The sequence below is a fragment of the Pararhodobacter oceanensis genome, from assembly GCF_003076755.1.
Taxonomy (GTDB): Bacteria; Pseudomonadota; Alphaproteobacteria; order Rhodobacterales; family Rhodobacteraceae; genus Pararhodobacter; species Pararhodobacter oceanensis.
This window is the reverse complement of the sequence record NZ_QDKM01000001.1, coordinates 689024-745095: the sequence shown is the minus strand read 5'-3', so window position 1 is coordinate 745095 and position 56072 is coordinate 689024. Positions and strand designations below refer to the sequence as shown.

53 protein-coding genes (2 of these 53 running past the window's edge) are annotated in these 56072 nt (G+C 64.5%); 28 read left to right on the top strand and 25 right to left on the bottom strand.

Features of this window, described 5'->3' with window-relative positions; all coding sequences use genetic code 11:
• Window positions 1-729 carry the 5' portion of a calcium-binding protein gene (locus tag DDE20_RS19325; RefSeq protein ID WP_116556988.1) on the bottom strand. Its footprint begins 660 nt before the window's first position, so 729 of the gene's 1389 nt are visible here — the first part of the coding sequence; the start codon lies at window positions 727-729; its stop codon lies beyond the left edge, outside the window.
• 342 nt (window positions 730-1071) lie between these two features.
• Window positions 1072-1386, bottom strand: coding sequence for a DUF1244 domain-containing protein (locus tag DDE20_RS03300; RefSeq protein WP_116556987.1), 315 nt, complete (start codon window positions 1384-1386; stop codon window positions 1072-1074).
• A 205-nt stretch (window positions 1387-1591) separates the two neighbouring features.
• Here DDE20_RS03300 and pyk point away from each other — a divergent pair, with 205 nt between their 5' ends.
• The 4 genes from pyk to rplT all read left to right on the top strand — a co-directional run bounded on the left by pyk (window position 1592) and on the right by rplT (window position 4044).
• A complete protein-coding gene (pyk, locus tag DDE20_RS03295) occupies window positions 1592-3037 on the top strand; it encodes a pyruvate kinase (protein WP_116556986.1) in 1446 nt (481 codons plus the stop codon).
• Window positions 3038-3060: 23 nt separating this feature from the next.
• The gene (locus DDE20_RS03290; RefSeq protein WP_116556985.1) at window positions 3061-3291 is read left to right on the top strand and encodes a hypothetical protein; all 231 of its coding nucleotides are present in this window, start codon (window positions 3061-3063) and stop codon (window positions 3289-3291) included.
• Between the two features lie 173 nt (window positions 3292-3464).
• On the top strand, window positions 3465-3665 hold the full coding sequence (gene rpmI, locus DDE20_RS03285) for a 50S ribosomal protein L35 (protein WP_116556984.1): 201 nt from the start codon (window positions 3465-3467) through the stop codon (window positions 3663-3665).
• A gap of 13 nt (window positions 3666-3678) precedes the next feature.
• Window positions 3679-4044: a 50S ribosomal protein L20 gene (gene rplT, locus DDE20_RS03280; RefSeq protein ID WP_116556983.1), complete on the top strand. Its 366-nt coding sequence runs from the start codon at window positions 3679-3681 to the stop codon at window positions 4042-4044.
• A 342-nt stretch (window positions 4045-4386) separates the two neighbouring features.
• Here the strand turns inward: rplT and DDE20_RS03275 are convergent, their stop codons facing one another.
• The 3 genes from DDE20_RS03275 to DDE20_RS03265 form a co-directional block, all read right to left on the bottom strand.
• Complete coding sequence (locus DDE20_RS03275; RefSeq protein ID WP_116556982.1) at window positions 4387-4791, bottom strand: thioredoxin family protein; 405 nt, start codon at window positions 4789-4791, stop codon at window positions 4387-4389.
• Between the two features lie 11 nt (window positions 4792-4802).
• Window positions 4803-5531, bottom strand: a complete 729-nt coding sequence (locus tag DDE20_RS03270) for a cytochrome c biogenesis CcdA family protein (protein ID WP_338066503.1) — start codon at window positions 5529-5531, stop codon at window positions 4803-4805.
• Window positions 5532-5643: 112 nt separating this feature from the next.
• A complete protein-coding gene (locus DDE20_RS03265) occupies window positions 5644-6831 on the bottom strand; it encodes a YbfB/YjiJ family MFS transporter (RefSeq protein WP_116556981.1) in 1188 nt (395 codons plus the stop codon).
• Window positions 6832-6999: 168 nt separating this feature from the next.
• On the opposite strand from DDE20_RS03265, the gene pheS reads away from it, so the two are divergent.
• Both pheS and DDE20_RS03255 read left to right on the top strand, forming a co-directional pair.
• Window positions 7000-8070: a phenylalanine--tRNA ligase subunit alpha gene (gene pheS / locus DDE20_RS03260; RefSeq protein WP_116556980.1), complete on the top strand. Its 1071-nt coding sequence runs from the start codon at window positions 7000-7002 to the stop codon at window positions 8068-8070.
• Between the two features lie 186 nt (window positions 8071-8256).
• Window positions 8257-9711, top strand: a complete 1455-nt coding sequence (locus DDE20_RS03255; RefSeq protein WP_116557246.1) for an MORN repeat-containing protein — start codon at window positions 8257-8259, stop codon at window positions 9709-9711.
• Here the strand turns inward: DDE20_RS03255 and DDE20_RS03250 are convergent, their stop codons facing one another.
• Both DDE20_RS03250 and DDE20_RS03245 read right to left on the bottom strand, forming a co-directional pair.
• Window positions 9712-10689, bottom strand: a complete 978-nt coding sequence (locus DDE20_RS03250) for an exonuclease domain-containing protein (RefSeq protein ID WP_116556979.1) — start codon at window positions 10687-10689, stop codon at window positions 9712-9714.
• A 150-nt stretch (window positions 10690-10839) separates the two neighbouring features.
• Complete coding sequence (locus tag DDE20_RS03245; RefSeq protein ID WP_116556978.1) at window positions 10840-11610, bottom strand: DUF1013 domain-containing protein; 771 nt, start codon at window positions 11608-11610, stop codon at window positions 10840-10842.
• Window positions 11611-11751: 141 nt separating this feature from the next.
• Here DDE20_RS03245 and DDE20_RS03240 point away from each other — a divergent pair, with 141 nt between their 5' ends.
• Window positions 11752-12420: a ribonuclease T2 family protein gene (locus tag DDE20_RS03240; protein ID WP_116556977.1), complete on the top strand. Its 669-nt coding sequence runs from the start codon at window positions 11752-11754 to the stop codon at window positions 12418-12420.
• Window positions 12421-12538: 118 nt separating this feature from the next.
• On the top strand, window positions 12539-14962 hold the full coding sequence (gene pheT / locus DDE20_RS03235; RefSeq protein ID WP_116556976.1) for a phenylalanine--tRNA ligase subunit beta: 2424 nt from the start codon (window positions 12539-12541) through the stop codon (window positions 14960-14962).
• Between the two features lie 136 nt (window positions 14963-15098).
• Here pheT and DDE20_RS03230 read toward each other — a convergent pair whose 3' ends face one another.
• The gene (locus tag DDE20_RS03230) at window positions 15099-16049 is read right to left on the bottom strand and encodes an L-threonylcarbamoyladenylate synthase (protein ID WP_240607822.1); all 951 of its coding nucleotides are present in this window, start codon (window positions 16047-16049) and stop codon (window positions 15099-15101) included.
• A 202-nt stretch (window positions 16050-16251) separates the two neighbouring features.
• Here DDE20_RS03230 and DDE20_RS03225 point away from each other — a divergent pair, with 202 nt between their 5' ends.
• From DDE20_RS03225 to DDE20_RS03210, 4 genes are all read left to right on the top strand, one after another.
• A complete protein-coding gene (locus tag DDE20_RS03225) occupies window positions 16252-17961 on the top strand; it encodes an acyl-CoA dehydrogenase (RefSeq protein WP_116556974.1) in 1710 nt (569 codons plus the stop codon).
• Window positions 17958-19040, top strand: a complete 1083-nt coding sequence (locus DDE20_RS03220; RefSeq protein WP_420812351.1) for an MBL fold metallo-hydrolase — start codon at window positions 17958-17960, stop codon at window positions 19038-19040. The genes DDE20_RS03225 and DDE20_RS03220 overlap by 4 nt, the downstream gene beginning before the upstream one ends.
• Window positions 19041-19133: 93 nt before the next feature.
• On the top strand, window positions 19134-19268 hold the full coding sequence (locus DDE20_RS03215) for an aa3-type cytochrome c oxidase subunit IV (RefSeq protein ID WP_116556973.1): 135 nt from the start codon (window positions 19134-19136) through the stop codon (window positions 19266-19268).
• 82 nt (window positions 19269-19350) lie between these two features.
• A complete protein-coding gene (locus tag DDE20_RS03210) occupies window positions 19351-19944 on the top strand; it encodes a hypothetical protein (RefSeq protein ID WP_116556972.1) in 594 nt (197 codons plus the stop codon).
• Between the two features lie 36 nt (window positions 19945-19980).
• Here DDE20_RS03210 and DDE20_RS03205 read toward each other — a convergent pair whose 3' ends face one another.
• From DDE20_RS03205 to greA, 4 genes are read right to left on the bottom strand one after another with little or no spacing between them, the layout of a single operon-like run.
• Window positions 19981-20304: an AzlD domain-containing protein gene (locus DDE20_RS03205; protein ID WP_338066502.1), complete on the bottom strand. Its 324-nt coding sequence runs from the start codon at window positions 20302-20304 to the stop codon at window positions 19981-19983.
• Entirely contained in the window at window positions 20301-21032 is a 732-nt protein-coding gene (locus tag DDE20_RS03200) for an AzlC family ABC transporter permease (protein ID WP_116556970.1), read from the bottom strand. The genes DDE20_RS03205 and DDE20_RS03200 overlap by 4 nt, the downstream gene beginning before the upstream one ends.
• 5 nt (window positions 21033-21037) lie before the next feature.
• On the bottom strand, window positions 21038-22114 hold the full coding sequence (locus DDE20_RS03195) for a hypothetical protein (protein WP_240607821.1): 1077 nt from the start codon (window positions 22112-22114) through the stop codon (window positions 21038-21040).
• An 8-nt stretch (window positions 22115-22122) separates the two neighbouring features.
• A complete protein-coding gene (gene greA, locus DDE20_RS03190) occupies window positions 22123-22593 on the bottom strand; it encodes a transcription elongation factor GreA (protein WP_116556969.1) in 471 nt (156 codons plus the stop codon).
• 307 nt (window positions 22594-22900) lie between these two features.
• Between greA and DDE20_RS03185 the strand changes: the two genes are divergently transcribed.
• The 3 genes from DDE20_RS03185 (at window position 22901) to DDE20_RS03175 (ending at window position 27279) form a co-directional block, all read left to right on the top strand.
• Entirely contained in the window at window positions 22901-24544 is a 1644-nt protein-coding gene (locus tag DDE20_RS03185; protein ID WP_116556968.1) for an electron transfer flavoprotein-ubiquinone oxidoreductase, read from the top strand.
• Window positions 24545-24706: 162 nt separating this feature from the next.
• The gene (locus DDE20_RS03180; protein WP_165814405.1) at window positions 24707-26434 is read left to right on the top strand and encodes a tetratricopeptide repeat protein; all 1728 of its coding nucleotides are present in this window, start codon (window positions 24707-24709) and stop codon (window positions 26432-26434) included.
• Complete coding sequence (locus DDE20_RS03175) at window positions 26434-27279, top strand: 4-(cytidine 5'-diphospho)-2-C-methyl-D-erythritol kinase (RefSeq protein ID WP_116556966.1); 846 nt, start codon at window positions 26434-26436, stop codon at window positions 27277-27279. The genes DDE20_RS03180 and DDE20_RS03175 overlap by 1 nt, the downstream gene beginning before the upstream one ends.
• Window positions 27280-27287: 8 nt before the next feature.
• Here the strand turns inward: DDE20_RS03175 and DDE20_RS03170 are convergent, their stop codons facing one another.
• Window positions 27288-28283 (bottom strand): polyprenyl synthetase family protein, encoded by a 996-nt coding sequence (locus DDE20_RS03170; protein ID WP_116556965.1) that lies wholly within the window; start codon window positions 28281-28283, stop codon window positions 27288-27290.
• A gap of 54 nt (window positions 28284-28337) precedes the next feature.
• Between DDE20_RS03170 and DDE20_RS03165 the strand changes: the two genes are divergently transcribed.
• The 3 genes from DDE20_RS03165 (at window position 28338) to DDE20_RS03155 (ending at window position 29605) form a co-directional block, all read left to right on the top strand.
• Window positions 28338-28541 carry a putative signal transducing protein gene (locus DDE20_RS03165; RefSeq protein WP_116556964.1) on the top strand — a complete coding sequence of 68 codons (204 nt, stop codon included), beginning with the start codon at window positions 28338-28340 and terminating at the stop codon, window positions 28539-28541.
• Complete coding sequence (locus DDE20_RS03160) at window positions 28534-29319, top strand: tRNA1(Val) (adenine(37)-N6)-methyltransferase (protein ID WP_116556963.1); 786 nt, start codon at window positions 28534-28536, stop codon at window positions 29317-29319. The genes DDE20_RS03165 and DDE20_RS03160 overlap by 8 nt, the downstream gene beginning before the upstream one ends.
• Before the next feature lie 118 nt (window positions 29320-29437).
• The gene (locus DDE20_RS03155) at window positions 29438-29605 is read left to right on the top strand and encodes a YdcH family protein (protein WP_116556962.1); all 168 of its coding nucleotides are present in this window, start codon (window positions 29438-29440) and stop codon (window positions 29603-29605) included.
• Here DDE20_RS03155 and yddG read toward each other — a convergent pair.
• From yddG to DDE20_RS03135, 4 genes are all read right to left on the bottom strand, one after another.
• On the bottom strand, window positions 29602-30462 hold the full coding sequence (gene yddG / locus DDE20_RS03150; RefSeq protein WP_116556961.1) for an aromatic amino acid exporter YddG: 861 nt from the start codon (window positions 30460-30462) through the stop codon (window positions 29602-29604). The genes DDE20_RS03155 and yddG overlap by 4 nt on opposite strands.
• A gap of 85 nt (window positions 30463-30547) precedes the next feature.
• Entirely contained in the window at window positions 30548-31270 is a 723-nt protein-coding gene (phbB, locus tag DDE20_RS03145; RefSeq protein WP_116556960.1) for an acetoacetyl-CoA reductase, read from the bottom strand.
• Window positions 31271-31416: 146 nt separating this feature from the next.
• Window positions 31417-32589, bottom strand: a complete 1173-nt coding sequence (locus DDE20_RS03140; RefSeq protein ID WP_116556959.1) for an acetyl-CoA C-acetyltransferase — start codon at window positions 32587-32589, stop codon at window positions 31417-31419.
• Between the two features lie 132 nt (window positions 32590-32721).
• Window positions 32722-33561 (bottom strand): EAL domain-containing protein, encoded by an 840-nt coding sequence (locus DDE20_RS03135; RefSeq protein ID WP_116556958.1) that lies wholly within the window; start codon window positions 33559-33561, stop codon window positions 32722-32724.
• A gap of 156 nt (window positions 33562-33717) precedes the next feature.
• Between DDE20_RS03135 and argH the strand changes: the two genes are divergently transcribed.
• From argH to DDE20_RS03120, 4 genes are all read left to right on the top strand, one after another.
• Window positions 33718-35106: an argininosuccinate lyase gene (argH, locus tag DDE20_RS03130; RefSeq protein WP_116556957.1), complete on the top strand. Its 1389-nt coding sequence runs from the start codon at window positions 33718-33720 to the stop codon at window positions 35104-35106.
• Window positions 35103-35225 (top strand): hypothetical protein, encoded by a 123-nt coding sequence (locus tag DDE20_RS19320; protein WP_276308518.1) that lies wholly within the window; start codon window positions 35103-35105, stop codon window positions 35223-35225. Before argH ends, DDE20_RS19320 begins: the two co-directional genes overlap by 4 nt.
• 175 nt (window positions 35226-35400) lie before the next feature.
• The gene (gene lysA / locus DDE20_RS03125; RefSeq protein ID WP_116556956.1) at window positions 35401-36666 is read left to right on the top strand and encodes a diaminopimelate decarboxylase; all 1266 of its coding nucleotides are present in this window, start codon (window positions 35401-35403) and stop codon (window positions 36664-36666) included.
• Between the two features lie 37 nt (window positions 36667-36703).
• A complete protein-coding gene (locus tag DDE20_RS03120) occupies window positions 36704-39181 on the top strand; it encodes a DUF4175 domain-containing protein (RefSeq protein ID WP_116556955.1) in 2478 nt (825 codons plus the stop codon).
• Between the two features lie 48 nt (window positions 39182-39229).
• Here DDE20_RS03120 and DDE20_RS03115 read toward each other — a convergent pair whose 3' ends face one another.
• Genes DDE20_RS03115 through clpS form a run of 3 tightly spaced genes read right to left on the bottom strand, consistent with a single transcriptional unit; the run spans window position 39230 to window position 41459 of the window.
• Complete coding sequence (locus DDE20_RS03115) at window positions 39230-40039, bottom strand: SDR family NAD(P)-dependent oxidoreductase (protein ID WP_116556954.1); 810 nt, start codon at window positions 40037-40039, stop codon at window positions 39230-39232.
• Entirely contained in the window at window positions 40036-41109 is a 1074-nt protein-coding gene (locus DDE20_RS03110) for a class I SAM-dependent methyltransferase (RefSeq protein ID WP_116557243.1), read from the bottom strand. Before DDE20_RS03110 ends, DDE20_RS03115 begins: the two co-directional genes overlap by 4 nt.
• A 23-nt stretch (window positions 41110-41132) precedes the next feature.
• A complete protein-coding gene (clpS, locus tag DDE20_RS03105; RefSeq protein ID WP_116557242.1) occupies window positions 41133-41459 on the bottom strand; it encodes an ATP-dependent Clp protease adapter ClpS in 327 nt (108 codons plus the stop codon).
• 201 nt (window positions 41460-41660) lie between these two features.
• Here clpS and DDE20_RS03100 point away from each other — a divergent pair, with 201 nt between their 5' ends.
• Together DDE20_RS03100 and DDE20_RS19175 are read left to right on the top strand one after the other, a co-directional pair.
• Complete coding sequence (locus DDE20_RS03100) at window positions 41661-42368, top strand: HAD family hydrolase (RefSeq protein ID WP_116557241.1); 708 nt, start codon at window positions 41661-41663, stop codon at window positions 42366-42368.
• A 267-nt stretch (window positions 42369-42635) separates the two neighbouring features.
• Window positions 42636-44612 (top strand): serine hydrolase, encoded by a 1977-nt coding sequence (locus tag DDE20_RS19175; protein ID WP_338066501.1) that lies wholly within the window; start codon window positions 42636-42638, stop codon window positions 44610-44612.
• A gap of 26 nt (window positions 44613-44638) precedes the next feature.
• Here DDE20_RS19175 and DDE20_RS03090 read toward each other — a convergent pair whose 3' ends face one another.
• Window positions 44639-45643 carry a class I SAM-dependent methyltransferase gene (locus DDE20_RS03090; protein WP_116556953.1) on the bottom strand — a complete coding sequence of 335 codons (1005 nt, stop codon included), beginning with the start codon at window positions 45641-45643 and terminating at the stop codon, window positions 44639-44641.
• A gap of 276 nt (window positions 45644-45919) precedes the next feature.
• Between DDE20_RS03090 and hemC the strand changes: the two genes are divergently transcribed.
• Window positions 45920-46867, top strand: a complete 948-nt coding sequence (hemC, locus tag DDE20_RS03085) for a hydroxymethylbilane synthase (RefSeq protein ID WP_116556952.1) — start codon at window positions 45920-45922, stop codon at window positions 46865-46867.
• 175 nt (window positions 46868-47042) lie between these two features.
• Here the strand turns inward: hemC and mnmH are convergent, their stop codons facing one another.
• Together mnmH and ilvD are read right to left on the bottom strand one after the other, a co-directional pair.
• Window positions 47043-48095: a tRNA 2-selenouridine(34) synthase MnmH gene (mnmH, locus tag DDE20_RS03080; protein WP_116556951.1), complete on the bottom strand. Its 1053-nt coding sequence runs from the start codon at window positions 48093-48095 to the stop codon at window positions 47043-47045.
• 125 nt (window positions 48096-48220) lie between these two features.
• Window positions 48221-50065, bottom strand: a complete 1845-nt coding sequence (gene ilvD / locus DDE20_RS03075) for a dihydroxy-acid dehydratase (RefSeq protein ID WP_116556950.1) — start codon at window positions 50063-50065, stop codon at window positions 48221-48223.
• A gap of 183 nt (window positions 50066-50248) precedes the next feature.
• Here ilvD and tpiA point away from each other — a divergent pair, with 183 nt between their 5' ends.
• On the top strand, window positions 50249-50983 hold the full coding sequence (gene tpiA, locus DDE20_RS03070; protein ID WP_116556949.1) for a triose-phosphate isomerase: 735 nt from the start codon (window positions 50249-50251) through the stop codon (window positions 50981-50983).
• Between the two features lie 151 nt (window positions 50984-51134).
• Here tpiA and DDE20_RS03065 read toward each other — a convergent pair whose 3' ends face one another.
• Window positions 51135-51875 carry an arylesterase gene (locus tag DDE20_RS03065; protein WP_240607819.1) on the bottom strand — a complete coding sequence of 247 codons (741 nt, stop codon included), beginning with the start codon at window positions 51873-51875 and terminating at the stop codon, window positions 51135-51137.
• Between DDE20_RS03065 and DDE20_RS03060 the strand changes: the two genes are divergently transcribed.
• The gene (locus DDE20_RS03060; protein WP_116556948.1) at window positions 51874-52572 is read left to right on the top strand and encodes an ABC transporter ATP-binding protein; all 699 of its coding nucleotides are present in this window, start codon (window positions 51874-51876) and stop codon (window positions 52570-52572) included. The genes DDE20_RS03065 and DDE20_RS03060 overlap by 2 nt on opposite strands.
• Window positions 52569-55088, top strand: coding sequence for an ABC transporter permease (locus DDE20_RS03055; RefSeq protein WP_116556947.1), 2520 nt, complete (start codon window positions 52569-52571; stop codon window positions 55086-55088). Before DDE20_RS03060 ends, DDE20_RS03055 begins: the two co-directional genes overlap by 4 nt.
• A gap of 372 nt (window positions 55089-55460) precedes the next feature.
• Here the strand turns inward: DDE20_RS03055 and tgt are convergent, their stop codons facing one another.
• A protein-coding gene (tgt, locus tag DDE20_RS03050) for a tRNA guanosine(34) transglycosylase Tgt (RefSeq protein ID WP_116556946.1) crosses the window boundary here: on the bottom strand, window positions 55461-56072 show its 3' portion. 519 nt of this gene lie beyond the right edge of the window; only the last 612 of its 1131 coding nucleotides appear in the window; its start codon lies beyond the right edge, outside the window; the stop codon is at window positions 55461-55463.

Below are 56072 nucleotides of genomic sequence, written 5' to 3'. Positions count from 1 at the left end.
GCCGATGCCACCACTCAGCGTGTCCTCTCCGGCACCGCCATCCAGCAGATCCTGCCCGCTGCCGCCATTAAGCGCATCGGCACCGCCGCCGCCATTCAGCGTGTCGTCCCAGGCACCGCCCAGCAGCGTATCATCGCCCTGTCCGCCATCCAAGAGATCGCGTCCGTTGCCGCCGTCGAGACTGTCATTGCCGCCGTCACCGGCCAGCATGTCCATCCCGTCACCGCCGAGCAAAACGTCCATACCCGCGCCGCCGGTCAGCATGTCATCGCCAGAGCCACCGTCGAGCAGGTCATTGCCATCGCCGCCGGTCAATTCATCCCATCCGGCATCACCCAGCAGCGTGTCATCCCAAGCGCCGCCGTCCAGCGTATCGCCACCGCCGCCGCCTTCCAGATGATCGCGGCCACCCTCGCCGGTGATCACATCGCGACCGGCATCGCCGAAGAGCATGTCGTCGCCACGGTCCCCACTGATCGTATCGTCGCCCTCATCACCGTGCACCGTGTCATTGCCGACACCGCCGTTGATCATATCGTCGCCACCGAGACCGGCCAGCAGATCATTGCCGCCCATGCCGTTGATCACATCGGCTTCAGTGGTGCCCTCGAGCTGATCATCATCATTGGTGCCGTTGATATCGCCACCGGCAAGTTCATCCTCGCCACCGCCCGAGCCGCCGAAAGAAATCGCCAGCGCCAAGGCCAGGAAAAGTCCTAGAAATGCCATCTTACCCCCATTTTCAATAAAATTTGAAACACCCCGCGATCAACAATGCAGGCGGGAGTAGACCGGTCAAGCGGGTGAAAAACGATTCAACTATAGCGCGTCGGATACGCGCATTTTGAAATGCGATTCGAGAATAATCGGGGGATTCGCGGTGTCGTTTCCGTTTTGGAAACAGTGCTTTGGCAGCCAGCGGGAACTCTGCCCCCGCGCGAGCGGCGAAAACGACTCGGGCAGGCAAAGCGGCGGGCAGGGGCGCGCGGGGCACTGGCGCCGGTGCGGACACCCGTCATGCGCGGCCCGACGGATGCCGGAACGCGCGGTGGTATCACTTGGGCGCCAAGGTCATTCGGGCTTGCCGACATTCTCGGCAAAGGCGGTGTCAAAGGCGCGGATTTGCTCGGGCGTGGCCTCGGTCTGGTTCTGCGCGCGCCAGTCGTCATAGGGCATGCCGTAGACGATCTCGCGGGCCTCGGATTTGCCCAGCGTGATCCCCTCTTCGGCGGCGGCCTCTTGATACCAGCGGCTCAGGCAGTTGCGGCAAAACCCTGCAAGATTCATCATGTCGATATTCTGCACGTCTTTGCGGTCGTGCAGCAGATGCTGCATCAACCGCCGGAAGGTCGCGGCTTCGAGTTTCATCTGCGTGGCGTCATCCATCAAAATCTCCTGTGATTGCTTGGCTTACAGGTGGCGCTTTGCACCGCAGGGGTCAAGCGTATGGCGCCACGGCGGCTTGTCACCAGCGTGGGAGCCTGTAGATTGCTAGCGTTAACACCGCACAAGCGAGCCGTTGCTGTTGCGCCCGAAATACGCGATACCCTCGGCAGATAGATCGCAGAAAGATCAAGGAAGGACGCGCGTCATGCACCGCAACCGCAAGGTCAAAATCGTCGCCACTCTGGGGCCGGCATCCAACACTCAAGAGGTGATCCGCGCGCTTTTCGAGGCCGGCGCCGATGTGTTCCGGCTCAATATGAGCCATGGCACCCATGCCGAGATTTCCGAGCGCCACGCGATGGTGCGCGCGGTCGAGGCCGAGACCGGCCGCCCGATCGCGCTGCTGGCCGATCTTCAGGGGCCGAAACTGCGGGTCGGCACCTTCGCCGAGGAGGCGGTCGAGCTTGAGGACGGGCAGCGTTTCCGGCTCGATCTCGACCCTGCCGAGGGCGATGCGCAGCGTGTCTGCCTGCCGCACCCCGAGATTTTCGCCGCGCTTGAGCCCGGCGCGCGGCTGTTGGTCAATGACGGCAAGATCAGCCTGATGGTCGATCGCTGCGACGCGGAAAGCGCCGATTGCACGGTGATTGTTGGCGGCACGATTTCGAACCGCAAGGGCGTCAATGTGCCGGATGTGCTGCTGCCGGTGCGCGCGCTCTCCGACAAGGACCGCGCCGATCTGGAGTTTGCCTGCGAGTTGGGCGTCGACTGGCTGGCGCTGTCGTTCGTGCAGCGCCCCGAGGATGTCGAAGAAGCCCGCGAGCTGGCGCGCGGACGGGCCTCGGTGATGGCCAAGATCGAGAAACCCGCCGCCGTGCAGGCCTTTGACGCGATTGCCGAAGTCTCTGACGGGCTGATGATCGCGCGCGGCGATCTGGGCGTCGAGCTGCCGGTGCATTCAGTGCCGCCCTTGCAAAAGCGCATGGTGCGCAAGGCCCGCGAATTGGCCAAACCGGTGATTGTCGCCACGCAGATGATGGAATCGATGATCGAAAGCCCGGTGCCGACCCGCGCCGAGGTCTCCGATGTCGCCACCGCGATCTATGAGGGCGCCGATGCGGTGATGCTTTCGGCGGAATCGGCGGCTGGGCAATATCCGGTCGAGGCGGTGCGCACGATGCATAATGTCGCGGTCTCGGTCGAGGGCGACGACACCTATCCGCAGTTGATCAGCGCGTTTCGCATCATCGCGCGCTCGACGGTGGCCGATGGCATTGTTTCGGCAGCGCGCGAGATTGCCGAGAGCACCGATATCAAGGCGATCTGCTGCTTCACCGAATCCGGCACCACGCCGATCAAAGTGGCGCGCGAACGTCCGCAGGTGCCGATCCTTGCGCTCAGCCCTTCGGTGACCACGCTGCGCCGCCTGTGTCTGGTCTGGGGCGTGACCTGTGTCGCCACCGGCAAGGTCGAGCGGTTTAAATCCGCCGTGGTCAGCGCGGCGCGGGCGGCACTGGAAAACGGTATCGCCACCGAGAGCGACCAGATCGTGGTGATCGCCGGTGTGCCCTTCAATGTGCCCGGCACCACCAATATCCTGCGCGTCGCGCCCTGCGATGAACGCTTGATTTACCGCGCCGAGGCGGAATAATCACCGCAGGGTAAAGGAGGCCTATGGACCGGGATCTGCTGTTTCTACTGGGGTTGGCCTTTGTGCCCTTGGCGCTGGTGGCGCTGGTTTCGGCCTGGGCCGACCGGCGCGCGCCTTGGGCGGCGCTGATTGTGGCTCTGATGGCGGCAGGGTTGATCGGCTGGGCGTATTTGACCCATCCCGAGGGCGGCTATATCTGGCGCGAGGTGCCCGATCTGGCGGTCGAGACCCTCGGGCGCTATTGGACCCGCTAGGCAAAGGCATGCCGCGCGCCCGATTGGCGCTGTGAAACAGTGGTTTTCCTGCGCTTGGCCCTTGCAAGTGCCCGGCGCTCGGGCTAGGGAGCACACTCTTAATCCGCGCGTGGCCGGCCATACTGGCATGCCGAGTCGCACGCAACGACCGCTCAAAAAGACAGGAGACGGAAATGCCGAAGATGAAAACCAAGTCAGGCGCCAAAAAGCGCTTTAAGATGACGGCCAATGGCCATGTCAAAGCCGGTCAGGCCGGTAAGCGGCACGGTATGATCAAACGGTCGACGAAATTCATTCGCGATGCGCGCGGCACCATGGTGCTGTGTCCTGCGGATGCGAAGATCGTCAAATCCTACATGCCCTACAACCGCTAAGGAGGTCTGATCCATGGCACGAGTAAAATCCGGCGTTGTCACCCACGCCCGTCACCGTAAAGTCGTCAAAGCAGCCTCCGGCTATTATAGCGCCCGGTCGCGCAACTTCCGCACCGCCACGCAGGCGGTCGACAAGGCGAACCAATACGCCACCCGCGACCGCAAGAACCGCAAGCGGAATTTCCGCGCGCTGTGGATCCAGCGGATCAACGCTGCGGTGCGCGCGATTGACCCGACGCTGACCTATTCGCGGTTCATCAACATGCTGAACACCGCAGGGATCGAAGTGGACCGCAAGGTTCTCGCCGATCTGGCGGTGCATGAGCCCGAAGCCTTCGGCCAAATCGTCGAGCGCGCCCGCGCCTCGGCCACCGCCTAAGCTTCGCTACCATTGCATTCGAGAAGGCCGCCCGGGACACCCCGCGCGGCCTTTTTCTATGGCGCTGTTGTTAATCAGTCCCGCCCGACGGGCACCGTCGGGCAGCGCCGACCCGCGCCCACGGGGCGGCGCTCCGCTTGCCCCGCGGTTCGGCGCTGCCCTTGTTCTATACCCGATAGGACACCCTCATCTGGTAAGAACAGTTCCGCACCAATACGACCACCCGCTCGGGGGCACCGCCGGGCAGCGGCGTCGCGCCCCAGCCATCTCAACGGGGGGGGGCGGCGCTCCGCTTTGCCCCGCGTGACCGCGCTGCCCTTGATCTCTAACCAGCGCCCCAACTCACGCCGCGTTCAGCGCCAGATCAAACAGCGCCTGAATATCCGCCCTGCGCGTCCCCGCCACCGTGCGGCCCAATTCCACCTCGCCCTTCAGCGCGATAATCGTCGAGCGCCGCGGCACCGCAAAGCGTTGCGCCAGCGCGCCGCCGCCGTATTGATCCCAATCCACATGGATCAGCGTCAGATCCCGGTCATACTCCGCATTTTCCGCGCGCAACGCGTCCATCACCCGCTGCTGGCGCGCGCAGGTGCTGCACCATGTGGCGTAGAAATCCAGAATGATCCGCTCGCCGCGGGCCATCGCGTCTTCGGCAACGCCGGGCGCGTAATCGATGAACGCGGCCCGCGCGGCAAAGGGCAACATCAGGCTGGCGCCGGTGAGGCTGAGGAACTGGCGTCGGTGCATATCTTTCTCCTTTAAATCAATATCGACAGGTCTTGGAACCAATAGGGCAGGGTCTCGATCGCCCAGGCGTCGAGCAGGCGAAAGACGCCGAACCACAGGCCCAGCCCGACCAGCACAAAAGTGACGCCAAGCACCGGTTTCGCCTTGCTGGCAATCCCGCGCAGCCAGGCTTGACGCCGCTGCAAGGCGCCGCGCGCACCGTAGGCCAGCGCCAGCATCACCAGCGAGACACCAGCGGCAAAGGCCACCATCACCGCCGCCGCTTGCGCCAAGCCCTCGCCGCTGGCGGCCAGCGCAATCGCGCCGCCCAGCGTCGGGCCGATACAGGGCGACCAGACCGCGCCCAACAGCACGCCGCCCAAGGCCATGCCCAGCGGGCCGGATTGCTGGCCGGTCTGGTCAAGCCGCGAGATGCCGCTGTCGGCGCGGCTCGCCAGTCCCGCGGTGGCGGTGGCAAAGCGGGTGTTCAAAGCGGGCACCAAAAGCACCAAGCCGAAGCCCACCATCACCAGCGCCGAGGCCGCCTCGACGGTTTCGGGCGTGATGCCGAGCGCCGGACCCAGCCGCGCCAGCGCCAGCCCGATGGCAACGAAACTGACCGCCATGCCCGCGGTCAGATACAGCGGCCCGCGGCGGTCGGCGCTTAGCGAGGAGGCCAGGATAATCGGCAATACCGGCAGCACGCAGGGGTTGAGCAGGGTCAAAACCCCGGCGAGGAAACCGAAGACAAGGTCAATCATGAGAGTCGGGCCGTGTTGTGAAGGGGCGCATGATGGACTTTACGCGGCGGCGGCGGAAAAATTGCACCACGCGGCGGCTGATCCCATGACAAATGCGTGATCGCCCCTCCTCTCACAGGCTGCGCTGTCTGAGCGCAATCCCCGCGCCGATCAGCAGCAGCGCCGAGGCGGCCAGCAGGCTTGCCCCGATACTGCCCGCATAATCACCCAAAATCCCCGCCGCATAGGGCCCGATGGTCTGCGCCACCGCGAAGACCACGGTAAACAGGCTGATCGCGCGGCCCCAGCTCTCAGCGGGCAGGTTGCGGCGGGTGAAGGTGGTGATCGCCGGCGGCGCCATGAACACCGAGCCGCCAAAGACCAGCGCCGAAACCAGCAATCCGCCCAACCCCGGCCAAAGCACCGGCAGCGCCGAACCCAAGGCAATCGCGGTCAGCACCATCGCCAGCGGGCGACCGCCGGAATGGCGCGCGAACACCCCGCGCCAGATGAGCGGCGACAGGGTGATGCAGAGGCCCAACAGCACCCAGACCAGCGCCACTTGCAGGGTGCTGGCATCCTGCTCGGCCATCCATGCGGACAGAAAAGTCAGATAGACGATATAACCCAAACCGAAGCCCGCATATCCGGCCAGTTCCGGCAGCATCCGGCGCCATGGCAGCGGGCCGGAGGTGGGGATCGGCGCGCGCGGCGTGCGCGTGGCCCGCGCCGACCACAGGCCCAGCGGCAGGCAAAGCGCGCCAATCCCTCCGGTGATCACCCAGGCCCAGGGCCAGGCGGCATCGCCCCATGCGCCCAGCATCGGCGGCAGGGTCGCGCCGATCAACATGATCGCGGTGCCGCCGCCAGAACCGAACAATATCCCGATCCCCAACGCGCTGCGCTTCGGGTCATCGGCAAACAACCGCGCCGCCAAAGTGCCCGCGGTGGCAAAAGACAGCGCTCCGGCGCCGCCGGTCAGGAACCGCCACAGGCTCTGCCACCACAGGTCCGGCAAGACGCCGGTCGCGGTGATCGCCAGCACCGTGGTGATCAGCCCGACAGAAAACAGCCGGTTCGGAGAGATCCAGCGCAGCGCCATCATCGTGCCGAGCGCGCCCAGAATATACCCCATCGCATTGGCGGTGTTCAGCCAACCGGCCTGCGCGTAACTCCAGCCCAGATCATTGCGCATCGCGGGCAGGATCAGCGAATAGGCAAACCGCGCCAGCCCGTTGGTCACCAACACCCCCAGCGACAATCCGGCGAGGACTAGCCACGGGTTGGGCGGTGCGGTGCGGGGGCGGGTGTGCGTGGTCATCGCGCCTTGATGCCCCGCCCAAAGCCCTGCGACAAGCGAAATACGGGGCAGAAACGCGCCCGCCCTCCCGCATCCATCCCTGCCGCGCGCTTGCATTCACACGCGCCTCAAGCTAGGCCACAGCCCAGAACAGACGGACGCAGAACAGACAGACGGGGCGCGCGCGCAATGGACGGCATTCAGGAACTCAGAGCGAAATACCTCTCGCAAGTGGCTTCGGCCGAGGGTGCCGAGGCGCTGGAAAGCGTGCGGCTGGCCGCGCTTGGCAAAAAGGGCGAGATCAGCCTGAAAATGCGCGAGCTGGGCAAGATGTCGCCCGAGGAGCGCCAGATCGCCGGTCCCGCGCTCAACGGGCTGAAATCCGAGATCGACGCCGCCCTCAAGGCCCGCAAGGCGGCGATGGATGACGCCGCGCTTGACGAGCGGCTCAAGGCCGAATGGCTCGACGTGACCCTGCCCGGACGCGCCCGCGCCAAGGGCACCATTCACCCGATCAGCCAAGTTACCGAGGAATGCGCGGCGATCTTTGCCGATATGGGCTTCCGCGTCGCCGAAGGCCCGCAGATCGAGACCGACTGGTATAATTTCGACGCGCTCAACATCGCGCCCGAACACCCCGCGCGCCAAGAGCATGACACCTTCTTCATGCACCGCGCCGAGGGTGACAACCGCCCGCCGCATGTGCTGCGCACCCATACCAGCCCGGTGCAGATCCGCGCGCTGCAGGATCAGGGCGCCCCGATCCGGGTGATCGCGCCGGGGCGGGTCTACCGGATGGATATGGATGTCACCCATACGCCGATGTTCCACCAGATCGAGGGTCTGGCGATCGACAAGGATATCTCGATGGCCAACCTGAAATGGGTGCTCGAGGAATTCTTCAGCGCCTATTTCGGCACCAAGGTGAAAACCCGCTTCCGCGCTTCGCATTTCCCCTTCACCGAGCCCTCGGCCGAGGTCGATATCCAATGCTCATGGGTCGGCGGACAGTTGCGCGTCGGCGAGGGCGACGGCTGGATGGAGGTGCTGGGCTCCGGCATGGTGCATCCGAATGTGCTGCGCGACGGCGGTATCGACCCCGAGGTCTGGCAGGGGTTTGCCTTTGGCATGGGCATCGACCGGATGGCGATGCTGAAATACGGCATCCCCGACCTGCGCGCCTTCTTTGAGAGCGACCTGCGCTGGCTGCGCCACTACGGCTTCAGCGCCCTGCAAGCCCCGACGATTCACGCGGGCTAAGCCGCGCCGCTGGCGCCGGTTTGGGCGATTGCGCGCCGGTCTGGCCCGATCATGGGCACGCGGCGTCCTCACAAGCCGGATTTCCGCCCCTTCCGCTCTTGCCAGCACCCGCGCGGCTCAACTAGGTTTGGGCGCGCGCGGCGGATCGAAAGCTGCGCCTGGAAGCGACCTAAAGGGATGGAATTTATGACGAAGCGACCCAACCCGGTCTTGGCTGCTGGTGTTCTGGCCCTCATGTTGGCCGGTCCCTTAGCGGCGCAGGATCTCAGCGATGTCATCACCCGGCAGTATCCCGATGGCGGCATCTATGAGGGCACCTTTCTGGACGGGTTGCAGCACGGGCAGGGCACCTACCGCCTGCCCAACGGTTTTGAATACACCGGCGAATGGGCGCAGGGCGAGATCACCGGCACCGGCACCGCGCGCTATCCCAATGGCTCGGTCTATGAGGGTGCGTTTCTCGATGGCAGCCCGCATGGGCAGGGGCGCATGGTCTTTGCCGATGGCTCGTCTTACGAGGGCAATTGGGACGCGGGCCGGATCATGGGCCAAGGCACGCGGCGCTATGTGACCGGCGTGGTCTATACCGGCAACTTCGACGACAGCCAGCCCCATGGCAGCGGCGTGATGGAGCGCCCCGGCGGGCTGCGCTATGACGGCGAATGGGCGCATGGCCAGCGCGAGGGGCAGGGCACGATCACCTATCCCGATGGCTCGAGTTATGTCGGCGGCATGCTCGCCGACCAGCGCCACGGCGAAGGCCGTCTGACCCGCCCCGATGGCACGGTTTACGATGGCGAATGGTCCGAGGATATGCTCAACGGTGCCGGCGTGCTGCGGATGCCCAATGGCGACCGCCGCGAGGGCACCTTCTCGCAGGGGATGTTGCAGGGCGTCGGGCGGTTGATCCTTGCCGATGGCAGCATTTATGAGGGCGCTTTCGTTGATGATCTGCGCCACGGGCAGGGGCGGCTGACCGCTGCTGACGGGCATGTCTATAGCGGCGAATGGGTCACCGACCGGATCGACGGGCGCGGTGTGATGACCGCCCCCGATGGCGCGCGCTACGAGGGCCAGTTCCGCGACGGGGTGCCGGATGGCGAGGGCACGATCACCTATGCCGATGGCACCGGCTACGCCGGCCAATGGGTCGAAGGCCGGATGGAAGGCCAAGGCCGCGCGCGGATGGCCGAGGGGCTGGTCTATGAGGGCGCATTCCGCTCGGGCCGTCCGCATGGCGAGGGCCGGATGGAATACCCTGACGGGCGGATCTATGTCGGCGGGTTCAACGCCGGTGTGCGCGAGGGGCAGGGCGTGATGGTCTACCCCGATGCCACTCGCTACGAGGGCGCCTTTGTCGATGGCGAGCGCGAGGGGCAGGGCACGATCACGCTGGCCGACGGTTTCACCTATACCGGCCAATGGCGCGGCGGGCGCATCGAGGGGCGCGGCACCGCCACCTATGCCTCGGGCGACGTCTATGAGGGCGAATTCGTCAATGGCGAGCGCGTCGGACAGGGCGAATTGCGCTATGCGGCGGGGCAGGTGGTCTCGGGCCGCTGGGAAATGGGCGTGCTGGTCGAGCCGGACATTGCCGAAACAGCAGACGACACCGCGGAACCGGCGGGCGAAGGCGGCTGATCAGCGCGGCTTGGCAGCGTCCAAAAGCGCGAAAAACGCCTCTTCATCCAGCACGCGGGTGCGGTGACCGGCCTCGATCATCGCCTCGACCTGCCGCAGTTTGCTGCTCTTGCGCGCCGGTGCGGTCTGGCCCAGCGGCAGTTCCTGATCCGCATTGGTGCCACCCACCACCAGCAGCGACAGGCCGGGCTCGACGCGCGACACCACCTTGAGCCCGACCTCGGCGGCCATCTCCGCCGCCGCCATCCGCGATACCCGCAGCTTGCCGGTCAGACAGAGGCTAAACCCGTAAAGCGCGCCCTGCGGGTTGCCTTCACGCGCTGCCGTCCGCCGTGGTGCGGAAGGTTTGGCAGAGCGCGTGCGCGGTGTCGGACCAGCAAGCAGATCAAAGCTGTGACCGGTGGCTTTCTCGGCGGCCAGCACCACCAAAGCAGCGGCGCGGGCATCCTCGGCGGCGTCATGGTGCCGGAACTCGAGGTTAAGAAACTCCTTGAGACTGGCCAACCCATGCCCGCCATTGCCCTTGAGTTGCGGCCACGCGCGCCGCGCAATCCGCACACTGTCATGCCAAGTGCTGGCCAACGGCGGGATCCGCCCCGCATCACAGGCGGCATTCATCGCCCGCCGGTCAAAGCCGCTGTGCTGGACCAGTGGAAACGCCTCAAGCAGCGGGCGCAGGGGCTGTAAAACCCGCGCGAAGTCAGGGGCATGGCGCACCTTGCGCGCATCAATCCCGTGCAAGTCGCTGTTGAAATCATGGAACACACCGCCGGGGTCGACCAGCACATCCAGCATGGTCATCGCCCCGTCGCTGGCGGTGCAGGCCAGCCCGATCTGGCAAATACTCGCCGCCGACCCATTGGCGGTTTCCACATCCAAAGCGACGAATCGCAATTCGCGCTGGCGCAGATCGCCGACCAGCGCCTCCAGCCCTTGGGCGTCGCTGTCGCTATGGAAAAATCGGTGCAGGTTCGCCATGTCTCGGGGCCATATCTCAGGGGAAAGCGAGTGTCGCGCGTTGCGGTGCGAGATTCAACCGGCCCGCCCCCGCGCTATGTCTCAGATAAGAAAACGGCCCCCGAATCAGCATCCGGGGGCCATCTAAACTCATCAAACGCGGGCGCAGGCTCAGGCCTTATCGTCCTCGTCGCTCTCGTCTTCGGCATCATCGGGCAAGTTAAAGAAGCTGTCCGCGTCCGAATAATCGACCTTGTCTTTCTTCTCGTCGTCATCCGCGGCTTTGCTGCCACCCAAGGTAAAGGCCTCAAGCCCTTCCATATTGCTGGGCAGGCGCGGCTCGGCGGGCATCTCGAGCGACTGCTCGGTCGAGACCAGCTTGCGACGCTCGTCGTCACTCATCACGCCACCTTCGGCGGCCTTTTTCTTGGCGGCTTTCTGGACTTCGGCGTCCAGTTCCGACTGGCGGCACAGACCCAGAGCAACCGGATCAATCGGTTGAATATTCTGGATATTCCAATGCGTGCGCTCGCGGATCGCCTGAATCGACGGGTTCGTGGTGCCGACCAGCTTGCGGATCTGCGCATCGGCCAGCTCGGGGTGGAATTTCACCAGCCAGAGGATCGACGCCGGGCGGTCCTGACGCTTGCTGAGCGGCGTGTAACGCGGTCCACGGCGCTTTTCCTCGCCGACAGCGGCGGGGTTATGCTTGAGCTTGAGCACATAACGCGGATCGGCCTCGCCCTTTTTGATCTCGATCTCGTCCAACTGGTTGTGGCCGATCGGGTCAAAGCCTTTCACGCCGGTGGCAACGTCACCATCGGCGATCCCCTGCACCTCAAGTTCGTGCAGGCCGCAAAAATCAGCGATTTGCTTGAAGCCGAGCGTCGTATTGTCCACAAGCCAGACGGCAGTGGCTTTGGCCATCAGGGGTTTTGCCATCGTTTCGGTCCTTACATCGTGCGAGGGGCGCGCATGCCGGCGCGCCTGCTGGGCGAACCAGCCACGACCGCCGGGCCGTGCATCCTCGATTTCGGGGAATGGAGCGTATATAAGCCCCTTGCCCATCCGAGGAAAGAGAAAATGCGCCCAACCCATCGACTGCTTTGCGCCCTTGTGCCGATTATCGCCGCGCTGGGCCTTTTCGCCGCGCCCACCGCACAGGCGCAGAACCACGCGGGGGAGTTTGACCACTATCTCCTCGCGCTCAGCTGGATCCCCGCCTATTGCGCCGAAGACGGCGACGCCCGCGATGATCCGCGCTGCGAAGACGACAGCGCCATCGGCTGGGCAGTCCACGGGCTCTGGCCGCAGCATGCGCGCGGCGACTGGCCCGAATATTGCACCACCAATGAACGCAACCCCTCGCGCCGCGAAACCGCAGATCAGGCGGATCTCTTTGGCGCGTCGGGCGCGGCATGGCACCAGTGGAACAAACACGGGCGCTGCACAGGCCTCTCGTCGCGCAATTACTACCGGCTGGTGCGCCATGCGGTGGATCAAATCGCGCTGCCCGAGGTCTTCGAGGCGATCACCCGCGAATTCGAGATTGATCCCGATGTCATTGAGGCCGCCTTTATCGAGGCCAACCCCGGGTTGACCCATGACATGCTGGTGACCTCCTGCCCCGGTGGCGAGATGGTGGAATTGCGCGTCTGTCTGACCCGCGATCTGGAGCCGCGCCTGTGCGACGCCGCCACCCTGCGCCGCGAATGCCGCTATGAGAGCACGCGGCTTTTGCCGCTGCGCTAGGTGGTGCTGGGCCGACTTGCGGGCGGGCAGGGCGTTTTGACCTCGACTGCCTGCTTTTCTTGCCTGTCCGAATGGGCTAACAGAGCGGCGAACGCGTGATTAAACCTAAGGTCTGGCGATGAAATTCACCCTATCGTGGCTCAAGGAGCATCTGGAAACCGACGCAAGCCTTGATCAGATTGTCGAGGCGCTGACCGATCTGGGTCTGGAAGTCGAAGAAGTCGTGGACCCGGTCGCCACGCTGGGCGCCTTCCGCATCGCCCGCGTGATCGAGGCCGCGCAGCATCCCGACGCCGACCGTCTGCGCCTGTGCCGCGTCGAAACCTATCCCGACGGGCCGGAAGGCGCCGCCGAAGAAGTGCAGGTCGTCTGCGGCGCACCCAATGCGCGCACCGGCATGCTGGGTGTCTTTGCGCCCGTCGGCACCCATGTGCCCGGCACCGGCGTTGACCTGAAACCCGGGGTGATCCGCGGGCAGGCCTCGAACGGGATGCTCTGTTCCGAGCGCGAGCTGGAACTCAGCGACGAGCATGACGGGATTATCGAACTCCCCGAGGATGCGCCGGTCGGCGTGCGCTATATTGATTACGCCGGTCTCAACGACCCGATGATCTATATCAAGATCACCCCGAACCGCCCCGATGCGCTGGGCGTGCGCGGCGTTGCCCGCGACCTTGCCGCGCGCGGTCTCGGCACGTTGAAACCTCTCGATGTGACGCCGGTCGAGGGCCAGTTCGCCAGCCCGCTGCGGGTGGAGATCGAGGCCTCGCTCAAAGAAAAGGGCTGCCCGCTGTTTGCCGGACGGGTGATCCGCGGCGTCAAAAACGGCCCCTCGCCGCTCTGGCTGCAACAGCGGCTCAAGGCGATCGGGCTGCGGCCGATTTCGGCGCTGGTCGATATCACCAATTTCTTCACCGTGGCGCTGAACCGCCCACTGCACGCGTTTGACGTCGGCAAACTGCAGGGCGACCTGTTGCGCATCCATCCGGTGGATGGTGGCGAAGACATCGCGGCGCTGGATGATAAAACCTACACGCTGCAAGCAGCTATGATGGGGATTTCCGACGCTGAGGGCGTCGCCAGCATCGCCGGTATCATGGGCGGCGAGCGCACCGGCTGCACCGAAGAGACCGTCGATGTGTTCCTCGAATCCGCCTATTGGGACCCAATCACCGTCGCCACGACCGGCCGCGCGTTGAAAATCAACTCGGATGCGCGCTACCGCTTCGAGCGCGGCGTGGACCCTGACTTCACCCTGCCCGGGCTGGAACTGGCCACCCGCATGGTGATGGAACTCTGCGGCGGTGAGCCGGGCGACGTGGTGCAAGATGGCGCCGTGCCCGACACCAGCCGCGCCTATAAGTTCGACGCGACACGCGTGGCCAGTCTGGTCGGCATGGAGATCCCAGAAGCCGAGCAGCGCGCCACGCTGGAGGCGCTTGGCTTTACGCTGGACGGCGATATGGCGACCCCGCCAAGCTGGCGCCCCGATGTTTTGGGCGAGGCCGATCTGGTCGAGGAAGTGGCGCGGATAGCCTCGCTGAGCAAACTCGAGGGCAAGCCCTTGCTGCGCCCGACGCCGGGCGTGCCGGCGCCGATCCTCACGCCGATGCAAAAGCGCGAACGCCTCGCGCGGCGCACGATTGCGGAACTCGGCTATCATGAATGCGTCACCTACAGCTTCATCGACCGCGACTCGGCGCAGCTGTTTGGCGGCGGTTCTGACGCCATGTCGCTGCAAAACCCGATCTCGAGCGAGATGACCCATATGCGCCCCGATCTGCTGCCCGGCCTGTTGCAGGCTGCCGCGCGCAATCAGGCGCGGGGGGCGATGGATCTGGCGCTGTTTGAACTCGGGCCGGTGTTTAGCGGTGGCGAGCCGGGCGAAGAGGCGGTGCATGCCACCGGTCTGCTGGTCGGCGCCAATGCCGCCCGCGACCCCCATGGAAGCCGCCGCATGGTGGATCTTTATGACGCCAAGGCCGATGCCGAAGTGGTGCTGGAGGCGCTGGGCGCACCGGCGCGGATGCAGGCCGACCGCAAGGTCGCCGAGTGGTTCCATCCGGGCCGCGCGGGTCGCTTGACGCTGGGGCCGAAACTGGCGCTGGCGACATTCGGCGAGGTGCACCCGAAGGTGCTGAAAGCCTACGGCATCAAAGGCGCGGCGGTGGCGTTCAGCGTCCTGCCCGCCGCGGTGCCGCTGCCGCGCAAAGCCACCTCGACCCGCGCCGCCCTGGTGATGAACGACCTGCAAGCGGTGGATCGCGATTTCGCCTTTGTCGTTGACGCCGAGGTCGAAGCGCTCAGCGTGGTCAACGCCGCGCAGGGCGCCGATAAAGCGCTGATCGAGCGGGTTTCGGTGTTTGACGTCTTTGCCGGCGAAAAGGCCGAGGCACAGATGGGCGCGGGCAAAAAGTCGCTGGCGATCACCGTGCATCTGCAGCCGACAGCGAAGACCTTGACCGAGGAAGAGCTTGCCACGGTCAGCGCCAAGATCATCGACAAAGTGGCGAAAGCCACGGGCGGCGTTCTGCGCGGGTAACCGGGCACTATAGGGGCGGCGCTTGGGGGCATCGAGCCCCCGCGCGCCGCATGGGGCCCGCCCCATACGCGGCCAAGGGGGTTTTCCACCCCCTTGGGGACCCCCGAGGATATTTCTGGCACAAAGATGAGGGGGCTTATCTCGGGGCGGCGGCGCGGCGCAGGCGGTCGTTGATCGCGCGGCCAAGGCCGATCTCGGGGATCGGGGCGAAGGCGATGCTGCCCTCCGGTCCGGCCTCTGCGTCGGCTTTATGCAGGATATGAAACAGATTGGCGGCGGCTTCGGTGAGATCACCGGAGGCAGACAGCGTCAAAGCCGCGCCCTCTGTCGGGCCGAAGCCGATATAGGTCTCGGCGGGGTCGGGTTTGGTGACGTCCAGCCGCACACGCCCGCGCGGGGCGTAATGCGAGGCGAGCTGGCCGGGGGCGGTAACGCCGGAGGTCTCGGGCGGCAGCAATCTGGTGCCGAGCGCCTCTTCGATGGTCTCACCGGCAAGCCCCCCTTCGCGCAACAGGCGCGGGGTGTCTCCGCGGGCGTCGAGAATGGTGGATTCGACACCGACATTGCAAGCGTCCGCGTCGATCACCGCGTCGATACGCCCGTCGAGCCCGTCCAGCACATGGCGCGCGGTCACCGGGCTGATCCGCCCCGAAGGGTTCGCCGAAGGCGCGGCAATCCCCCCGCCGAACGCCGTGAGCAACTCCCGCGCGGTGGGATGCGCGGGGAGGCGGATCGCCACGCTGTCGAGACCGGCGGTGACCAGGGGCGAGAGCGGGGAGCCCGCGCGCAGGGGCAGCACCAGGGTCAGCGGGCCGGGCCAGAAGGCGGTGGCGAGTTGGCGCGCCAAAGGGGTGAGATCGGCGTAATCCGGCACCTGCTCGAGAGCCGCCAGATGCACGATCAGCGGGTTGAAACTGGGCCGTCCCTTGGCCGCGAAAATCCCCGCCACCGCGTGATCATTACAGGCATCACCGGCGAGCCCGTAGACGGTCTCGGTGGGCAGGGCAAGAAGCCCGCCACGGCGCAGGATCGCCGCGCCCTGGGCGATTGCGTCTGCGGTGTCGGGCAGGGTGAGGGTCTGCAGCATCGGTTTCATCGGCCCCGCAGCTGGCGGCAAAACCGGCGAAACCGGAGGCCGTGACGCTGCGTTTTGATTTGTCTGACTGGCGAATATCTTTAACTTGCCGGATACAGCCCAAGGTCCGGCTTGCCAAGCGTTTCGATGGCTTTAAAAGCCGAACCAGCACTGTTGCCGCGATGATCCTGCCCCTGCCACCGGAGTTCTCCCCATGCCCTATACCTCGCCCGTTGCCGAATTCCGGTTCCTGCTGGACCATGTGCTGGCCTATGCGAAATTGGCGCAGACCGAGACCTTCGCCGAGGCCGACGCCGAGACCACCGATGCGATCCTGACCGAACTCGGGCGGCTTTGCGATGACGTGATGGCGCCGGTCAACCGCGCCGGTGATCTGACGCCCGCGGTGCTGGAAAACGGCATTGTGCGCACCTCGCCGGGGTTCAAATCAGCCTATCAGGCGATTGCCGAGGGTGGCTGGCTGGGGATCAGTGCCGATCCCGAGTTTGGCGGCATGGGCCTGCCGCAGACCCTGAACACGGCGATGAACGAGATGATGTCGGGCGCCTGTCTGGCGCTGCAACTCTGCCCGCTGCTCAGCCAGGGCCAGATCGAGGCGCTGGAGCATCACGCCAGTGACGAACTCAAGGCGCTTTACTTGCCGAAACTGACCTCGGGCGCTTGGACCGGCACGATGAACCTGACCGAGCCGCAGGCGGGCTCGGATGTCGGCGCGCTGACCACCAAGGCCACCGCGAACGGCGATGGCAGCTATGCGGTCACCGGTCAGAAAATCTTTATCACCTGGGGCGATCATGATGTCGCCGAGAATGTCTGCCATCTGGTGCTGGCGCGGCTGCCCGATGGTGCGCCGGGCACGCGCGGGATCAGCCTGTTCATGGTGCCGAAGTTCCTGCCTGATGAGGGCGGCAACCCCGGTGAGCGCAATGACCTGCGGGTGGTGTCGCTGGAGCATAAGCTCGGCATCCACGGCTCGCCCACCTGTGTGATGAGCTTTGAAGGCGCCAAAGGCTGGCTGGTCGGCAAGGAAAACGGCGGCATGGCGGCGATGTTCACGATGATGAACAACGCCCGCCTCGGCGTTGGCGCGCAGGGCATCGGCGTCGCCGAGGCCGCCTATCAACACGCGCTTTCCTATGCGCAGGACCGCGTGCAGGGCAAAACCCCGCTGGGCAAGGGCGCGATCATCGACCACGCCGATGTGCGCCGGATGCTGGCGACGATGAAAGCCGAGATTTTCGCCGTGCGCGCCATCGCGCTGGCCTGCGGGCTGTCGATGGATATGGCCAAGGCCGGGAATGACCCGCATTGGCAGGCCCGCGCCGCGCTCTTGACCCCGATCGCCAAGGCGCATGGCACCGATATCGGCTGCGAAGTCTCCAGCATGGGGGTGCAGATCCACGGTGGCATGGGGTTCATTGAGGAAACCGGCGCCGCGCAATTCTTCCGCGATGCGCGGATCACCCCGATCTATGAGGGCACCAACGGCATTCAGGCGATGGACCTTGTCGGGCGCAAGATGATGGACGGCGGCGAGGCGGCCTTCCGGCTGCTGCAAGAGGTCGAGGATTGCGCCGAGAACGCGCGCACGCAGCTGGCGGAACTGGCCAATCCGGTCTGGGACGCGGCCGAAACCCTGCGCGAGGCGACCGAATGGCTGGTCGCGCAGGACGCCAACACCCGCAACGCCGGTGCCGTGCCCTATCTGCGCGCCTTTGCCCGTGTGCTCGGCGCGCATTACCACTTGAAAGCCGCGATTGCCGACCCGCAAGGCGCCCGCGCGCGGCTGGCGAAAGTGTTCATCGACCGCATCCTGCCCGAGCATAGCTCGCTCTTGGTGCAGGCCCGCGCCGGAGCCGAGCAGCTTTACGCGCTTTCGCCCGAGGATCTGGAAAGCGCATGACCAAACTCGCAGACCGCGCCGAGATGGGCGGCATCCGATATCCATTTGAAACCGCACCCGAGCTTGGCGAGGCGATTGAGGTCGCGCCGGGGATCCTCTGGGCGCGGATGCCGCTGCCGATGCAGCTCGATCACGTCAATGTCTTTGCGTTGGATGACGGTGACGGCTGGACCCTGATCGACACCGGTTTCGACACCGGCAAAACCCGCGCGGCTTGGACCCGGCTGATCGAGGGCCCCTTGGGCGGGCGCAAGATCAACCGCATCGTCATCACCCATCACCACCCCGATCACATCGGCCTCGCGGGCTGGTTCCAGTCCGAGCATGGCGCGGAACTGGTCACCACCCGCACCGCTTGGTTGTTCGGGCGGATGTTGCTGCTGGATGTGCATAGCGCGCCGGTGCCCGAAACCGTCGCCTATTGGCGCGGTGCGGGCATGCCGGAAGTGATTATCGCCCAGCGTCTGGCGGAAAAACCGTTCAATTTTGCCGATGTGGTGGCGCCGATGCCCTTGGGGTTCACCCGCATCAAAGAGGGCGACAGCATCCATATGGGCGGGCGCGACTGGCAGGTGCGCACGGGCGACGGCCATGCGCCGGAACATGCGACCTTCTGGAGCGAGGCGGATAATCTGGTGCTCGGTGGCGATCAGCTACTGCCGGGGATTTCGGCCAATTTGGGCGTCTATCCGACTGAGCCCGACGCCGATCCGGTCAGCGACTGGATCGTCTCCTGCCGCCGCTTGGGCGCCTATGCCACGGACGAGCAACTGATCCTGCCGGGGCATAAACTGCCGTTCACCGGCCTGCCGCTCAGGCTGCGGCAGATGGTCGAGAACCATGAGGGCGCGCTGGACCGGCTGGAGGCGCATCTGACAGAGCCGAAAACCGCCGCGCAATGCTTCATGCCGCTGTTCAAACGCGAGATCGAGGGCGCCGCTTACGGCATGGCGCTGGTCGAATCGGTGGCGCATTTGAACCATCTCTTGGTGCAGGGGCGGGTGACGCGGCAGCGCAACGCAGCGGGCGCTTGGGAATGGCAGGCGCTAAGCGGCACGGGCCACAAGGCCTCCGCGTAACCTCGCCGGATCGCTCATGAACCGCAAATGCGGGTGACAGAGCGCGCCCTATCCGCTAAACGAATCTCAACACACGACCGAATAGGAGACATCATGTCGGAACACGAGCACGGATCCATGGACACCAGCGCCCAAGAAGCCACCTTTCACGGGTTTCTGCGCTTCGGGGCAATCACCTTTGCCGTGGTGATCGGCACGCTGATCTTTCTGGCTCTGGTAGGCGCCTAAGCCTCTGCGACCGGCGCAATCGCCGCCGGTCGTCTCTGTGGCGCAGGCGCGGCCACCCATCACAACGATATAGGACCCTTCCATGACGCATCTCACGCGCCTTCTGGCTCTTTGCTCGGTGTTGATATTGGCCGCCTGCACCAAACCCGTGGTCTGGGCCCCCGAAGAGGATGTGATCGCCGCGCGCTATGTGCATGACGGTCCTACCGAAATCGTGGTTTACAACGTGATCAACAACGAGAGCGGGCGCGGCGAGCATGCGGCGCTGTTGATCAACGCCAGCCAGCGGGTGCTGTTTGATCCGGCGGGCTCATGGACCCACCCTGAGTCGCCCGAGCGGCATGATGTCCATTACGGCATCACCCCGCGACAGCTGTTTCGCTATACCTATTACCACGCGCGGCGCACCCATCACGTGCGTATCCAGCATCTTGAGGTGCCGCCCGCCACCGCCGAATATATCCTGCGGCTGGCCGAGCAAAACGGCCCCGTCGCCGATGCCTATTGCGCGCGCTCGATCTTTGATGTGCTGCGGCAGGTGCCCGGCTTTGAAGGCTTCGAGCCCTCCTTCTACCCGAACCGCCTGTCCGAGCAATTCGCACAGGTGCCGGGCGTGACCGAAGAGCGGATTTATTCCGACGCCGAACCCACCGAGCGCCAGCAATACACCCAATAAGCCGCGCTCACGGCGCGCCATGGGCGGCGCACAGGGTCACATCAAATACGACAGCAGCGCCAGCACCGCCACACCGGCGACCATCGCGGCAATGACGTTTTTCGTCCAGACACCGACCAGCAGGGTCACCGCCGCCGCGATCAGTTTCGCCGGATCGGGCATGCTCTCGCCCAGTTCCGGCAGGAAGATCTGCGGTGCCATCAATCCGGGGATCACCGCGACGGGCGTATAGCGCAAGAGACGCTGCACCCGTGGCGACAGCTCGCGCTTGCCGATCAGCGCCAGAAACGAGAACCGCAGCAAAAAGGTGCCGATCGCCATCAGCACAATCATCACCCAGATGGTCAGTGTCGCGCTCATGTCCATGTTCCCCGTTTCACCATCCAGCTTTCGACCAAAGCGCCGGTGCCCATCGCCAGCAGCGCCGCCAAAATCAGCCCCAAGGAATAGGGCACCCCGCTGAGCAATAGCGCCGCCACCACCGACATCAGCGCCGCCGCCACATGCGCCATGGTGCGCAGCATCGGGCCGATCATCGCGGTGAAGGCAATCGGCACGGCAAAGCCCAGCGGCACCCAATCGGGGATCAGATTGCCGGCAATCACCCCGACCAGCGAGGCCGCCACCCAAGTCGGCCAGACCAGCGCCGCGACGCCCATATAATAGGCGACCTTCTCGCCAAGGCTCATCCGCGGGCGGTTCTCGTATTCAATCGCCGAGAGCGCATAGGTCTGATCGACCATAAAATAGCCCAGCATCGCCCGCTGCCAGAGCGGCGCCTGCCCCAGATGCGGCGCCAGCGCGGCGGAATACATCGCCATCCGCGCATTCACCGCCAGCGCGGTAAAGATCACGATTGCCAGCGGTGCCTGTTCGGTCAACAGCTGGATCGCGGCCAATTGCGCGGCACCGGCATAGGTGCCGATGGTAAAGGCCATCGCCTGCGAGACGGTAAATCCGGCCTCCAGCGCGACCACGCCGAACACCAACCCGAATGGCGCGACGATCAACACGAAGGGCAGGGCATTGCGGTAGCCGCGCCAGAAGGCGCGCCGCGCATTGGGCGTCTCGCTGGAGGGGGAGGGCATAGGGGTCATCCGAAAATACGGGTCACGCGACCCAAAAGCATGAAAGCACGGGCCGAGCGGGTCTCGGCAAACCGCGCGATATCGCCGTCACTGGCCTGCGCCTCGAACACCGCGAACTGCCGGTCAAAGGCGCGCAGAAACCTATGCGAGGAATCGCGGAACTCGGGGTCCGAGCGCATGCGCCCGTAGGTCAGCGCCAGACACGAGCGGTCGCGGATGCCGCCCAGTGCCGCCACCTCACGCCCCCGCGCACCCTGCGCAAAGGCGCGCCAGATTTCGGGACGCGCACGGTCGGGGCGCAGGTCATCCATATAGATACCCTCTTGCGAGAGCGTGGTCAGAACATCCTGCGCGGCGCGGATCAACTCGGCGGCGGCGTGGTTTTGCATCGCACGGCGCAGCGCCTCGAAACCGGCCTCGTCGCTTTCGTCCTCGGGGAAATGCAGCGCGCGGATGAAATCATCGGTCTCGACCGGCGCGACCAGTGACAAAGGATTATCGAGCGCCAGAACCGGCTGCGTGCTGTCCCCCTCGCCGTCCTCATCGCCCTCGGCGCGCGGATTGCCGGGGTTGCCGGGGCGGGGCAGGCGCGATCCCAAGGGCACCCGCCGCGTCGAAAACATCGCCAGCGCGGTCTCGTGATTGCGTTGCGCGGCGGCGATCTCGTCGAGCTTTTCCTCGACCGTGGGTTTCAGCGCCAGACCGGCCGCCTGCTGGTCGCGGATCCAGCCGCGCCGCATGCTTTCGACGGTCAGATGCAGGCGTTTGGATTCGTCGCGCATATCCCGCGCCGCACGCAGCACCAGAACCGCCAGCCAGATCAGCGCAATCGGCAGGAACACCGCCAGAACCACGACGATCAGCCCTAAAGTGTCCGAGATTTGCCGCCCCTGTAGCCCCAGCACTCGAAACGCCGTCGCCAGCATAACCAGCCAGACCAGCGACAGCACAAAGGCCAGCACCTCGCCCGAGATACCCTTGCGTTTGGCCTGTTTCGGCGCGCTGCTATCGCGCGCCGCTGCGGCTGTGGTGCTGTCAGTGGCGCGCGGGATTTGCGGTGGTTTTATCTGGCGATCGGGCATGCCGACGCTCAACGAAACGCGATCGAGATCACTTCATAGCTGCGCTCGCCACCGGGGGTGCGCACTTCGACCGAATCGCCTTCTTCCTTGCCGATCAGGGCGCGGGCGATGGGGGATTTGATGTTCAGCAATCCCTTTTCGATATTCGCCTCGGCCTCGCCGACAATCTGATAGGTGCGCTCTTCGTCGGTGTCCTCATCGGCAATCGTCACCGTGGCACCGAATTTAATCGCGCCCGAGAGCTTTGCCGGATCAATCACTTCGGCACGGCCAATCAGCCCCTCAAGCTCTTTGACGCGGCCCTCGATGAAGCTCTGCTTTTCACGCGCCGCGTGATATTCTGCATTCTCGGACAGATCGCCATGCTCGCGCGCATCCGAGATCGCTTTGATCACCGCTGGACGCTCCACGCTTTTAAGCTGGCGCAATTCTGCCTCAAGGGTTTCGAAGCCACGGCGTGTCAGGGGAAACTTTTCCATCTGCCCTCGCATATAAATGAAAAGCCCACGGCAAAAAGCCGAGGGCAATGACGTCTCGTTTCGTTAGCATGACAGCAAGGCCGAGGGAAATGCAAGCCCCAGCGCTGAACATGCGCGGGCGGGTGCAGCACCGAGTGCAGCACTGGGGGCGGGCCGTGGCGGATTATGCAAATAGATTGCGCGGGGGCGATTCTTACGCGCAGTCCCAATTGACCGCAGCGGGGTGCAAAGGCTATCCAGACGCGAAAGAATATTGCGTTAGACGCGCATTTAACATCCCAGCCAGACGCCAACAGCAGGAGCCACCATGTCCGAGATCGAACGCGAAGCGATGGAATATGATGTCGTTATCGTCGGAGCCGGCCCCGCGGGGCTTTCGGCGGCGATACGGCTCAAGCAATTGGACGCCGATCTTGAGGTCGTGGTGCTGGAAAAGGGCTCGGAAGTGGGCGCGCATATCCTCTCGGGCGCGGTGCTTGATCCCTCGGGGCTGACCCGCTTGATGCCCGACTGGAAGGAAAAAGGCGCGCCGCTTAATGTGCCGGTGACCAAGGACAACTTCTATATGCTCGGCGAGGGGGGCGGCATTCGCGTGCCCAATTTCCCGATGCCGCCGTTGATGAACAACCACGGCAATTACATTGTCTCGATGGGCAATGTCTGCCGCTGGATGGCCGAACAGGCCGAAGAACTGGGCGTCGAGATTTTCCCAGGCATGGCCGCTTCGGAACTGGTTTATGAGGGCGACCGCGTCAAAGGCGTGGTGGCCGGCGAATTCGGCAAAGAGCCGGACGGCAGCCAAGGGCCGAACTATGAGCCGGGCATGGAATTGCACGGCAAATATGTCTTCATCGCCGAGGGTGTGCGCGGCTCGCTGGCCAAGGAAATCTTGGCGAAATATGAGCTGTCAAAGGGCAAATCCCCGCAGAAATTCGGCCTCGGGATGAAAGAAATCTGGGAGATCGACCCCGAGAAACACAAAGAGGGCACGATCACCCACACCATGGGCTGGCCGCTGAACAATAACGCGGGCGGCGGGTCGTTCATCTATCACTTTGAAAACAATCAGATCCTGATCGGTTTCGTGGTGCATCTGAACTACCAGAACCCGCATCTCTACCCCTATGCGGAATTCCAGCGCTTCAAACATCACCCGATGGTCGCCGACCTGCTCGAGGGCGGCAAACGTGTGGCCTACGGCGCCCGCGCGATTTCCGAGGGTGGCTGGCAGTCGGTGCCCAAAGTCACCTTCCCCGGCGGCGTTTTGCTGGGCTGCTCGGCCGGTCTGGTCAACGTGCCGCGGATCAAGGGCAACCACAACGCGATGCATTCCGGCATCGAGGCCGCCGAGGCCGCGTTCGAGGCGATCAAAGCCGACCGCGCGGGCGATGAATTGACCGCCTATGAAGAGACCCTGCGCAACGGCCCGATTGGCAAAGACCTGAAAAAAGTGCGCAACGTCAAGCCGATGTGGTCAAGATGGGGGCTCTTGCCCTCGCTGGCGCTGGGCGGTTTGGATATGTGGACCAACACGCTGGGTTTCACGCTGTTCGGCACGCTCAAACACGGCAAGAACGACGCGAAAGCCACCGGCGAGGCGGCGAAATTCAAGAAAATCGACTATCCGCGCCCCGATGGTGTGCTGTCCTTCGACCGGCTGACCAACGTCGCCTTCAGCGCCACCAACCACGAAGAATCGCAGCCCGCGCATCTGAAGCTCAAGGATCCCTCGATCCCGATTGCGGTCAACCTGCCCAAGTTCGACGAACCGGCGCAGCGCTATTGCCCGGCAGGCGTGTATGAAGTGGTTGAAAAGGATGGCAAAAAAGAATTCGTCATCAATTTCCAGAACTGCGTGCACTGCAAGACCTGCGACATCAAGGACCCCAGCGAGAACATCAACTGGACCACGCCGCAGGGTGGGGACGGGCCGAATTACCCCAATATGTAAGCGCAGCGCATGTCCCGCGTCACCGGCTTGAACCCCTTGCCCTGACGCGGGCGTGATCGCGCGCGGCGATTTCGCGGCGGCAGGGCGATTGCTCTTGCCGGTATGGGCGGCTACATCTTGGGTGATACGGCTGCATTTGGCCGCACACACCGGGAGAAAATCTTGCCCCGACTGATGAATTTACGCCCGCTTGCCGTCGGTATTCTGATCGGCGCCCTTGGATTAAGCAGCGCCACCGAGGGTGCGGCGCAGGGCACGGCGGGGGCGTTTCTGGCCGCCCGCGAAGCCGGAATGCGCAATGATATGGCCCGCGCGATCCCCTATCTTGAGCGCATCTTGCGTACCAATCCCGACAACCTTGGCGCGCTGGAAAATGCCTCGGTCTCGGCGTTTTCCATCGGCGAGTATGACCGCGCCGCCGAACACGCCGCGCATCTCGCCGCGCTGGACCCCAGCAACCGCGCCGCCGCCTTGATCCTGCTCGCCGAAGCCTTCCAATCTGAAGACTACGCCACCGCACTGGCGATCACCGAGGGCGAGGTTGAAATCCACCCGCTGCTCGATGAGCTGGCGCGCGCTTGGGCGCATATGGGGGAGGGGCGGATGTCCGAGGCGCTGGACCTCTTGGACGAGCTTTCCAGCCAGCCGGGCATGGCCGCTTTCGCCCGCTATTGCCGCGCATTGGCGCTGTCGCTGGTCGGCGATGTCGAGGGCGCGCTGGCGATCATCGAGGCCCCCGAGGACGGTGTCGCCCAGACCCTCAACCGGCGCGGCTATCACGCCTATGCGCAGCTTTTGGGCCTGTCGCAGCGGTTTGACGACGCGCTTGACCTGATCGACGCGGTTTTCGCCGGCTCCACCGATGCAGGCGTTGCCGCGATGCGCGCCGCCTATGAGGCGGAGAACGCGCTGCCCTTTGACCTGATCACCACCCCCGCCGAAGGCATGGCCGAGGTGCTGGCGGTAATGGCCAATGCGATTCGCTCGGCGCAAAACCCGCATGAAGCGCTGATCTACGCCCATGCCGCGGTGCGGGTGAACCCCGCGCTGACCGATGCGCAACTGATGATCGGCCAGATCCTCGAAGACCTTGGCCAGCCCGAACAGGCGCTCGACGCCTACGCCAGCATTCCCGAGGGTGACGGCTTCAGCATGGCCGCGCGCATGGGGCAGGCGCAGGTGCTGGAAACGCTGGGCGATATGGAGGCAGCGATTGCCGAACTCACCGATCTGGCGGCGGAACACCCGCAATCCCATGTCGCGGTGCAGGTTCTGGGCGATTTCCAGCGCCGCGATACCCAGTTTGACGCGGCGATCACCTCCTATACCCAAGCCTTCGCGTTGATGGAGGCGCAGGGCATCTCGCCGAATTGGCAGACGTGGTTCTCGCGCGCCGTGGCCTATGAACGCTCGCGCCGCTGGCCCGAGGCCGAGGCCGATTTCCGCGCCGCGCTGGAAATCGAGCCGAACCAGGCCACGGTGTTGAATTACCTCGGCTATTCGCTGGTTGAACGCGGCGAATCCCTCGACGAGGCGCTGGAGATGATCGAACGCGCCGTCGCCGCCGAACCCGACAGCGGCTATATCACCGACAGTCTGGCTTGGGCGCTGTTCCGCCTCGGGCGTTATGAGGAGGCAGTGCCGCATATGGAGCGCGCGGTGGAATTGGAGCCGACCGATCCGATCCTCAACGACCATCTGGGCGATGTCTATTGGGTGGTTGGTCGCCAACGCGAGGCGCGGTTCCAATGGCGCCGTGCGCTGTCGTTTGGGCCGAGCGAAGACATGAATAGCGAGCTGATCTACCGCAAGCTCGACATCGGGCTCGAGGCCGCGCGCGAGGAATTTGACGAGCCGCCGCTGCGTCTGGCGCCCGCAGACACCGAGTGATGACCGAAGTTTCCGCGCTGGCTCCGGCCAAGATCAACCTGACGCTGCATGTGATCGGCCAACGCTCTGATGGCTATCATCTGCTGGATTCGCTGGTGGTGTTCACCGAATTGGGCGATGAGATCGCCCTGCGCGAGGCCGATGCGCTGTCGCTCGAAATCACTGGCGCGCAGGCCGCCGGTCTGGCCGCCGAGCCTGACAATCTGGTGCTCCGCGCCGCACGTTTGATGGGTGAAGCGGGCGCGGCGATCACCCTGGACAAACGCCTGCCAGTGACCTCGGGCATGGGCGGGGGATCGTCCGATGCGGCGACCACCCTGCGGCTTTTGGCACAAAAAACCGGCGCCGCGCTGCCTGATACCGCGCAGGCGATGACGCTGGGCGCGGATCTTCCGGTCTGTCTGGCCGCGCCTGTGCCGTCGCGCATGCAGGGCTTGGGCGAGGCGGTCACTCCGGTGGCGCATCTGCCGCCCCTATGGATGCTGCTGGTCAATCCGGGGCAGGGCCTGCCGACACCGGAAGTCTTCAAGGTATTGGAGACTAAGAATAATCCGCCGATGCCCGCGCAATTGCCAATGTGGCGCGATGCGCGTGAACTCTGCGATTGGCTGGCCTCACAGCGCAATGATCTGGAACCTCCGGCGCGGCACTTGCTGCCGGTGATTGATCAGGTGCTCGACGCTCTGGCGGCGCAACCGGGCTGTCTGCTGGCGCGGATGACCGGCTCGGGCGCGACCTGTTTCGGCATCTTCATCAGTGAAGCCCAACGTGACCACGCCGCGAAGGCGCTCGCGCGGCCCGAGTGGTTCATCGGCGCCACCCGCAGCTACGGCTCGCCCGAGTAAAAAGCCGGTTAACTCGCCCGCCGCACGACAAATTGCGCCAGTTCAATCAGCATCGCGCGCATCGGATGCGCGGGCAGGGCGTTCAGCGCCGCTTGCGCCTTATTCGCCCAATCCAGCGCCGTCTGCCGCGTGCTCTCCAGCGTGCCACGGGCCGTCAAAATCGCCATCGCCCGCTCCAGATCGCCGTCATTCTGCACGCCCTTGCCCAGCGTGCGCTCCCAGAACGCGCGTTCTTCGGCGTCGGCCATGGCAATCGCCCGAATCACCGGCAGGGTCAGTTTACGCTCGCGGAAATCATCGCCGAGGTTCTTGCCGATCTCCGCACCGGCACCGCCGTAATCGAGAAAATCATCGACGATCTGAAAGCAGATCCCCAGCGCATCACCATAGTCAAACAGCGCCTGCACCACCGTCTCATCAGCGCCTGCAATCACCGGCCCGACCTGCGTGGCGGCGGAAAACAGCGCCGCGGTTTTGCCGCGCACGACCTTCATATAGGTCGCCTCATCGGTGGAAAGATCCTGCGCCGCGCTCAGTTGCAGCACCTCGCCCTCGGCGATCACCGCCGCCGCATTCGACAGGATCGACAGCGCCCGCAGATTTCCGGGCTCAACCATCAGCTGAAATGCGCGGGCAAAGAGATAGTCGCCCACCAACACGCTGGACTGGTTATCCCACAGCAGATTTGCCGTCGGACGCCCGCGCCGCTGGCCGCTCTCATCGACCACATCATCATGCAGCAAGGTCGCCGTATGGATGAATTCCACCGTCGCCGCCAGCTTCACATGGGCGTCGCCCTGATAGCCGCAGACCCGCGCCGCGGCGAGGGTCAGCAGCGGGCGGATACGCTTGCCACCGGCGTCGATCAGATGCGCGGTGACCTCGGGAATGCGCGGCGCATTCTCCGAGGCCATACGTTCGCGGATCAGGGCGTTCACCCGCCCCATGTCATCGCCCAGGACTTCGGTCAGGCGTTCCAGCGGATTTGCGACGGTTGCAGTCATCAGTGAAGGAAACCCTGCTTTGACAAGCCTTTGAGCTTGGCGTTTAGTGTCGGAATGAAAGTTTTGCTGCGCACGTCTGATCCCACAATCATCCCGTTTGCAACCGCTCTTCTTGCCGCCGAAGGTATAGAGACCTTTGCCGCCGACGTCCATATGAGTGCGCTTGCCATTGTGCCGCAGCGGCTGTTTGTGGGCGATGAAGATGAATTTATGGCGCGGGCGATTCTGCGCGACAATGGTGTGCGGTTGGATGACTGAAATTGCGGATGGCGCGGCGTCCGGGGGTGCCGCGTTAACGGATCTGACGCGGGATGTGTTTCTGGGCGGCGGCTTGCAGATATTGCAACCGCGCCACGGCTACCGCGCGGCCACCGATCCGGTGTTTCTGGCCGCCTCGGTGCCTGCGCGCGCGGGTGAGAGCGTGTTGGAACTCGGCTGCGGTGTTGGCGTGGCGCTGCTGGCCTTGGGGCGGCGGGTTGCAGGGCTGCAGCTGACCGGTGTCGAGCGTCAATCGGGCTATGCCGATTTGGCGCGCCGCAATGCGCAGATCAACGGCATCGCGGCCGAGATCCATGCCGAGGATCTGGCCGCTCTGCCGCTACCGCTCAAACGCGGGTTCGATCATGTTTTGGTGAACCCGCCGTTCTATCCCGCCCATGCGCCGGTGCCGCAGCACCCCGAACGCGCGGCCGGACGCCATGAGGAAACCCCGCTGGCCCTCTGGATTGATGTCGCGCTCAAGCGATTGGCACCGGGCGGGCATCTGACATTGATCCATCTGGCCGACCGTCTGCCCGAGATCCTCGCACTGATCGGCGCGCGCGCTGGCGCCACCGCGGTGCGGCCTCTGGCGGCGCGGGTCGGGCGGCCTGCGGGGCGGATATTGCTGCAGGCGCGAAAGGGCGCGCGCGGCAAATTCCGCCTGCTGGCACCGCTGATCATCCACGAGGGCGCCCAACATATTGACGACAGGGATGATTTCACCCCCGAGGCGCAACAGGTCCTGCGCTATGGCGCGGCACTCGACTGGCAATAATCTGCCACCCGCCGGGGATGCGGCGAAATTACTGTAAATCCTTGGCCGGATTCATGTGACAAACCCTGCGATCTGTGGTGCACTCCTCTGACGGACACCCGTAAAACAGGAGGAATACATGTCGCTGACTTCGCGTCTTGAGGAACTGCGTCGCCGTCATGAGGTTTTGACCGAGAAAGTGGAAAAGGCGCAACGCGCGCCCGGCTTTGATGATCTGGCGATTGCCGAGATGAAGAAGCAGAAGCTGAAACTGAAAGAAGAGATCACGCGACTTGCAAGCGCCTAACCCGCTTGTCCGGCGCGCGCGGCCATCACGGCCCCGCCGGTAATCAGTGCAGCCGCCAGTGCCAGTGAAAGGCTGGCGCTGGCCATTCCAGCGACAACCAATGCCAGCGTCGACAAAAGCGGCGCCGCATAAGAGGCGGTTCCCAAGACTTGGATATTCCCGGCTTTGACGCCGATATCCCAAGTGTAGAACGCCAATCCGACCGGCCCCAATCCCAGACCCAGCACCGCCAACCAGCCCATCGCGCCCATAGGCCAGTGGGTGGCCTCGAAAGCAACATGCGCGACGGTGGATAGAACCGCGGTGGCAAGGCAAAACACCGCCACGGCACCGGTGGGGATATGGCGCAACCGCCGCGAGCCCAGCGAATATCCCGCCCAGACCAGCGCCGCCAGAAACGCCACGCCATAGCCCGCCAGAGCCCCCGAGACCGCGCCGATCCCCGCGCCGACGATCAATGCGGCCCCGGCGAATGCCAGTAACGCGCCCGCCACATGGCCACGCCGCAGCCGCTCGCCCGGTAAGAGGCCCGAGAATAACACGATGAACAGCGGCCAGAGATAGCAGATCAAACCGGCTTCGGCGGCGGGGGCCATGCGCAGGGCGTTGAAATAGAGAAAGTGATAGCCAAACAGCCCGCAGGTTCCAAAGACATAGGCGCGCAGGGGGACGCGGCGCAACGCTTTGATATCGCCGCTGAACAGCAGCCAGACCAGCCCGATAACACCGCCGATGCCGAAACTCATTGCCGACAGAAGAAACGGCGGCACCGGCGCGCTGGCCACGGTGAAGAGGGCCAAAAGCGCCCAGAGGATCACCGCCGAAAACCCGATGGCGGTGGCTTTATTGGTCTGCATTATCAGTGCCTTCGCCCGAGGGGTCCATGGAAAGGAAAGAGGGGGCGATGCCCCCTCTGCCGTTGCGTTTTGCGGTGGTGTTGGATCAGACGAAGAATTGCGCGCCATTGGCGCTGATCGTCGAGCCGTTGATGAACCCCGCATCATCCGAGACGAGGAAGGCCACGCAGCGCGCGATCTCTTCAGGCTCACCCAAGCGCCCGGCGGGAATGCCCGCGATGATCGACTCGCGCACCTTCTCGGGCACCGCCATGACCATTTCGGTGGCGATATACCCCGGGCAGACCGCATTCGCGGTGATACCGGCGCGCGCACCCTCTTGGGCCAGCGATTTCACGATCCCCAGATCACCGGCTTTGGTGGCGGCATAATTGACCTGCGCGAATTGGCCCTTCTGCCCGTTGATCGAGCTGATCACCACGATACGGCCGAATTTACGCTCGCGCATGCCGGGCCAGATCGGATGGACGGTGTTGAACACGCCGGTCAGATTGGTGTCGATGACCTCATGCCATTGCTCGGGGGTCATCCGGTGAAAGGGCGCGTCGCGGGTGATCCCAGCGTTGGCGACCACGATGTCGATCGGGCCCAGATCGGCCTCGACCTTCTCGATCCCTGCTTTGGACGCCTCATAATCCGCGACGTTCCATTTGTAGGTTTTAATTCCGGTCTCTTTGGTGAAAGCGGCGGCGGCCTCGTCATTGCCCGCATAGCTGGCGGCGACCTCATAGCCTTCGGCTTTCAACGCGTTGGAAATTGCTGCCCCGATACCGCGCGTGCCGCCGGTCACCAATGCTACTCGTGCCATATCTCTCTCCCTGTATAGCGCTCTCGAAACAGTGTTACCGAGGGGCTGGCGCGGGCGCAACTATATTGCGCCCGTGCCGCATTATTTAGATGGCAATGCCAAGGTCTTAGCGCCGAGGCTTAATGCCAAGGTCATTGCCCGATGCCTTACCGCTCAAGACACATGGCGACACCCATGCCGCCACCGATGCACAGCGTCGCCAGACCCTTCTTGGCGTCGCGGCGCTTCATCTCGAACAGCAGCGTGTTCAGAATGCGCGCGCCCGAGGCACCGATCGGATGGCCGATAGCAATCGCGCCGCCGTTGACGTTCACCACCTCGGGGTTCCAGCCCATGTCCTTGTTCACCGCGCAGGCCTGCGCCGCGAATGCCTCATTGGCCTCGACCAGTTCCAGATCGGCGGCTTTCCAGCCGGCTTTTTCCAGCGCTTTGCGCGAGGCATGGATCGGGCCGACGCCCATGATCGACGGGTCCAGACCGGCGGTCGCATAGGAGGCGATACGGGCCAGCGGGGTCAGCCCGCGACGCTCGGCTTCCTCGGCCGACATCAGCATCACACCGGCGGCGCCATCGTTGATCCCAGAGGCATTGGCCGCAGTCACGCTGCCCTCCTTGGCGAAGGCGGGGCGCAGTTTCTGCATGCTTTCCAGCGTCGCGCCGTGGCGGATATATTCATCCTGATCGACCACGGTCTCGCCTTTGCGGGTCTTGATCACGAAGGGCACGATCTCATCGGCGAATTTACCGGCTTTCTGCGCCGCTTCGGCCTTGTTCTGGCTGGCCAGCGCAAATTCATCCTGCATCTCGCGGCTGATCTGCCACTGGTTGGCAACATTCTCGGCGGTCTGGCCCATATGATAGCCGTTGAACGCGTCCCAGAGCCCGTCTTTGATCATCGAATCGATGAATTTCACGTCGCCCATTTTATGCCCCGCACGCAGATGCGCGACATGGTTGGACAGCGACATATTCTCTTGGCCACCGGCGATAATGATCGCGGCATCGCCAAGCTGGATATGCTGGGCGCCAAGCGCGACGGCGCGCAGGCCCGAGCCGCAAACCTGATTGATGCCCCAGGCCGAAGCCTCTTGCGGCAGTCCGGCGTTGATTGCGGCTTGGCGGGCGGGGTTCTGGCCCTGACCGGCGGTCAACACCTGCCCGAGGATCGTTTCCGAGACCTCGGCCTTGTCGATACCCGCGCGGGCAACGACCGCCTCGATCATGGCGGTGCCAAGATCATGCGCCGGGGTGTTGGCAAAACTGCCGTTGAAAGAGCCTACGGCAGTGCGCGCAGCAGAGACGATAACGACATTGGTCATTGATATTCCTCTTGACAAAAGCGCGGCCTCACCGGCGGCGCAGACATGGGGAACACTATCAATGCCGCTGTCTCAAATCAATGCTGCGATGCGGAAACGCGGGGCTGCAACGCGGGGGTTTACGGCCCCGCGTCAGGCCATTTTTGCCAGCTTGGATGTCAGCCACGGCGCCTCGGTTGAGGGCACGCCAAAGTAATAGCCCTGCAGGCAATCGACCCCGATATCGACCAGATAGCGCGCGTCCTCGGCCGATTCGACCGATTCGGCGACGGTGAACATATCGAAATGCCGCGCAATCGAGACCAGCGCCTGTGCCAGCACCTGATTGTCGGGGTCGGCATGGATGCCGCGAATAAATTGCCCGTCAATCTTAATGATATCGAAATAGAAATCCTTGAGATAGCGAAAGGCGGTATACCCGGCGCCGAAGTCATCAAGCGCAAAGCAAATGCCGCGCGCCTGCATATCGGCCATAAACACCGTCACCAGATCGGGCATCACCATCGCCGAGCTTTCGGTGATCTCCAAAATAAGCCGCTCGGCAATCGACGGATCGACCCGCAGACCATGCTCCAGCGTTGCCAGCCATGCCGGATAACCGATTGAACGCGCAGACATATTCACCGACAGACGGATCGTCGGCTCTTTCGACAGCGCCACCAGCCCCATCTGCAGCGCCAGACAGTCGATGCGCCGTCCCAATTCATTGGTTTCCACCGCGCCCATAAAGTCGCGCGCGGGAATCACCCGGCCTTTTTCATCGAGAATGCGGATAAACGCCTCATAAAAGGCGGCGCGGTTGGTCATCCGCGCCTGCACCACCGGCTGAAACGCCAGCATCGCGCGCCTTTGATCCAGAGCTTTGCGCACCATTTCAATGGTTTGCTCGCGTCGCATATCCTCGGCCACAGCAAAGGGAGACTCCAAGCCAGCGGGCGGGGCGGAAATATTGTCTGAAATAATCTGTGTCATACCAATCCTCGCAGCGTTTCAGCCAGTCTGCCGCAAGAGCGTTAACACGAAGTGAATCGCAGCAGAAAACCCGTCAGGAAATCCGCGCGCGGGGTCGATTGCGTGCTTTGCGCGAGGCGCGTATACCGTCGCGGAATGAATGATTGGGGAACGGCAATGACTGACGGCGCAAACAGCATGTGGGGCGGCCGCTTTGCGGGCGGTGTGAACGCGATTATGGAGGCGATCAACGCCTCGATCGGGTTCGACAAACGGCTCTATGCGCAGGATATCGCCGGCAGCCGCGCGCATGCCGCGATGCTCGCCGCGCAGGGCATTCTGACCGAGGCCGACCAGCAGGCGATCGACGCCGGATTGACCAAGGTCAAGGCCGAGATCGAGGCCGGAGATTTCCCCTTCAGCCCCGCGCTCGAAGACATCCATATGAATATCGAGGCGCGGCTTCGCGATCTGATCGGCGAGCCCGCCGGACGGCTGCACACCGCGCGCTCGCGCAATGATCAGGTGGCGCTCGATTTCCGCCTCTGGGTGCGCGAGCAATGCGACGCCGCGATCACCGGACTTGAGGCGCTGATGCGGGCGTTTCTGGGGCAGGCCGAGGCGGGCGCCGATTGGGTGATGCCGGGCTTCACCCATCTACAGACAGCGCAACCGGTCACATGGGGCCACCATATGTTGGCCTATGTCGAGATGCTGGCGCGCGACAAATCCCGCTTTGAAGACGCGCGGCGGCGGATGAACGAATGCCCCCTCGGTGCAGCTGCGCTGGCCGGAACCTCCTTTCCGATCGACCGCCACGCGACGGCGGCGGCACTGGGCTTTGACCGGCCCACCGCCAACAGCCTCGACAGCGTCTCGGACCGCGATTTCGCGCTGGAATTTCTCGGCGCGGCCTCGATCTGCGCGATGCACCTGAGCCGCTTTGCCGAAGAGCTGGTGATCTGGTCCTCGGCGCAGTTCCGCTTTGTGCGCCTGTCCGATGCGTTTTCCACCGGCTCCAGCATCATGCCGCAGAAAAAGAACCCCGATGCGGCCGAACTTCTGCGCGCCAAACTGGGCCGCATTCTGGGGGCGAATGTGGCGCTGTTTACCGTGATGAAGGGGCTGGCGCTGACCTATTCCAAGGACATGCAGGAAGACAAGGAGCTGACCTTTGACGCCGCCGACAACCTGATGCTGGGCCTCGCCGCGATGGAGGGGATGGTGCGCGATATGACCGCCAACACCGACGCGCTGGCCTCCGCCGCCGCTTCGGGGTTCTCGACTGCCACCGACCTCGCCGACTGGCTGGTGCGCGAACTTAACCTGCCGTTCCGCGACGCCCATCATGTCACCGGATCGCTGGTCAAAATGGCCGAGGACGCCGGCATCGACCTGCCGGATCTGACGCTGGAACAGATGCAATCGGTGCATGCGGCGATCACTTCTGAGGTTTTCGGCGTCTTGGGTGTAGACAACTCGGTGCGTTCGCGGGTCTCCTATGGGGGCACGGCGCCGGATCAGGTGCGTCTGCATATCGCGCGCTGGAAAGAGGTGTTGGGATGAAACAAGCCTTCTGGGCCGCAGCGACGGGGCTGTTGCTGCTGGCCGGATGCGGGGCCGCCGATCCGCCACGGGTCGCCGGTGGCATCGATCTGACCGAGTTCTGGAACGACGCGCCCTAACCCGCGCGGGATCGGGGCTTGCGGCACTGCGGCACCGGCCTATCTCTTCGGGTGATGCTGCATAGGGTCTTCTTGGGCAATTGCCGCATGCTATCAGCGGTGACCCGTGACAGATGTCAGACAATCACCAGTTATCGTATAATTGACATTCTCTTTCGCCTAATCGGGGGCTCTCTTGGACCATTTTCTCTATCAAAACGGGCAGTTGCACGCCGAAGATGTGGCACTCTCCACCATCGCCGAGGCTGTGGGCACGCCGTTTTATTGCTATTCCGCCGCCACGCTCACCCGTCACTTCCAACTGTTCCAAGAGGCGCTCTCGCCGCTGCCGCATCTGATCTGCTTTGCGGTGAAATCCAATTCCAATATCGCGGTGCTCAAATTGCTGGCGAACCTCGGCGCGGGGATGGATGTGGTTTCGATGGGCGAATATATGCGGGCCAAAGCCGCGGGCGTGAAGGGCGAGCATATCGTCTTCTCGGGCGTCGGCAAAACCCGCGAGGAAATGCGCCACGCGCTGGAGGGCGGCATCCGCCAGTTCAACGTCGAATCCGAGCCTGAACTCGAGGCGCTCTCGCAGGTCGCCAGTGCTCTGGGCGTCAAGGCGCCGATCATGATGCGGGTGAACCCTGATGTGGATGCAGGCACCCATGAGAAAATCTCGACCGGCCGCAAGGGTGATAAATTCGGCGTGCCGATCAGCCGCGCGCGCGAGATCTACGCCCGTGCCGCGACCATGCCGGGGCTGCAAATCGTTGGCGTCGATATGCATATCGGCAGCCAGTTGACCGATCTGGCCCCCTTTGAGGCCGCCTATACCAAGATGGCCGAACTGGTCGGAGTGCTGCGCGCCGATGGCCATAAAATCGACCGGCTCGATCTCGGCGGCGGTCTGGGCATTCCCTATACCCGCTCGAATGAAGCACCGCCGCTGCCCACGGATTACGGCGCCATGGTCAAGCGCGTGCTCGGCCATCTGGGTTGCGAGATCGAGATCGAACCGGGGCGGCTGATTTCCGGCAATGCTGGCGTGTTGGTCACCGAAGTGATCTACCGCAAGACCGGCGAGGACCGCGAATTCCTGATCGTCGATGCGGCGATGAACGACCTGATCCGCCCCGCGATGTATGGCGCCTATCACGATATCGACGCGCTGATCGAACCCGCAGCGGGCGCGCCGATGCAGCCGGTGGATGTGGTCGGGCCGATCTGCGAATCGGGCGATACATTCGCCAAACAACGCGCCTTGCCCGCATTGCAGGCGGGCGACCGCGTGGCGTTTCGCTCGGCGGGGGCCTACGGCGCGGTGATGTCGTCCGAATATAACACCCGCCCGATGGTGCCCGAAGTGATGGTCTCGGGCGATCACTTTGCGGTCATTCGCCCGCGTCCGAGCTATGAGGAGATGATCGCCCGCGATAGACTCCCCGAGTGGCTTTAACCCGATCTTCACCCGAGCCCTGTAAAAGGAACCGATAGTGTCCGATGATCCCTTCGCCCCCGCTGCCCGCGCGCTGGTCCTGACGCGCGCCGGATTGCTGGTCGAACGGGTGTTGCAGGCGCTGTGGTTGCCCGCCTCGCTGATGATCCTCGGCGCGGTGGCTTGGGCGTTTGATCTGCAATCGCGTCTGCCCGGAGATTTCTCGCTCTGGGTGGCGGGGGCGGTGCTGCTATCGGTGGTGGTGACGCTGGCCCTCGGGCTGTGGCGCTTTCGCTTTCCCACCCGCGCTGAGGCTGTGGCGCGGCTGGACCAGACGCTGGCGGGACGCCCCTTGGCCGCTTTGGGCGATACACAGGCGATCAACGCCGAGGATGCAGCCTCGGCGGCGCTTTGGGCGGCGCATCGCACCCGTATGGCCGAACGCGCCGCCAAGGCCCGCGCGGTGCCGCCAGCGCCCGATCTGGCGCGCCGCGATCCCGCCGCGCTGCGCCTCGTCGCGCTGACCGCGGGCTGTGTGGCGCTCTTGTTTGCGGTGCCCGGGCAGCAGGGCGCGCTCTCGGGTCTGCCGGGCAGCGCCGGTGCGGCCATCGGCCCCTCGTGGGAGGGCTGGATCACCCCGCCCGCCTATACCGGACGCCCCGGCCTCTATCTCAATGAAATCACCCGCGACAGTTTCGAAGTGCCGCAGGGCAGCCGCGTGATCCTGCGGTTTTACGGCGCGCCCGGCGCCTTGACGCTGGCGCAATCTTTGGATGACGGCGTGGTCAGTGACGACAGCGGGCAGGCGCTGGAATTCGACGCGCGCCGCTCGGGCCGCTTGGCCATCGACGGCGCGAATGGCCGCGAATGGCAGGTTGTCGTCGCGGTGGACGCGGTGCCCTCCGTGACCATGGCCGGCCCGATGGACCGCGCCCGCGGCGGCATCATGGAGCAGCCTTTCGCGGTGCAGGATGACTACGGTGTGATCACCGGAGAGGCCGAAATCACGCTGGATTTACAAGCAGTTGACCGCAGCCATGGCCGCGCGCTGCCGCCCGAGCCGCGCGATCCCCTGCGGCTGCAATTGCCGATGCCGATCACCGGCGGGCGCAGCGATTTCACCGAGACCCTGCGCGAGGATCTCTCGCTGCACCCTTGGGCGCATCAGCCGGTGCGCATCGCATTGAGCGTTGGCGACGCGGCGGGCCAGACCGGCGACAGCGCGCCCGAAATGGCGATCCTGCCCGGCCGCCGCTTCTTTGAACCCGCCGCGCAGGCGCTGGCCGAACTGCGCGCTGATCTTCTGTGGAACCGCGATAACGCCCGCCGTTCGGCGCAATTGATGCGGGCAATGCTGAACCGCTCGCAGGGCGCGTTTCGCTTTGAGGATGCGCCGCGCCTGATCCGCTCGGCGGTGGATTTCATCGAAGTGCGGCTCGACGCCGACACATGGACGCCCGAGGCGCGCCATGAGTTGGCGGCGCAGCTTTGGGAGTTGGCGCTGCAGATCGAAGAGGGCGAATTGGCCAATGCCCGCGAACGCCTGCGCCGTGCGCAAGAACGGCTCGATGAGGCGATGCGCGACGGGGCCTCGCCCGATGAAATCGCCGAGTTGATGGATGAATTGCGCGAGGCCACCCGCGATTACATGGAGATGCTGGCCGAGCAAATGGACCCCGCCGACGAGGATCGCGGCGATGAGCGTGACCGCGGCGAAGACGAGCGCATGGAGGTCTCGCAAAACCAGATTCAGGAGATGATGGACCGCATTCAGGAGCTGATGGAAGAGGGCCAGATGGAGGAGGCCGCCGAGCTGATGGCACAGCTCAACGCGCTTTTGGAGAACCTGCAAATGACCCGCGGCGAGGGCGGCGATCCGATGCCCGGCGATCAGGCGCTGCAGGATCTGGGCGACACTCTGGGCGATCAACAGGGGCTGGCCGACCAGACCTTCCGCGAGCTGCAAGACCAGTTCGGCGACAATCCGGGCACCGGCAAAGACCCCTCTGCGCCGACACAGGATGCGCAGGAGGCGATGCGCGAATTGGCCGAGCGCCAGCAGGCCCTGCGTGAGCAATTGCGCGAGCAGCAATTGGGCGATGTGCCCGGCGAAGGCTCACCCGAGGCGGATGCGGGATTGGATGCGCTGGAACAGGCCGAGCGGGCGATGGAACGCGCCGCCGAGGAGCTGGAAGACGGCGACGCCCGCGCGGCGCTGGAGCGTCAGGCCGAGGCTCTCGATGCGATGCGCGAGGGGCTGCGCCATTTCCGCGACGCGCAGGCCGCTGACCAACGCGAACGCACGGCGGGGGAGGGCGATCCGCGCCAAGGCGAGGCCGATGGCACCGGCCGCGATCCATTGGGGCGCGAACGCGGTGCCTCGCAAAACGGCGGCGAGACTGGATCTGTAGTGCCGGGTGAAGACCCGCGCGAGCGGGCTCGCGAATTGCTTGATGAAATCCGCCGCCGCTCGGCGGAACTCGAACGCCCCGAAGAGGAGCGCGAGTATCTCAACCGGCTGATTGAACGCTTCTGACCGGCATAGGGCCTGACGCCTCGCCGGCCAGAAACAAAGGGCCAGACCTCAGTGCGCCGGTCGCTGCACCGTATCCAGCACCGAACGCCCACCGTCCAGACCGATGATCTGCCCGGTGACAAAACTCGAGGCCGAGGAAGCGAGGAATTGCGCCGCTTCCGCGACCTCTTTGGCGGTGCCGATCCGCTGCATCGGCGTGCCCGCTTTGATCGTGTCGCGATAGTCGGGATTGTCGGCGATCACATCGCGCAGACTGCCCGACATCACCGACCCCACGGCAATCGCATTCACCCGAATATTGTTTTGCGCCAGTGACACCGCCAGCGAGCGGGTCATCTGTTCCAGCGCCGCGTTGCTGATCGAAAACGCCAGCAACTCGGGCTGCGTGCGATTGGCGGCCAGCGAACTGAGGTTCACAATCGTCCCCGCCTCGCTCGCGTCGTCCTCTTCCTTGGTTTCAGCCTGGGTGATCATCCGCCGTGCCACCGCCTGACTGAGCCGCAGGGCAACATGCAGGTTCTGGTTCAGCGACTGCTCGACACTGTTATCGGTCGGGTCCAAAGGGTCGGTGGTGCTGAACAGACGCGCGGCATTGACCAGAATATCGACACGGTCAAAGGCATCAATGGTTGCGGATAACAGATTGGCAACATTCAGCTTTTCCGACAGATCGCCGACAAAGAACAAGGCGTTATCGTGGTTTTCCAGATCGTCGCAGCGGGCCTTCAGGCGCTTTTCGGATTGGTCGGCAAACACCACATTGGCGCCTTGATCGAGAAAATGCCGCGCAATCGCATGGCCAATCCCCGCCGCCGCGCCGGTGATGATCGCGGTTTTACCGGAAATCGAAAAGCTCATGACCTGCGTCCGTTACGGTTAACACTGCGGCCGGGTTTCCCCGCCGCACCGGGTTTGCCGCGCAAGGGTGCCTCGGCGTGGAACAGTTTGAACCCCGGCGCGCCGGGCAATTCTGTGACCTTGCGGAACGCCGAGGCGAGGGTGGATTCGTAGGGCAGATGCCGGTTCGCCACCAACCAGAGCTGGCCCGAGGGTTTCAACATCGCCGCCGCCGCCTGGATGAAGGCCGCGCCCAATTGCGGGCGCGCCTCGCGGCCGGAATGGAACGGCGGGTTCATGATCACCGCGTCCAGCGCCAGTCGCGGGATCGGCACGGTGGCATCGGCCCAATGGAACTGGGCGCGCGGATCGGTGACATTATGGCGCGCGCAATCCAGCGCGCGGGCGTCGGCTTCGATCAGATGCAGCGTGGTTAATCCGGGAGCGCGCACCAAAAGCTGCGCCGAGAGATACCCCCAGCCCGCGCCGAAATCCGCCGCCACGCCTTTGAGGCCACCGGGTAACACACCGGCCAAAAGCGCCGAGGCCGGATCGACCCCATCCGCCGAGAACAAGCCGGGCAGGGTGCGATACTCGCGCCCGGCACCATCGGCACAGCTGCCCGCTTCGGCCTGCCAATCGGCAAATGCACTTGCGGCGGCGGCGAACCAGGCAATCTTGCCGTGGCCTTTTGAAATCGCCTCGCTCAACTCAACCCGGCCGCGCAATTCGCGCAGCACCGCTTCGACGCCGTCGTGCTTTTGTCCATCGACAATCACCGGCCCCTCCGTCGCACCGCTGGCGCTGGCGATGATGTCGCGCGCCTCGTCACGCCCGCGCGGCAGGCAGATGAGCGCCGCCGCAAACCGCCCTTCGGCGGCTTTCACACAGCGGTAGCCCTGCGCGGAAAATACCGCGAAATCAGGCGCATGCGGGGTGATAATCACCACCCGCTCACGCGGCAACGGGGTCAATTGTTCGCCCGAGCGAGGGTGGAAAACGGCGATATCGCCGGTGTCGGGCAGGGCAAGACCGGCCGAGAGCGCAAGCTCCAGCCGCAGGGCCCGTGGGGCCGGGTCAGAGTGCGACATGATCATCGAAGGACGCGCGCGTCCTACTCCTTTTCCATGGTGCATTGCAGCGGATGCTGGTGTCGGCGGGCGAAATCCATCACTTGCGCCACTTTGGTTTCCGCGATCTCGTGACTGAAAACGCCGACAACCGCCAGCCCCTTTTTATGCACGGTCAACATGATCTCGAAGGCCTGCGCGTGATTGAGGCCAAAGAACCGCTCCAGCACATGGACCACGAATTCCATCGGCGTGTAATCATCGTTGAGCAGCAAGACCTTATACATCGGCGGCCGCTGCGTGCGACTGCGGGTCTTGACGGCAACATTGGGCTCGCCGGTGCCGGGGCCGTCATCATCCTCGCCAGACATGCTGGGGCGCATGGCTATGGACATGGTGGCGGACATGGTGGCAATGAAATCCATCTGTATGCGGGCCTTAACTGTCAGATTCGGTTCAACCCCAGTATATAGCGTGCTGGGCGCGCAAGAAAAGCCTAGCGCCCGAAACATGCGGCGACGCGGCAGAGGGCAACAGCGAGACGGGGGCGCATCATGGTTAAATCAGCGGCGATAACCGCGCCGATCACCACCATCGGCCTCGATGCCGACGACACGCTCTGGCACAATGAGCGGTTCTTCTCATTGACCCATGAGCGGTTCACCGCGCTGCTTGCCGATCACGCCGCGCCCGAACATCTGGCCGAACGCCTGCTCGCCGCCGAGCGGCGCAATCTGGGGCAATACGGGTTTGGAATCAAAGGCTTCGTCCTGTCGATGATTGAAACCGCGGTCGAGATCACCGAGGGAAAGGTGCCCGGCCATGTGATCGGCGAGATCATCGCCGCGGGCCAGGAGATGCTCTCGCATCCGATTGAACTCCTGCCCGGCGTCGAGGAGACCATCGCCGCTTTGGCGGGGCGCTACCGGCTGGTGCTGATCACCAAGGGCGATCTCTTGGATCAAGAGAGAAAACTTGCGCAATCGGGGCTTGGTGCGCGTTTTGACGCGGTCGAGATCGTCAGCCACAAGACCCCGCAGGCCTATGCCAGCATTTTCGCCCGCCATGGCGACGGCGCCCATACCGCCCTAATGGCCGGAAATTCCATGGCCTCGGATGTGATTCCTCCCATCGAAGCAGGCGGTTGGGGGATTTTCGTGCCCCATGGCCGCGAGTGGGCGCTCGAGCGTGCGGACCCGCCCAAGGGCAATCCGCGCTATCAGCAGATTTCCGCCCTCAGCGAATTGCCTGACCTTTTGCAGGCGCTGAACGGCAGCTGATATCTGGTGGTTGATTGCCGCTCAACCGCCACATGTAGAGAGCTTTAAGAATCAATCGAAACCTCTTGAATTACAGGGGGTTTTCTTGATTGCGCGCTCATGCTAGCCTTTGCGATAGCAGTAAACGACGCGGGTGGCCAAACACCTGCGCGAGAGGCAAAGGGCAGACACGTGACAGCGCAGTTCCGGCGTTGGCGTCGCGTATTCCGCGCGCTCAGCGCAGCAGTATTCTGTGCGGCATTGCTGGTATCCGCCAGCGCAATTTCAGTGGCCGCGCAACCATTTGCATCCGTGATCATGGATGTGCGTACAGGCGAAATCCTGCGGTCGCGCAACTCGACAGCACGGTTGCATCCAGCATCCCTGACCAAGATGATGACCCTCTATATCGCCTTCGAGGCGGTGGAGAATGGCGAGATCAGCCTTGATACACGGGTGCGGATTTCGGCCCATGCGGCCTCGCAGCCGCCATCGCGTCTGGGGTTGCGGGCGGGGCAGACGATCTCGTTTCGCTATCTGATCCGCGCCGCCGCCCTGCGCTCGGCGAATGACGCGGCGGCAGCGATTGCCGAGGCGGTCGAGGGTTCGGTTCCGGCCTTTGCGCGGCGGATGAACCGCACCGCTTTGGCGATCGGCATGACGCGCACCAATTTTCGCAATCCGCACGGTTTGACCCAAGAGGGGCATCTGTCGACCGCCCGCGATATGAGCATGTTGGGGCGGCAGCTCTATTTCGATTTTCCCCAGTATTACAACCTCTTCTCGCGGCGCAGCGAGAGCGCGGGCATTGCCACCGTGCGCAATACCAACCGCCGGTTTCTCAACGGCTATCGCGGCGCCGACGGTCTGAAAACCGGCTTTACCAGCGCTGCGGGCTATAATCTGACCGCCATGGCCGAGCGTGAAAACGTGCGTATTCTGGTCACCGTGATGGGCGCGCGCTCCTCGACGCACCGGTTTGAGCAGGTGGTCTCACTGATGGACACCGGCTTCCGCCGCGCCCCCAGCCGCGCCGCCACACGGCGACCGGACCGGCCCGATTACGCGCGTTTGCCCGAGGATTCCGGCTCGGGCGTGCCGGCAGGGCGAGTGATTCGCCTGCAAACCGCGCCGACCTCCAGCCGCTTCCCGCAGCCCCGCCCGCAACAGCCCGACGAGGCCCCGCCCGAGGCGCTAATTGCGGCCCTGCGCGATGAAATCGACGGGGTGATCGACGAGATCCGCGCGCCCGATGAGCCCGACCTCGCCGCCGCCGCCCTCGCCGAGGCTGCCGTCGAAGCCGCCTCCGAATCTGCCGCCGAATCCACAGTCACCGAGGTCGCGCATGCCGAGACGGCAGATGCCGATCTGATCGCCGAAGCGGTCGCCGTCGCCACCAGTGAGGCCACGCCCGATGAGGCCGCCGCCGCGCTCGCCGCTCTGGCCGTCTCGCCGATCCCCGCGCAGCGCCCCGAGGTGATCGTCGAAAGCGTCGCCGCCACCCGCTCCGAGGCCAATCCCAACGACTCTGCGTTGGCTTTGGCGTCGCTGAGCGAAGACGCCAATATGGTGGCGGATGTGGCGCAGGCGCCGCCTTTGATCGACAGCGCGCCGGTGCAATTCGAGCATACGCCCGAGGCCATCGCCGCGGTTGGTATCGAAAATGGCCGCGTCGCGATCCCCGGATTGCCGCCGATCACCCTTGATATCGCCGCCGCCGAGGCAGGCTCGTCCGAGGCCTCTGCCGCAGACACCCCCGCGATCGCCACCACCGCGCTGCCGGAGCAACCCGCTGAAATCACGTCAGATTTACCACCCGCCCCGGCGTTGGAACCCGCCGAAGGCGCGCTTTTGGTCGGCGATGACGGGCGTATTCTGTGGCGTGACGAAGAGCTTTTGGCCGCGCTTGCCGATGAAATTCCCAGCGATCCGGTGCTCTCGCATTCCATCGTGCTGACCACCAGCGCGCAGGATGATCCCGCGCCGGAACCGCCGATGCCCGAGATTGTCACGCGGGTGTCCACCTCGGGCGGGCGCGTCTGGGCGGTTGAGGTCGGCTCTTATGGTTCGCGGTTTGATGCCGAGCGGGTGCTGCTGCGACTGGCACTCTCGGAAAGCGCGACGCTGGGCACCGGCGTGCGCCGCGTATCCTCGCAACGGGGCGGCTGGCTGGCCGAAGTGCACAGCCTGTCAGAGGAGCAAGCCGCGCTCGCCTGCACCCGCCTGACCGCCCGCGATCGCCCCTGCACGGTGGTCGCGCCCTAAGGCCACGCGACACCTGCGCCTTAACCCTAGGCGCGGGTGCACAACACCCGCACGGAATCGTATTTATGCCCCGGTGCGGCCAGCGCCGAACGCGCCAGCAGCTTTGCCGAATGGCGCAATTGCCGGTCCACATCCGCTTGGGTCATCGCCCGTCCCTGCATCGTCGCGGTGATTCGCGCCTCATCGACGATCCAGTCATGGGTGAACTGGCGCACATAGCCGCGATACAGCACCGCCTGCACCTTCAGCCCCGCCGCCTCGGCGCAGGTTTGCAGGCTCTCGGCGGTAAAGAAATTCAAATGCCGCGGCGCATCCAGCCAGCGCCATGCCGGCCCCATCATCCGCGCACCCATGCAATCATTATTCGGCACTTCAATCGACATCAGCCCGTTGTCGGATAGCAGCGCGGCGGCGTTGCGCAGCGATTGCACCGGATCAATCGTATGCTCCAACACATGCGCGAAAACGATCAGATCATAGGTGCTTTGGGTGACATCGACGGGCAGCGCCTCGGCGGTGCCTTCAAACACTTTCAACCCGTTGCCCCGCGCCGCTGAAACCGCGCGCGGATCAGGCTCCACGCCGCAGACGAGGTCCAGAAACGGGCCATAGGTTATCATCCTATCGCCATTGCCGCAGCCGATCTCAAGCCCGTTGCGCGCGCCCTTGGGCACCACCGAGCGCCACCATTCCGCCGTCGGTTCCGCACCGTTCTCAAAGCGAAACGCCAATGAACTCAATACCCTGCCGCGCCAGCCGACCATCCGCGCCTCTTCGGCGGGGTCAAAGCGCTGGCGTTCGGCATGGGTGTAATAGGCGTCAATATCGTAGAAAGCGGCCACATCAACCGGCCGCGGGCGCGGATGAACCTGCCCGTATTCGGCCTGATCATCCCACCAGATATCCCATGAGCGGTGATCCTCAGGGCGGCGCCAGTCAAAGGGCACGCTGAGATGCGGGCGCATGCGCGAGCCGGTAAACGGGCATTCCGGGGCCAAAGGGGCGGCCATGGTTTGAGGGGCCAGAGACATCGCAGTTCCATCCGTAAGGCGGCGGTTGCGGGCCAGATTGGGGCCGCGCGCCGCAGAGAGTTGCTGATGTGATGCGCCTCCAATGTGGCGATAAATGGGCTGTGATAGGGTGATCCCGGCGGCTAATATGCTCTTTTTTTGGCAAATTGCCAAGATTTGCGCCGCGGACCGGGGGTGTCCGGCGTGCTGTTGGCCCGCGCGCCGCGCCAAAGCGCCGCGTGCCTCTCTTGCGATGCCCCGTTGCCACTTGCGGGCGGCTTGGCTAATCAGGCGGGCATGACATTCGCGCTTCCCACCCCCGCTGAACCCCTGAAAATCGGCACCCGCGGCTCGCCGCTGGCATTGGCTCAGGCCTATGAAACCCGCGCCCGCCTGATGGCGGCGTTTGAGCTGCCCGAGGCGTGTTTCGACGTCGTGCCCGTGGTCACCACCGGCGATAAAATTCAGGACCGCCCGCTCAAGGAATTGGGCGGCAAAGGGCTGTTCACCCGCGAGATCGAAGAGATGATGCTCGACGGCACGCTCGATATCGCGGTGCATTCGATGAAGGATATGCCGGTCGAACAGCCCGAGGGGCTGGTGCTTGATTGCTACCTGCCGCGCGAGGATGTGCGCGATGCTTTCGTCTCCACCTCGGCGGGGTCGCTGGCGGATCTGGCGCAGGGGCAGGTGGTCGGCACCTCCAGCCTGCGGCGGCGCGCGCAACTGCTGTTTCGGCGGCCCGATCTGCAGGTCGTGGAGTTTCGCGGCAATGTGCAAACACGACTGCGCAAATTGAGTGAAGGCGTCGCCGATTGCACCTTTCTGGCGATGGCCGGTCTGAATCGGCTGGGCATGCCCGAGGTTGCCAAATCCGCGATTGCCCCCGAAGAGATGCTGCCCGCCGTGGCGCAGGGCGCCATCGGGATCGAGCGGCGTGAGACCGACCAGCGCGCCGAAGCGATGCTCAGCGAAATTCACGATGTGCCGACCGGCCAGCGCTTGGCGGCGGAACGGGCGTTTCTGGCCGCGCTCGATGGCTCTTGCGAGACACCGATTGCCGGATTGGCGCTCTTGGAGGGTGACGAGATCTGGCTGCGCGGCGAGATCCTGCGGCCCGATGGCTCGGAGTGTTTTGCCGATGAAGGCCGCGCCTCGATCTCCGATGCCGCCGCTCTGGGTGACGAGATCGCCCGCCGTCTGCTCTCCCGAGCGCCCAAAGACTTCTTTGACTGGCGTGAATGACGCGGCGCTAATCATCTGACGGGCCATCTATTGTCTGACAATCAGCCTGAGTGATCCGGCGCGCTTGCGATCCGAGCGCGCCATTTTTCATGCCGAATGTTGAAAAACTGCAAGTCCACGCGCTGATTGGGCCGAAACCACACCCTCACAGATTGCAATAGTGCCATTGCCGGGCTCAGCCCAATCGTCGCGCAATCTCGCTGGCCAGCCGGTCTTGCGCCGGTTCAGACAGATCCTCGGCAGACAGCACGCTGAGCGGCGCATGGTCCTGCCGCAGCGTGGTATGCGCGTAACGCGGATCGTAATGCTCTTGCATCAAGGCCTGTGCCAGCGCCTCAAAGGCGCCGGACTGCGCCATCTCCTGCCACTCGGCAATCGTCGCGCGCGACTGGAAAGCCGCCAGCGCCGCGATCCGCGCCTGCAATTCCTCAGGGTCCGCAATAATGTCGCCATACGCCTGCGCCAGCCACTGCGCCCGCGCCGCGAGCGGTGCTTCGATCTGCAGCCGCGGCGCCACCTGCATCGCCTTCCATAGCGATGGCGGCAAGCGCAACGCCCCGATCCGGTTTGATTCCGCCTCGATCAATACCGGGCGCTGCGGGTCCAGATCGGTCAAGCGCATCGCCAGCGCGGTCTCGAACGCCTTTTGCGAGGGCTGTTCCTCCCCCGGCGCCAGCCCGAACAGCGAGCCGCGATGCCGTGCCAGCCCCTCAAGGTCGATCACCTGCCCACCCAGCGCCGCCACCCGCTGCAATATCGCAGTTTTCGCCGTGCCGGTATTGCCGTCCAGCACCATCAGCTTCGGCACCAAGGGCGTCTCATAAAGCGCCAGTTGCACCAGCTTGCGCCAGGCCTTCCAGCCGCCCTCCAGCACGCCCACCTGCCAGCCGATCTGCGCCAATATCGTCGCGAACGCCCCCGAGCGTTGGCCACCGCGCCAGCAATAGACCAGCGGCCGGTAATCGGCGGGCTTCTCGGCCAGCGCGGCTTCCAGATGCCGCGCCGCATTGCGCGCGACCAAGGCCGCCCCCATCCGCCGCGCCCGAAACCGGCTGTCTTGCACGTAGATCGTGCCGACCGCCGCGCGCTCGCTGTCGTCCAGCACCGGCAGGTTGATCGCGCCGGGCAGATGGTCTTCGGCATATTCCGCGGGCGCCCTTGCGTCGATGATCTCATCAAACGGCAGGCTCTTCAGATCGGCTAGCGAGGTCAGGGTGATGCGGCGCATGATTCTGCATACGCCCTGAATTCCGGCGCCGAAACCCCCAAGCCTCACTTTTCACAGGCAAAAACGCCGCCGCAGGGGCTCTGCGACGGCGTTGAAACCTGGTTAATCGATCCGCTTCGGGTTAATTAACTGTCTTCGGGCAGAATCCGCACCCCGCCCTTGGCCGCCGAAGACGCCAGCAGCGCATAGGCTTTCAGCGCCGTCGACACCGCACGTTTGCGCTTTTCCACCGGTTTCCACGGCAGCGGCCCTTTGGCAGCCCGCCGCGCGGCGATTTCGGCCTCATCCACCGCCAGATGGATCGTGCGGTTGGGGATATCGATCTCGATCTTGTCGCCGGTTTCGACCAGCCCGATCAACCCGCCTTCTTCAGCCTCGGGGCTGACATGGCCGATCGACAATCCCGAAGTCCCGCCCGAGAACCGCCCGTCGGTGAGCAGCGCGCAATCCTTGCCCAAGCCTTTGGATTTCAGATAGCTGGTCGGATAGAGCATCTCCTGCATCCCCGGTCCGCCGCGCGGCCCCTCGTAGCGGATCACCACCACTTCGCCCTTATCGACCTTGCCGGTCAGAATGCCGCTGACCGCCGAATCCTGGCTCTCGTAGACCTTGGCGGTGCCGGTGAACTTCAGGATCGATTCGTCGACGCCTGCGGTTTTCACGATACAGCCGTTCTCGGCGATATTGCCGAACAGAACCGCCAGCCCGCCATCCTTGGAAAACGCATGTTCAACCGAGCGCACGATGCCGGTCTCGCGGTTGTTATCCAGCGCCTTATAACGGTTGTCTGTGCTGAACGCCTGCGTGGTGCGCACCCCGCCCGGCGCCGCGCGGTAAAAGACATCAACCGCCGGATCATTCGACTGTTTGATGTCCCATTTGGCAATCGCATCGGCCATCGTCGGCGCATGCACCGTGCCAACCTCGCCGTGCAGCAGCCCGCCGCGGTGCATCTCGCCCAGAATGCCCATGATCCCGCCAGCGCGGTGGATATCCTCCATATGCACATTCTCGACCGAGGGCGCGACCTTGCACAGAACCGGCACTTTACGGCTCAGCCGGTCGATATCATCCATGGTGAAATCGACCTTACCCTCATGGGCAATCGCCAAGAGGTGCAGCACCGTATTGGTCGAGCCGCCCATGGCGATATCAAGGCTCATCGCGTTCTCGAAGGCCTTGAAGTTGGCGATCTCACGCGGCAAGAGACCCGCCTCTTCGCCCTCGTAATGGCGCTTGGTGATATCGACGATGCGGCGCCCGGCCTCAAGGAAAATCTCCTTGCGGTCGGCATGGGTGGCCAGCATCGAGCCATTGCCCGGCAGCGCCAGACCCAGCGCCTCGGCCAGACAGTTCATCGAGTTGGCGGTGAACATCCCCGAGCACGACCCACAGGTCGGACAGGCGTTTTCCTCGATCTCGAGCACCTGCGCATCGGTCAGACTGTCGTCAGCCGCGGCGACCATCGCATCGACAAGGTCGATCTTCGAGACCTCCAGATCATCATTGGTGACCTTACCCGCCTCCATCGGCCCGCCCGAGACAAAGATCGCCGGAATGTTCAGCCGCATCGCCGCCATCATCATGCCGGGGGTGATCTTGTCGCAATTCGAGATGCAGACAATCGCATCGGCGCAATGGGCATTCACCATATATTCGACGCTATCGGCGATCAACTCGCGCGAGGGCAGGGAATAGAGCATCCCGTCATGGCCCATGGCGATCCCGTCATCGACAGCAATGGTGTTGAACTCTTTGGCGACACCGCCCGAAGCCTCGATCTCGCGCGCCACCATCTGGCCGAGGTCTTTCAGGTGCACATGGCCGGGCACGAATTGGGTAAAGCTGTTCACCACGGCAATGATCGGCTTGCCGAAATCGCTGTCGGTCATGCCGGTTGCCCGCCACAACCCACGTGCGCCGGCCATATTGCGGCCATGGGTGGAACGCCTTGAACGGTAATGCGCCATGATAGTCCCTCGTCGATAATCCAAAACTGCGATGAAGCTGAGCGAGGAGATAGCGCAGTTTTCCGCCCAAGAACAGGCGTCGCCCCGGCTTGGGCGTAAAAAACTGGCGTGATGCGGCGCCAAGGCGGCTTTGCATTGCGCCCCTATGTCGGGCTAAGATGGCGAAAACAAACGGAGCCTCCCATGACCGCACCCAAACTTGTCGCCGGCAACTGGAAGATGAACGGCCGCATGGTCCATCTCGAAGAGGCGCTGGGCATCGCCACCGCCTCAGCAGCCGCTGGCGATGAGGTCGATGTGCTGCTCTGCCCGCCCGCGACGCTGCTCGCCCCGATGGCCAGCGCGCTGACCGGCAGCAATACCTTTGTCGGCGGGCAGGATTGCCACGCCAACCAAAGCGGCGCCCATACCGGCGAGGTCTCGGCTGCCATGCTGGTCGATGCGGGGGCGAGTCACGTGATCCTCGGCCACTCCGAACGCCGCCGCGACCATCATGAGGGTTCCGCCGATATTGCCGCCAAGGTGCAGGCGGCATGGTCCGAAGGTCTGGTGGCGATCCTCTGCATCGGCGAAACCGAAGCCGAGCGCGACGCGGGTTCAACCCTGACGGTGCTGGCCGAGCAACTCAGCGCCTCGCTGCCCGAGGGCGCCACGCCTGAGAATACCGTCATCGCCTATGAGCCGGTCTGGGCCATCGGCACCGGCCGCACCCCGAGCGTCGCGCAAATCACCGAGGCCCATGCGGCCATCCGCGCCCATGTGCCCGCAGGCATCCGCCTTCTCTATGGCGGCTCGGTCACCCCGCAGAACGCCGCCGCGATTTTCGCCACGGATAACGTCGACGGCGCGCTGGTCGGCGGCGCTTCGCTGAAAGCCGAGGATTTCACCCCGATCATCGACGCCCTGAAAAACGCCTGACCCGCCAGAAACCGGCCAGCCTTATCCGCCCTCCACTTTATGCCCTAAATATCCTCGGGGGTCTCCAAGGGGGTGGAAAACCCCCTTGGCAGCGTGTGGGGCCACCCCACCGGCTCGGGCGGGGCTCGATGCCCCGCCCGGGCCGCCTCCCTCACATCCCTTGCTGTGCCGCCACCCGCGCAATCAGCGCCTCCACTTGCGGCCCGATATGCGCGACGATCAATGCCACGCCCGCCGGATTGGGGTGGATATTGTCGCCTTGAAACACCGCATCCGGCCTGTCTCCGTCCGCAATCTGCTCGGCCAAAGGCGCCAGCATATCCTCGACCAGTAATGCGTCATGCGCCTCGGCCAGCTCGGGATAGAGCGCCGCGATTTCCGCTTGATACTCCGGCCCGTAATTGCGCGGTGCCGGCATGCCGATCAGCAGCGCCGGGATACCCTCCGCCTGCAACCGCGCCAGGATCGCCGCCAGATTATCGCGGCTCAACCCCGGATCAAGCCCGCGCAGCAGATCATTCCCGCCCAGAGCCACAATCATCGCGTCGGGCCGTTCCGCCAATGTCCAATCCAGCCGCGACAGCCCGCCCGCGGTGGTGTCGCCGCTCACCCCTGCGTTGACCAGATTAACCATATGCCCGCGCGCGGTTAACCAGGCCTGCAACTGCGGCACCAGCCCCGCCTCGGGCGCCAGCCCATAGCCCTGGGTCAGCGAATCGCCGAGTGCCGTCACCGTGATCCCCTGTGCCAATTCTTGCGGCACATCCTGCGCGCTGGCGACGGAAACCCCCAGTGTCAGCGTTAAAACAGTTGCGACAAGCGCCACACTGTGCTTGCCCCATGCCCAGAGCACCCCATATCGACGGGACATAAACCAAAGGACTTTTTGCATGTTGAGATCCGTTCTGTCGTTGAAGGGGGCGTGCCTGACCCTGCAGGGGAATGCCGGTCCTGTCGATATCCTGCAAGACATCTCGCTGGAAATTGAGCAGGGCGAATCGATCGGGCTGGTCGGTCCCTCCGGCTCGGGCAAATCCTCGCTTCTGATGCTGATGGGCGGGCTCGAGCGCGCCACCGGCGGCACGGTGCAGGCGCTCGAACACGATCTGACCGCGATGGATGAGGATGCGCTGGCGCGGTTTCGGCGTGGCAATATGGGGATTGTGTTCCAGTCCTTCCATCTGATCCCGACGATGACCGCGCTGGAAAATGTCGCCACGCCGCTGGAACTCGCCGGTCACCGCGACGCGTTCGAGCGCGCCGAGGCCGAGCTCGAGGCCGTCGGTCTGGCCAGCCGCATGCAGCATTATCCCGCGCAGATGTCGGGCGGCGAGCAACAGCGCGTGGCGCTGGCCCGTGCCGCCGCGCCGCGTCCGGCGATCCTGCTCGCCGATGAGCCCACCGGTAACCTTGATGGCAGCAATGGCGCGGCAATCATGGACCTGTTGTTCGGGCTGCGCGACCGCCACGGCGCGACCCTCGTGCTGGTCACCCATGCCCCCGAATTGGCCGCCCGCTGCACCCGTGTCGTGCATCTGCGCGACGGAAGGATCGAGCGCGAAACGCGCAACGCCGAGGCCGCGCAATGAGCCTCGCTCTCTCGGCCCGTCTGGCCCGCCGCGAATTGCGCGGAGGTCTGGCAGGGTTCCGGATTTTCCTGTTATGTCTGATACTTGGCGTCGGCGCGATTGCCGCCGTTGGCACTGTCCGCGCCGCCATTGAGGGCGGTTTGGCCCGCGAGGGACGTGCACTTCTGGGCGGCGATGCGGAACTGCGGATGACCTACCGTTTCGCCGATCAGGCCGAGCGCGAGTGGATGGCGGTTGAGGCCGCGGCGATGGGCGAGGTGATTGATTTTCGCTCGATGGCGGTGACCTCAGGCGGCGACCGCGCGCTTACCCAGATCAAGGCGGTGGACGCCCATTGGCCGCTGATCGGCGCCGCCGAATTCGACCCGCCGATGCCCATCGCCGAGGTGCTCGCAGGGCAGGGCGGACTGCCCGGCGCGGCGATGGACCGCGTGTTGATCGACCGGCTCGGGCTCTCGCTGGGCGACAGCTTCCGCCTCGGCACGCAAGACTTCATCCTGATGGCCCATGTGCTGCGCGAGCCTGACAGCGTCGGCACCAGCTTCGGCTTCGGCCCGCGCACTCTGGTCGCCACATCGGCTTTGGCCGACTCCGGTCTGATCGGCCCCGGCACGCTGTTTGACACCTCCTACCGGCTGCTCTTGCGCGAGGGCGACACCTTGGAGCGGCTGCGCGCCTCCCTGATCGACACCTTCCATGACGCCGGTATCCGCTGGCGCGATTCGCGCCGCGCCGAACCTGCATTGGCGCGGTTTGTCGAGCGGATCGGCGCATTTCTGGTGCTCGTCGGGCTGGCCGGACTTGCGGTCGGCGGCATCGGTGTTTCAGCAGCGGTGCGCGCCTATCTCGATGCGAAAACCCCGGTGATCGCGACGCTGAAAACCTTGGGCGCCGAGGGGCGGGTGATTTTCACCGTCTATTTTATGCAAATCGGCGTCTTAACCCTGATCGGCGTGGCGCTCGGGCTGCTCTTGGGCGCCGGAGCCGTCAGTCTGGCGGCGCCTTTCGTGCAGTCGCGCCTGCCGGTGCCGCTGGCTGTCGGCCTCTACCCGCAACCGCTATTTGAGGCGGCGATCTACGGGCTCCTGACCGCGCTGGTGTTTACCCTCTGGCCCCTAGCGCGGGTTGAGCGGGTCCGCGCCGCCGCCCTGTTTCGCGGTATCGGCAGCGAAGCGCGGGCTTGGCCACGGGCGCTGCCGATGCTCGCGCTGGCCGCCTCGCTCCTCGGTCTCATCGCCGCATCGGTGTATTTTTCCGGCGTCTGGCAATTGGCGCTGGGCACCGCGGGCGGCATCGCCGGGGCCCTGCTTTTGCTCGCGCTGGCCGCCGTCGCCCTGCGCGCCACCGCCCGCCGTTTGGCCCGCGCGAGGCTCTTGCGCGGGCGCACGGCGCTGCGTCTGGCGCTGGGCGCGGTGGGCAATCCCCGCGAAGGAGCGGTCGCGGTGGTGCTCTCGCTGGGGCTGGGCCTGACCGTCCTCGCCACCGTCGGGCAGATCGACGCCAACCTGCGCAACGCAATCTCCGCCGAACTGCCCGACCGCGCGCCGAGCTATTTCTTCCTTGATATCCAACCGGCCCAGATCGAGGATTTTACCGTGCAATTACAAGCCACTGCGGGCATAAGCGATATCGACACCGCGCCGCAATTGCGCGGGGTGATCAGCCAGATCAACGGCCGTCCGGCGCGCGAATACGGCAATCACTGGGTGCTGCGCGGCGACCGCGGGATCACCTATGCCGCCGCGCAGGGCGATATGAGCTTGAGCGAGGGCATATGGTGGCCCGAGGATTACACCGGCCCGCCGCTGATCTCTTTCGGTGCCGAAGAGGGCGCGGAACTCGGCCTGTACTTGGGCGACAGTATCACGGTGAATGTGCTGGGCCGCGATATCACCGGCGAGATCGCGAACTTCCGCAATCTGGATTTCCGCAACGGCGGCATCGGCTTTGTGATGACATTCACCCCCAACGCGTTTCAGGGCGCGCCGCATACCTTCATCGCCACGGTGCATGCCGATCAGGCGAGTGAGGGGCAATTGCTGCGCGACCTTGGCGATGCCTTCCCCAATGTCACCGCAATCCCGATCCGCGAGACCGCGCAGCGCATCGGCGAGGCTTTGGGCGCGATTGCCGCCGCGACCTCGATGGCGGCGCTGGCGACCTTGCTGACCGGTTTCGTCGTGCTGATCGGCGCGGCGGCGGCGGGTGAGCGCGCGCGGGTCTTCGAGGCGGCGGTGCTCAAGACCCTGGGCGCGACACGGGCGCGGATATTAACCAGTTTCGCCCTGCGCTCCTGCCTGATGGGCGCGGCGGCGGGGCTGGTGGCGATCGGCGCGGGGGCGCTGTCAAGCTGGGCGATCCTGACGCAGGTGATGGATCTGCCCTACCGGTTCGAGCCCATCTCGGCGCTATTGATCATCCTCGGCGGGATCCTCGCGGTGTTGCTGGCGGGGCTGGTCTTCGCCCTGCGCCCGTTGCGGGCACGACCCGCGGGCATCCTGCGCGCCCAGGAATAGCGCGGAGGGGGCAGAGCCACTGTCAGGCCCGTGGCCACCACGGGCCGCGCCCGACCCTCCCCGTGGGAGGGCGCATGGCGATGCCCTGAGTGGCTCGGATGACATCAATGCTTGTGAGCGCAACGCGTCGTAGCAACGGCAGGACGCCCACCCAGGGTCAGGCGCGTCCCTTATCACCTAGCTCGCTCCATTTCACCCGCCCCGCCCGTGGCACCCACGGGCCGCGCCCGCCCCTCCCCGAGGCAGGGCGCATGGCGATGCCGGGTGGGCTTGGGCGGCGTAGATGCTTGTGAGCACGCTGCGTCGTGGTGAGGGCAGGGCGCCCACCCAGAGTCGGGCGCGTCCCTTTGCGCTCGGTTCACGCGCGGGACATCAGAGCGGCGCGATATCCCCCTCGGCGCGCTTCGCGTGGAACTCCGCCTCGAACTCGGCGAAACGCCCGGCCCCGATGGCCTCGCGCATCCCCTGCATAAGATCCTGATAATAATGCAGATTATGCCAGGTCAGCAGCATCGACCCGATGATCTCATCCGATCGCACCACATGATGCAGATAGGCGCGGGAGTAATTTCGGCAGGCGGGACAACCGCAGGCCGCGTCCAGAGGCCGCGGGTCATCCTTGTGACGCGCGTTGCGCAGATTGACCGACCCGTGACGGGTCCAGCCTTGCCCGGTGCGGCCCGAGCGCGAGGGCAGCACGCAGTCCATCATATCAATCCCGCGTTTGACCGCGCCGACGATATCATCGGGCTTGCCCACGCCCATCAGATAGCGCGGTTTGTCCGCGGGCAGGAACCCGGGCGCGTAATCGAGCACACCGAACATCGCCTCCTGCCCCTCGCCAACCGCAAGCCCGCCGACGGCATAGCCCTCAAACCCGATATCAATCAAGGCCTTGGCGCTTTCCTCACGCAGATCGCGGGTGACACCGCCCTGCATAATCCCAAACAGCGCATGGCCGGGCCGGTCGCCAAAGGCCTCACG

Excerpts from the sequence above, each read along its gene's own strand:
- DDE20_RS03300 (WP_116556987.1), bottom strand. The coding sequence starts at position 1,386 with ATGGATGACGCCACGCAGATGAAACTCGAAGCCGCGACCTTCCGGCGG.
- pyk (WP_116556986.1), top strand. The coding sequence starts at position 1,592 with ATGCACCGCAACCGCAAGGTCAAAATCGTCGCCACTCTGGGGCCGGCA.
- DDE20_RS03290 (WP_116556985.1), top strand. The coding sequence starts at position 3,061 with ATGGACCGGGATCTGCTGTTTCTACTGGGGTTGGCCTTTGTGCCCTTG.
- rpmI (WP_116556984.1), top strand. The coding sequence starts at position 3,465 with ATGCCGAAGATGAAAACCAAGTCAGGCGCCAAAAAGCGCTTTAAGATG.
- rplT (WP_116556983.1), top strand. The coding sequence starts at position 3,679 with ATGGCACGAGTAAAATCCGGCGTTGTCACCCACGCCCGTCACCGTAAA.
- DDE20_RS03275 (WP_116556982.1), bottom strand. The coding sequence starts at position 4,791 with ATGCACCGACGCCAGTTCCTCAGCCTCACCGGCGCCAGCCTGATGTTG.
- DDE20_RS03270 (WP_338066503.1), bottom strand. The coding sequence starts at position 5,531 with ATGATTGACCTTGTCTTCGGTTTCCTCGCCGGGGTTTTGACCCTGCTC.
- DDE20_RS03265 (WP_116556981.1), bottom strand. The coding sequence starts at position 6,831 with ATGACCACGCACACCCGCCCCCGCACCGCACCGCCCAACCCGTGGCTA.
- pheS (WP_116556980.1), top strand. The coding sequence starts at position 7,000 with ATGGACGGCATTCAGGAACTCAGAGCGAAATACCTCTCGCAAGTGGCT.
- DDE20_RS03255 (WP_116557246.1), top strand. The coding sequence starts at position 8,257 with ATGACGAAGCGACCCAACCCGGTCTTGGCTGCTGGTGTTCTGGCCCTC.
- DDE20_RS03250 (WP_116556979.1), bottom strand. The coding sequence starts at position 10,689 with ATGGCGAACCTGCACCGATTTTTCCATAGCGACAGCGACGCCCAAGGG.
- DDE20_RS03245 (WP_116556978.1), bottom strand. The coding sequence starts at position 11,610 with ATGGCAAAACCCCTGATGGCCAAAGCCACTGCCGTCTGGCTTGTGGAC.
- DDE20_RS03240 (WP_116556977.1), top strand. The coding sequence starts at position 11,752 with ATGCGCCCAACCCATCGACTGCTTTGCGCCCTTGTGCCGATTATCGCC.
- pheT (WP_116556976.1), top strand. The coding sequence starts at position 12,539 with ATGAAATTCACCCTATCGTGGCTCAAGGAGCATCTGGAAACCGACGCA.
- DDE20_RS03230 (WP_240607822.1), bottom strand. The coding sequence starts at position 16,049 with ATGCTGCAGACCCTCACCCTGCCCGACACCGCAGACGCAATCGCCCAG.
- DDE20_RS03225 (WP_116556974.1), top strand. The coding sequence starts at position 16,252 with ATGCCCTATACCTCGCCCGTTGCCGAATTCCGGTTCCTGCTGGACCAT.
- DDE20_RS03220 (WP_420812351.1), top strand. The coding sequence starts at position 17,958 with ATGACCAAACTCGCAGACCGCGCCGAGATGGGCGGCATCCGATATCCA.
- DDE20_RS03215 (WP_116556973.1), top strand. The coding sequence starts at position 19,134 with ATGTCGGAACACGAGCACGGATCCATGGACACCAGCGCCCAAGAAGCC.
- DDE20_RS03210 (WP_116556972.1), top strand. The coding sequence starts at position 19,351 with ATGACGCATCTCACGCGCCTTCTGGCTCTTTGCTCGGTGTTGATATTG.
- DDE20_RS03205 (WP_338066502.1), bottom strand. The coding sequence starts at position 20,304 with ATGAGCGCGACACTGACCATCTGGGTGATGATTGTGCTGATGGCGATC.
- DDE20_RS03200 (WP_116556970.1), bottom strand. The coding sequence starts at position 21,032 with ATGCCCTCCCCCTCCAGCGAGACGCCCAATGCGCGGCGCGCCTTCTGG.
- DDE20_RS03195 (WP_240607821.1), bottom strand. The coding sequence starts at position 22,114 with ATGCCCGATCGCCAGATAAAACCACCGCAAATCCCGCGCGCCACTGAC.
- greA (WP_116556969.1), bottom strand. The coding sequence starts at position 22,593 with ATGGAAAAGTTTCCCCTGACACGCCGTGGCTTCGAAACCCTTGAGGCA.
- DDE20_RS03185 (WP_116556968.1), top strand. The coding sequence starts at position 22,901 with ATGTCCGAGATCGAACGCGAAGCGATGGAATATGATGTCGTTATCGTC.
- DDE20_RS03175 (WP_116556966.1), top strand. The coding sequence starts at position 26,434 with ATGACCGAAGTTTCCGCGCTGGCTCCGGCCAAGATCAACCTGACGCTG.
- DDE20_RS03170 (WP_116556965.1), bottom strand. The coding sequence starts at position 28,283 with ATGACTGCAACCGTCGCAAATCCGCTGGAACGCCTGACCGAAGTCCTG.
- DDE20_RS03165 (WP_116556964.1), top strand. The coding sequence starts at position 28,338 with ATGAAAGTTTTGCTGCGCACGTCTGATCCCACAATCATCCCGTTTGCA.
- DDE20_RS03160 (WP_116556963.1), top strand. The coding sequence starts at position 28,534 with ATGACTGAAATTGCGGATGGCGCGGCGTCCGGGGGTGCCGCGTTAACG.
- DDE20_RS03155 (WP_116556962.1), top strand. The coding sequence starts at position 29,438 with ATGTCGCTGACTTCGCGTCTTGAGGAACTGCGTCGCCGTCATGAGGTT.
- yddG (WP_116556961.1), bottom strand. The coding sequence starts at position 30,462 with ATGCAGACCAATAAAGCCACCGCCATCGGGTTTTCGGCGGTGATCCTC.
- phbB (WP_116556960.1), bottom strand. The coding sequence starts at position 31,270 with ATGGCACGAGTAGCATTGGTGACCGGCGGCACGCGCGGTATCGGGGCA.
- DDE20_RS03140 (WP_116556959.1), bottom strand. The coding sequence starts at position 32,589 with ATGACCAATGTCGTTATCGTCTCTGCTGCGCGCACTGCCGTAGGCTCT.
- DDE20_RS03135 (WP_116556958.1), bottom strand. The coding sequence starts at position 33,561 with ATGACACAGATTATTTCAGACAATATTTCCGCCCCGCCCGCTGGCTTG.
- argH (WP_116556957.1), top strand. The coding sequence starts at position 33,718 with ATGACTGACGGCGCAAACAGCATGTGGGGCGGCCGCTTTGCGGGCGGT.
- DDE20_RS19320 (WP_276308518.1), top strand. The coding sequence starts at position 35,103 with ATGAAACAAGCCTTCTGGGCCGCAGCGACGGGGCTGTTGCTGCTGGCC.
- DDE20_RS03115 (WP_116556954.1), bottom strand. The coding sequence starts at position 40,039 with ATGAGCTTTTCGATTTCCGGTAAAACCGCGATCATCACCGGCGCGGCG.
- DDE20_RS03110 (WP_116557243.1), bottom strand. The coding sequence starts at position 41,109 with ATGTCGCACTCTGACCCGGCCCCACGGGCCCTGCGGCTGGAGCTTGCG.
- clpS (WP_116557242.1), bottom strand. The coding sequence starts at position 41,459 with ATGTCTGGCGAGGATGATGACGGCCCCGGCACCGGCGAGCCCAATGTT.
- DDE20_RS03090 (WP_116556953.1), bottom strand. The coding sequence starts at position 45,643 with ATGTCTCTGGCCCCTCAAACCATGGCCGCCCCTTTGGCCCCGGAATGC.
- hemC (WP_116556952.1), top strand. The coding sequence starts at position 45,920 with ATGACATTCGCGCTTCCCACCCCCGCTGAACCCCTGAAAATCGGCACC.
- mnmH (WP_116556951.1), bottom strand. The coding sequence starts at position 48,095 with ATGCGCCGCATCACCCTGACCTCGCTAGCCGATCTGAAGAGCCTGCCG.
- ilvD (WP_116556950.1), bottom strand. The coding sequence starts at position 50,065 with ATGGCGCATTACCGTTCAAGGCGTTCCACCCATGGCCGCAATATGGCC.
- tpiA (WP_116556949.1), top strand. The coding sequence starts at position 50,249 with ATGACCGCACCCAAACTTGTCGCCGGCAACTGGAAGATGAACGGCCGC.
- DDE20_RS03060 (WP_116556948.1), top strand. The coding sequence starts at position 51,874 with ATGTTGAGATCCGTTCTGTCGTTGAAGGGGGCGTGCCTGACCCTGCAG.
- DDE20_RS03065 (WP_240607819.1), bottom strand. The coding sequence starts at position 51,875 with ATGCAAAAAGTCCTTTGGTTTATGTCCCGTCGATATGGGGTGCTCTGG.
- DDE20_RS03055 (WP_116556947.1), top strand. The coding sequence starts at position 52,569 with ATGAGCCTCGCTCTCTCGGCCCGTCTGGCCCGCCGCGAATTGCGCGGA.